This window comes from Pseudomonas sp. 2FG (genome assembly GCF_005502935.1).
Lineage (GTDB): Bacteria > Pseudomonadota > Gammaproteobacteria > Pseudomonadales > Pseudomonadaceae > Aquipseudomonas.
The window spans coordinates 1-55,836 of sequence record NZ_SCMP01000018.1 but is presented as its reverse complement, the minus strand read 5'-3'; the positions used below and the strand labels follow the sequence as shown (position 1 = coordinate 55,836).

General features: G+C 60.5%; 55 protein-coding genes, 2 tRNA genes and 5 pseudogenes (1 of these 62 only partly in view). 24 read left to right on the top strand and 38 right to left on the bottom strand.

What is annotated here, in order from left to right:
- From FFS13_RS20290 to FFS13_RS17140, 5 genes and pseudogenes are all read right to left on the bottom strand, one after another.
- Positions 1 to 125: the 5' portion of a PA1414 family protein gene (locus tag FFS13_RS20290; protein WP_305956021.1), read on the bottom strand. 7 nt of this gene lie to the left of the window's left edge; the window shows 125 of its 132 coding nt (coding positions 1-125); the start codon lies at positions 123 to 125; its stop codon lies beyond the left edge, outside the window.
- Between the two features lie 206 nt (positions 126 to 331).
- Positions 332 to 499 (bottom strand): annotated as a pseudogene (locus tag FFS13_RS19815) (LysR family transcriptional regulator); the annotation flags it as partial.
- A gap of 115 nt (positions 500 to 614) precedes the next feature.
- Positions 615 to 2,336: a bifunctional isocitrate dehydrogenase kinase/phosphatase gene (gene aceK / locus FFS13_RS17155; protein ID WP_137820273.1), complete on the bottom strand. Its 1,722-nt coding sequence runs from the start codon at positions 2,334 to 2,336 to the stop codon at positions 615 to 617.
- A gap of 69 nt (positions 2,337 to 2,405) precedes the next feature.
- A pseudogene (locus FFS13_RS17150) lies at positions 2,406 to 2,618 on the bottom strand (LysR family transcriptional regulator); the annotation flags it as partial.
- Between the two features lie 270 nt (positions 2,619 to 2,888).
- Positions 2,889 to 3,734, bottom strand: a complete 846-nt coding sequence (locus FFS13_RS17140; RefSeq protein WP_137820270.1) for an AraC family transcriptional regulator — start codon at positions 3,732 to 3,734, stop codon at positions 2,889 to 2,891.
- An 83-nt stretch (positions 3,735 to 3,817) separates the two neighbouring features.
- Between FFS13_RS17140 and FFS13_RS17135 the strand changes: the two genes are divergently transcribed.
- From FFS13_RS17135 to FFS13_RS17115, 5 genes and pseudogenes are all read left to right on the top strand, one after another.
- Positions 3,818 to 4,441 (top strand): glutathione S-transferase family protein, encoded by a 624-nt coding sequence (locus FFS13_RS17135; protein ID WP_137820269.1) that lies wholly within the window; start codon positions 3,818 to 3,820, stop codon positions 4,439 to 4,441.
- 130 nt (positions 4,442 to 4,571) lie between these two features.
- Positions 4,572 to 5,915, top strand: a complete 1,344-nt coding sequence (locus tag FFS13_RS17130) for a lysine N(6)-hydroxylase/L-ornithine N(5)-oxygenase family protein (RefSeq protein ID WP_137820268.1) — start codon at positions 4,572 to 4,574, stop codon at positions 5,913 to 5,915.
- Positions 5,916 to 5,982: 67 nt separating this feature from the next.
- On the top strand, positions 5,983 to 7,305 hold the full coding sequence (gene ectB, locus FFS13_RS17125) for a diaminobutyrate--2-oxoglutarate transaminase (protein WP_137820286.1): 1,323 nt from the start codon (positions 5,983 to 5,985) through the stop codon (positions 7,303 to 7,305).
- The gene (locus FFS13_RS17120; RefSeq protein WP_137820267.1) at positions 7,295 to 8,200 is read left to right on the top strand and encodes a DMT family transporter; all 906 of its coding nucleotides are present in this window, start codon (positions 7,295 to 7,297) and stop codon (positions 8,198 to 8,200) included. The genes ectB and FFS13_RS17120 overlap by 11 nt, the downstream gene beginning before the upstream one ends.
- Before the next feature lie 230 nt (positions 8,201 to 8,430).
- Positions 8,431 to 8,652, top strand: a pseudogene (locus FFS13_RS17115) (hypothetical protein); the annotation flags it as partial.
- Between the two features lie 62 nt (positions 8,653 to 8,714).
- On the opposite strand, the gene FFS13_RS17110 reads toward FFS13_RS17115, so the two are convergent.
- Positions 8,715 to 9,629 carry a LysR family transcriptional regulator gene (locus tag FFS13_RS17110; protein ID WP_137820266.1) on the bottom strand — a complete coding sequence of 305 codons (915 nt, stop codon included), beginning with the start codon at positions 9,627 to 9,629 and terminating at the stop codon, positions 8,715 to 8,717.
- Positions 9,630 to 9,737: 108 nt separating this feature from the next.
- Between FFS13_RS17110 and FFS13_RS17105 the strand changes: the two genes are divergently transcribed.
- From FFS13_RS17105 to FFS13_RS17090, 4 genes are all read left to right on the top strand, one after another.
- Positions 9,738 to 11,504, top strand: a complete 1,767-nt coding sequence (locus FFS13_RS17105) for an amidohydrolase (protein ID WP_137820265.1) — start codon at positions 9,738 to 9,740, stop codon at positions 11,502 to 11,504.
- 116 nt (positions 11,505 to 11,620) lie between these two features.
- The gene (locus FFS13_RS17100) at positions 11,621 to 12,376 is read left to right on the top strand and encodes a TorF family putative porin (RefSeq protein ID WP_137820264.1); all 756 of its coding nucleotides are present in this window, start codon (positions 11,621 to 11,623) and stop codon (positions 12,374 to 12,376) included.
- Positions 12,377 to 12,624: 248 nt separating this feature from the next.
- Positions 12,625 to 14,034, top strand: a complete 1,410-nt coding sequence (locus tag FFS13_RS17095) for a cytosine permease (RefSeq protein WP_137820263.1) — start codon at positions 12,625 to 12,627, stop codon at positions 14,032 to 14,034.
- Positions 14,035 to 14,248: 214 nt separating this feature from the next.
- Positions 14,249 to 15,154, top strand: a complete 906-nt coding sequence (locus tag FFS13_RS17090) for a DMT family transporter (RefSeq protein WP_137820262.1) — start codon at positions 14,249 to 14,251, stop codon at positions 15,152 to 15,154.
- A 226-nt stretch (positions 15,155 to 15,380) separates the two neighbouring features.
- Here the strand turns inward: FFS13_RS17090 and cysK are convergent, their stop codons facing one another.
- Positions 15,381 to 16,355 (bottom strand): cysteine synthase A, encoded by a 975-nt coding sequence (gene cysK / locus FFS13_RS17085; RefSeq protein ID WP_137820261.1) that lies wholly within the window; start codon positions 16,353 to 16,355, stop codon positions 15,381 to 15,383.
- A 242-nt stretch (positions 16,356 to 16,597) separates the two neighbouring features.
- Between cysK and FFS13_RS17080 the strand changes: the two genes are divergently transcribed.
- Together FFS13_RS17080 and FFS13_RS17075 are read left to right on the top strand one after the other, a co-directional pair.
- Entirely contained in the window at positions 16,598 to 17,443 is an 846-nt protein-coding gene (locus tag FFS13_RS17080; protein ID WP_137820260.1) for a MoxR family ATPase, read from the top strand.
- Positions 17,444 to 17,586: 143 nt separating this feature from the next.
- Positions 17,587 to 18,765: a VWA domain-containing protein gene (locus FFS13_RS17075; RefSeq protein WP_137820259.1), complete on the top strand. Its 1,179-nt coding sequence runs from the start codon at positions 17,587 to 17,589 to the stop codon at positions 18,763 to 18,765.
- Between the two features lie 202 nt (positions 18,766 to 18,967).
- Here FFS13_RS17075 and FFS13_RS17070 read toward each other — a convergent pair whose 3' ends face one another.
- From FFS13_RS17070 to FFS13_RS17060, 3 genes are read right to left on the bottom strand one after another with little or no spacing between them, the layout of a single operon-like run.
- A complete protein-coding gene (locus tag FFS13_RS17070; protein ID WP_137820258.1) occupies positions 18,968 to 19,741 on the bottom strand; it encodes a class II glutamine amidotransferase in 774 nt (257 codons plus the stop codon).
- Positions 19,742 to 19,744: 3 nt separating this feature from the next.
- Positions 19,745 to 20,191: an HIT family protein gene (locus FFS13_RS17065; protein ID WP_137820257.1), complete on the bottom strand. Its 447-nt coding sequence runs from the start codon at positions 20,189 to 20,191 to the stop codon at positions 19,745 to 19,747.
- 57 nt (positions 20,192 to 20,248) lie between these two features.
- The gene (locus tag FFS13_RS17060; RefSeq protein ID WP_137820256.1) at positions 20,249 to 20,725 is read right to left on the bottom strand and encodes an MFS transporter; all 477 of its coding nucleotides are present in this window, start codon (positions 20,723 to 20,725) and stop codon (positions 20,249 to 20,251) included.
- Between the two features lie 99 nt (positions 20,726 to 20,824).
- Here FFS13_RS17060 and FFS13_RS17055 point away from each other — a divergent pair, with 99 nt between their 5' ends.
- Complete coding sequence (locus FFS13_RS17055; RefSeq protein ID WP_137820255.1) at positions 20,825 to 22,888, top strand: S9 family peptidase; 2,064 nt, start codon at positions 20,825 to 20,827, stop codon at positions 22,886 to 22,888.
- Between the two features lie 75 nt (positions 22,889 to 22,963).
- Complete coding sequence (locus tag FFS13_RS17050) at positions 22,964 to 23,287, top strand: low molecular weight protein tyrosine phosphatase family protein (RefSeq protein WP_137820254.1); 324 nt, start codon at positions 22,964 to 22,966, stop codon at positions 23,285 to 23,287.
- 372 nt (positions 23,288 to 23,659) lie between these two features.
- Here FFS13_RS17050 and FFS13_RS17045 read toward each other — a convergent pair.
- From FFS13_RS17045 to dapA, 4 genes are all read right to left on the bottom strand, one after another.
- Positions 23,660 to 23,749: transfer RNA gene (locus tag FFS13_RS17045), tRNA-Ser, on the bottom strand.
- Between the two features lie 172 nt (positions 23,750 to 23,921).
- Entirely contained in the window at positions 23,922 to 24,791 is an 870-nt protein-coding gene (locus tag FFS13_RS17040; protein ID WP_137820253.1) for a phosphoribosylaminoimidazolesuccinocarboxamide synthase, read from the bottom strand.
- Between the two features lie 179 nt (positions 24,792 to 24,970).
- Positions 24,971 to 26,089 carry an outer membrane protein assembly factor BamC gene (bamC, locus tag FFS13_RS17035; RefSeq protein WP_137820252.1) on the bottom strand — a complete coding sequence of 373 codons (1,119 nt, stop codon included), beginning with the start codon at positions 26,087 to 26,089 and terminating at the stop codon, positions 24,971 to 24,973.
- A gap of 17 nt (positions 26,090 to 26,106) precedes the next feature.
- On the bottom strand, positions 26,107 to 26,985 hold the full coding sequence (dapA, locus tag FFS13_RS17030; RefSeq protein WP_137820251.1) for a 4-hydroxy-tetrahydrodipicolinate synthase: 879 nt from the start codon (positions 26,983 to 26,985) through the stop codon (positions 26,107 to 26,109).
- A gap of 167 nt (positions 26,986 to 27,152) precedes the next feature.
- Between dapA and FFS13_RS17025 the strand changes: the two genes are divergently transcribed.
- Both FFS13_RS17025 and FFS13_RS17020 read left to right on the top strand, forming a co-directional pair.
- The gene (locus tag FFS13_RS17025; protein WP_137820250.1) at positions 27,153 to 27,713 is read left to right on the top strand and encodes a glycine cleavage system protein R; all 561 of its coding nucleotides are present in this window, start codon (positions 27,153 to 27,155) and stop codon (positions 27,711 to 27,713) included.
- Positions 27,714 to 27,725: 12 nt separating this feature from the next.
- Positions 27,726 to 28,199: a peroxiredoxin gene (locus FFS13_RS17020; RefSeq protein ID WP_137820249.1), complete on the top strand. Its 474-nt coding sequence runs from the start codon at positions 27,726 to 27,728 to the stop codon at positions 28,197 to 28,199.
- A 52-nt stretch (positions 28,200 to 28,251) separates the two neighbouring features.
- Here the strand turns inward: FFS13_RS17020 and FFS13_RS17015 are convergent, their stop codons facing one another.
- Both FFS13_RS17015 and FFS13_RS17010 read right to left on the bottom strand, forming a co-directional pair.
- Complete coding sequence (locus FFS13_RS17015; RefSeq protein WP_137820248.1) at positions 28,252 to 29,322, bottom strand: AI-2E family transporter; 1,071 nt, start codon at positions 29,320 to 29,322, stop codon at positions 28,252 to 28,254.
- 48 nt (positions 29,323 to 29,370) lie between these two features.
- Positions 29,371 to 29,622, bottom strand: coding sequence for a sulfurtransferase TusA family protein (locus tag FFS13_RS17010; protein ID WP_137820247.1), 252 nt, complete (start codon positions 29,620 to 29,622; stop codon positions 29,371 to 29,373).
- 107 nt (positions 29,623 to 29,729) lie between these two features.
- On the opposite strand from FFS13_RS17010, the gene FFS13_RS17005 reads away from it, so the two are divergent.
- Positions 29,730 to 31,163, top strand: coding sequence for a M48 family metalloprotease (locus FFS13_RS17005; protein ID WP_137820246.1), 1,434 nt, complete (start codon positions 29,730 to 29,732; stop codon positions 31,161 to 31,163).
- Between the two features lie 51 nt (positions 31,164 to 31,214).
- Here FFS13_RS17005 and nadA read toward each other — a convergent pair whose 3' ends face one another.
- The 17 genes and pseudogenes from nadA to FFS13_RS16920 all read right to left on the bottom strand — a co-directional run bounded on the left by nadA (position 31,215) and on the right by FFS13_RS16920 (position 44,586).
- Complete coding sequence (gene nadA, locus FFS13_RS17000) at positions 31,215 to 32,273, bottom strand: quinolinate synthase NadA (protein ID WP_137820245.1); 1,059 nt, start codon at positions 32,271 to 32,273, stop codon at positions 31,215 to 31,217.
- Positions 32,274 to 32,384: 111 nt separating this feature from the next.
- Positions 32,385 to 32,460: transfer RNA gene (locus FFS13_RS16995), tRNA-Lys, on the bottom strand.
- Positions 32,461 to 32,516: 56 nt separating this feature from the next.
- Positions 32,517 to 33,191, bottom strand: coding sequence for a 7-cyano-7-deazaguanine synthase QueC (gene queC / locus FFS13_RS16990; RefSeq protein WP_137820244.1), 675 nt, complete (start codon positions 33,189 to 33,191; stop codon positions 32,517 to 32,519).
- 3 nt (positions 33,192 to 33,194) lie between these two features.
- Positions 33,195 to 33,842 carry a 7-carboxy-7-deazaguanine synthase QueE gene (gene queE / locus FFS13_RS16985; protein ID WP_137820243.1) on the bottom strand — a complete coding sequence of 216 codons (648 nt, stop codon included), beginning with the start codon at positions 33,840 to 33,842 and terminating at the stop codon, positions 33,195 to 33,197.
- Between the two features lie 119 nt (positions 33,843 to 33,961).
- Positions 33,962 to 34,774 carry a tol-pal system protein YbgF gene (gene ybgF / locus FFS13_RS16980; RefSeq protein ID WP_137820242.1) on the bottom strand — a complete coding sequence of 271 codons (813 nt, stop codon included), beginning with the start codon at positions 34,772 to 34,774 and terminating at the stop codon, positions 33,962 to 33,964.
- A gap of 6 nt (positions 34,775 to 34,780) precedes the next feature.
- Positions 34,781 to 35,278, bottom strand: coding sequence for a peptidoglycan-associated lipoprotein Pal (gene pal / locus FFS13_RS16975; protein WP_137820241.1), 498 nt, complete (start codon positions 35,276 to 35,278; stop codon positions 34,781 to 34,783).
- Positions 35,279 to 35,330: 52 nt separating this feature from the next.
- Positions 35,331 to 36,581 (bottom strand): Tol-Pal system beta propeller repeat protein TolB, encoded by a 1,251-nt coding sequence (gene tolB / locus FFS13_RS16970; RefSeq protein WP_218568635.1) that lies wholly within the window; start codon positions 36,579 to 36,581, stop codon positions 35,331 to 35,333.
- A gap of 47 nt (positions 36,582 to 36,628) precedes the next feature.
- Positions 36,629 to 37,606 (bottom strand): cell envelope integrity protein TolA, encoded by a 978-nt coding sequence (tolA, locus tag FFS13_RS16965; RefSeq protein ID WP_137820239.1) that lies wholly within the window; start codon positions 37,604 to 37,606, stop codon positions 36,629 to 36,631.
- Positions 37,606 to 38,058: a protein TolR gene (tolR, locus tag FFS13_RS16960; protein ID WP_137820238.1), complete on the bottom strand. Its 453-nt coding sequence runs from the start codon at positions 38,056 to 38,058 to the stop codon at positions 37,606 to 37,608. Before tolR ends, tolA begins: the two co-directional genes overlap by 1 nt.
- A 65-nt stretch (positions 38,059 to 38,123) precedes the next feature.
- Positions 38,124 to 38,819: a protein TolQ gene (gene tolQ, locus FFS13_RS16955; protein ID WP_119955740.1), complete on the bottom strand. Its 696-nt coding sequence runs from the start codon at positions 38,817 to 38,819 to the stop codon at positions 38,124 to 38,126.
- A 38-nt stretch (positions 38,820 to 38,857) separates the two neighbouring features.
- Positions 38,858 to 39,274: pseudogene (gene ybgC / locus FFS13_RS16950) on the bottom strand (tol-pal system-associated acyl-CoA thioesterase); the annotation flags it as partial.
- A gap of 104 nt (positions 39,275 to 39,378) precedes the next feature.
- A complete protein-coding gene (gene ruvB / locus FFS13_RS16945) occupies positions 39,379 to 40,428 on the bottom strand; it encodes a Holliday junction branch migration DNA helicase RuvB (protein WP_137820236.1) in 1,050 nt (349 codons plus the stop codon).
- Complete coding sequence (ruvA, locus tag FFS13_RS16940; RefSeq protein ID WP_137820235.1) at positions 40,429 to 41,034, bottom strand: Holliday junction branch migration protein RuvA; 606 nt, start codon at positions 41,032 to 41,034, stop codon at positions 40,429 to 40,431.
- Between the two features lie 27 nt (positions 41,035 to 41,061).
- Positions 41,062 to 41,586 (bottom strand): crossover junction endodeoxyribonuclease RuvC, encoded by a 525-nt coding sequence (gene ruvC / locus FFS13_RS16935; RefSeq protein ID WP_137820234.1) that lies wholly within the window; start codon positions 41,584 to 41,586, stop codon positions 41,062 to 41,064.
- A 139-nt stretch (positions 41,587 to 41,725) separates the two neighbouring features.
- Positions 41,726 to 42,475, bottom strand: a complete 750-nt coding sequence (locus FFS13_RS16930) for a YebC/PmpR family DNA-binding transcriptional regulator (RefSeq protein ID WP_137820233.1) — start codon at positions 42,473 to 42,475, stop codon at positions 41,726 to 41,728.
- Between the two features lie 67 nt (positions 42,476 to 42,542).
- Positions 42,543 to 44,318 (bottom strand): aspartate--tRNA ligase, encoded by a 1,776-nt coding sequence (gene aspS / locus FFS13_RS16925; protein ID WP_137820232.1) that lies wholly within the window; start codon positions 44,316 to 44,318, stop codon positions 42,543 to 42,545.
- A gap of 46 nt (positions 44,319 to 44,364) precedes the next feature.
- Positions 44,365 to 44,586, bottom strand: coding sequence for an FmdB family zinc ribbon protein (locus FFS13_RS16920; RefSeq protein ID WP_119955747.1), 222 nt, complete (start codon positions 44,584 to 44,586; stop codon positions 44,365 to 44,367).
- A gap of 407 nt (positions 44,587 to 44,993) precedes the next feature.
- On the opposite strand from FFS13_RS16920, the gene FFS13_RS16915 reads away from it, so the two are divergent.
- From FFS13_RS16915 to FFS13_RS19810, 3 genes and pseudogenes are all read left to right on the top strand, one after another.
- Complete coding sequence (locus FFS13_RS16915; protein WP_137820231.1) at positions 44,994 to 45,464, top strand: Dps family protein; 471 nt, start codon at positions 44,994 to 44,996, stop codon at positions 45,462 to 45,464.
- Positions 45,465 to 45,920: 456 nt separating this feature from the next.
- A pseudogene (locus tag FFS13_RS20285) lies at positions 45,921 to 46,193 on the top strand (cold shock domain-containing protein membrane protein); the annotation flags it as partial.
- 105 nt (positions 46,194 to 46,298) lie between these two features.
- Complete coding sequence (locus tag FFS13_RS19810) at positions 46,299 to 46,523, top strand: cold-shock protein (protein WP_171006507.1); 225 nt, start codon at positions 46,299 to 46,301, stop codon at positions 46,521 to 46,523.
- Positions 46,524 to 46,587: 64 nt separating this feature from the next.
- Here the strand turns inward: FFS13_RS19810 and FFS13_RS16905 are convergent, their stop codons facing one another.
- The gene (locus FFS13_RS16905; RefSeq protein ID WP_137820229.1) at positions 46,588 to 46,794 is read right to left on the bottom strand and encodes a SlyX family protein; all 207 of its coding nucleotides are present in this window, start codon (positions 46,792 to 46,794) and stop codon (positions 46,588 to 46,590) included.
- 3 nt (positions 46,795 to 46,797) lie between these two features.
- The gene (locus FFS13_RS16900; protein ID WP_137820228.1) at positions 46,798 to 47,223 is read right to left on the bottom strand and encodes an HIT domain-containing protein; all 426 of its coding nucleotides are present in this window, start codon (positions 47,221 to 47,223) and stop codon (positions 46,798 to 46,800) included.
- Positions 47,224 to 48,286: 1,063 nt separating this feature from the next.
- On the opposite strand from FFS13_RS16900, the gene FFS13_RS16895 reads away from it, so the two are divergent.
- Entirely contained in the window at positions 48,287 to 49,624 is a 1,338-nt protein-coding gene (locus FFS13_RS16895) for an OprD family porin (protein WP_137820227.1), read from the top strand.
- A gap of 66 nt (positions 49,625 to 49,690) precedes the next feature.
- On the opposite strand, the gene FFS13_RS16890 is transcribed toward FFS13_RS16895, so the two are convergent.
- Complete coding sequence (locus tag FFS13_RS16890; RefSeq protein WP_137820226.1) at positions 49,691 to 50,110, bottom strand: PaaI family thioesterase; 420 nt, start codon at positions 50,108 to 50,110, stop codon at positions 49,691 to 49,693.
- Positions 50,111 to 50,214: 104 nt separating this feature from the next.
- On the opposite strand from FFS13_RS16890, the gene FFS13_RS16885 reads away from it, so the two are divergent.
- Genes FFS13_RS16885 through FFS13_RS16875 form a run of 3 tightly spaced genes read left to right on the top strand, consistent with a single transcriptional unit; the run spans position 50,215 to position 53,512 of the window.
- On the top strand, positions 50,215 to 51,930 hold the full coding sequence (locus FFS13_RS16885; RefSeq protein WP_137820225.1) for a proline--tRNA ligase: 1,716 nt from the start codon (positions 50,215 to 50,217) through the stop codon (positions 51,928 to 51,930).
- Positions 51,931 to 51,971: 41 nt separating this feature from the next.
- Positions 51,972 to 52,928, top strand: coding sequence for a hypothetical protein (locus tag FFS13_RS16880; protein WP_137820224.1), 957 nt, complete (start codon positions 51,972 to 51,974; stop codon positions 52,926 to 52,928).
- Between the two features lie 8 nt (positions 52,929 to 52,936).
- Positions 52,937 to 53,512, top strand: a complete 576-nt coding sequence (locus tag FFS13_RS16875) for a transglycosylase SLT domain-containing protein (RefSeq protein WP_137820223.1) — start codon at positions 52,937 to 52,939, stop codon at positions 53,510 to 53,512.
- 163 nt (positions 53,513 to 53,675) lie between these two features.
- On the opposite strand, the gene FFS13_RS16865 is transcribed toward FFS13_RS16875, so the two are convergent.
- Together FFS13_RS16865 and FFS13_RS16860 are read right to left on the bottom strand one after the other, a co-directional pair.
- Complete coding sequence (locus tag FFS13_RS16865) at positions 53,676 to 53,951, bottom strand: acylphosphatase (protein WP_137820222.1); 276 nt, start codon at positions 53,949 to 53,951, stop codon at positions 53,676 to 53,678.
- A 4-nt stretch (positions 53,952 to 53,955) separates the two neighbouring features.
- Positions 53,956 to 54,438: a TlpA disulfide reductase family protein gene (locus FFS13_RS16860; RefSeq protein ID WP_137820221.1), complete on the bottom strand. Its 483-nt coding sequence runs from the start codon at positions 54,436 to 54,438 to the stop codon at positions 53,956 to 53,958.
- 30 nt (positions 54,439 to 54,468) lie between these two features.
- On the opposite strand from FFS13_RS16860, the gene FFS13_RS16855 reads away from it, so the two are divergent.
- Positions 54,469 to 55,836 (top strand): PilZ domain-containing protein (locus FFS13_RS16855; RefSeq protein ID WP_137820220.1); only part of this gene is annotated, 1,368 nt, incomplete at its 3' end.

The following is a 55,836-nucleotide window of genomic DNA, read 5'->3' as shown; positions in this document are numbered from 1 at the left end:
CGACGCTGCTCGGCCAGACGGCGTTGCTCATCACTGTGGATAGGGATTGGTTGCAGACGTGGAGCCTCGATCAGTCCGAGCGCGACAGACAGCTTCCACGCCAAAGTACGTAGCCAAATATTCATCATGAGTCCCTCTCTAAACAGCGAGCGAGTCGGGCAGTCGATTGCTTCTGCACCTCCCCCTCGGAACCACTGATCCAGTCCATCGACCCCGGGCCCCTGCAAGATCTTCCCTCGATTGAAGGAATCGCCCTAGCAGTGACGCGCTCGGCCGATCTGGATCACTCCACGGCCCTTTCCCCGGCTTGAGCCGCTAACAGCCCAAGCCACTATTTCAGATTGGCACCAAGCATGCCCTTGCGCCACATCAGCCAGGCACTGGCCCGGGCAAAATGCGTGGGCAACCGATGTACGGTTACGCCCTCGCGCTCCGGCAGGCTGTCGAGCAGCACCAGCACCACCCCGCCCCCGGCGATCACGCAGGTGAGCCGGCCTGGCGTGACCGCTCAGAACCAGCGCCGAGGTTACCAGGCGCAAACCGATACCGAAGACGCCAAAGACGTCGGTTTCGGCAAGCGCCCAATTAGTCAGCCAGGCAGGCGGGCTGACAACTCAGCTCAGCTGTTCCTTGCGCCGGTAAGGAAACACGTCGATCACCTTGCCGGCACGAATCGCCTCCTGCAGCCCCTGCCAGTATTCGGCTTGATACAGATCGCCGTGCAGTTGGCTGAATAGTCGGCGCTGGCCCATGTCGGCGAACAGGAACGGCGGGAACTCCTCCGGGAACACATCCAGCGGGCCGATCGAATACCAGGGCTCGGAGGCCATTTCGTCCTCCGGGTAGCGCGGTGGCGGAATGCGGCGGAAGTTCGCCTCGGTCAGCTGGCAGATTTCGTCGTAGTCGTAGAACACCACGCGGCCATGGCGGGTGACGCCGAAGTTCTTCAGCAGCATGTCACCGGGGAAGATATTCGCCGCCGCCAGTTGTTTGATCGCCAGCCCGTAATCTTCCAGCGCCTCAAGCACCTGCGCCTCGTTGGCGTGCTCCAGATAGATATTCAGCGGGGTCATGCGCCGCTCCGTCCAGCAGTGGCGGATCAGCACGGTATCGCCTTCCAGCTCGACGGTGCCCGCCGCCACTTCCAGCAGCTCGGCCAGGCATTCCGGCTCGAACTTGGCTTTCGGGAAGCGGAAGTCGGCGAACTCCTGGGTATCGGCCATGCGCCCGACGCGATCGACGCTTTTGACCATGCGGTACTTCTCGATCACCGTGGCGCGGTCGACGTTCTTCGACGGCGAGAAGCGGTCCTTGATGATCTTGAACACCGTATTGAAACCCGGCAGGGTAAACACGCTCATGACCATGCCACGCACACCGGGGGCCATGATGAAGCGGTCGTCGGTATTCGCCAGGTGGTTGATCAGCGCACGGTAGAACTCCGACTTACCGTGCTTGTAGAAACCGATCGAGGTGTACAGCTCGGCAATGTGCTTGCCCGGCAGGATGCGCTTGAGGAAGCCGACGAACTCCGCCGGAATCGCCACATCGACCATGAAATAGGAACGGGTGAAGGAGAAGATGATCGACACCTCCGCCTCGTCGGTGATCAACGCATCGACCTGCACGCCCTGCCCCTCACGGTGCAACAGCGGAATCACCAGCGGCCACTGCTCATCGCGGGTGTAGATGCGCCCGACCAGGTAGGCGCCCTTGTTGCGATAGAGCACCGAGGAGAACAGCTCGATGCACAGCTCCGGATCCTTGCAGACCCAGTCCGGCAGGCTGGTGCGCAATTGCGTTTCCAAACGCCGCAGGTCACGCGGCAGGTCTTCATAGGGCACGCCGAAGCGGTAGTCGGCGAACACCTGCTCGAGCATGCCGGCCAGGTTGACCTGCGGCAGGTAGCTGCGGGTTTGCGCGGCCCGCTCATGGCTGCGCAGCGATGGCCGCGTGGTGTGGATAAACATGCAGCCGTCGCTGATGCAGTCATGGCTGAACAGCCCGCAGAAGATCGAGTTGAACCAGGTTTCCGCCAGTTCGTCGTCGAAACGGCTGTCGATCAGGTTGATATAGGCACTCTTCACCAAGGGCCAGAGCTGCACATCCAGCAGCACCTCGGCGCTGATCGCCTGATGCAGGCGGGCGCCGACCTCGCTGACTTTCTCCTCATACAGATTGATCCGCGCGGCCGAGGCCTGCTGCGTTTCCTGCCACTGCGCCTGCTCGAAACGCGCCCGCGCGCCGTCGGTGATCTGGCGGAAGTGCTCGCGATAGTCGTCGAAGCCGTCGAGGATCAAACGGGCGATATCGGCGGCCGGCCATTGCTGTGGCATAGGGAAGTCTCTGCTGAGAAATTCGGAAAAGGCGAGCTTAGCCAGTGACCGAGCCGAGGGAAAGCGTTCTCAGCCGATCCCACGCGCATGCAAATGGTTCTCCAGGCATTCGATGAACGCCTTGACCTTGCGCGTGCTGCGCCGGTGGGCGAGGTAGAGCACATGCACCCAGGGGCCGAAGGCATCGGGCTCCAGCCAGTACTCCGGGAGCAGCTGGACCAGCTGCCCGCTGGCCAGGTAGGGCGCCACGCTCCACTGCGGGCAGAACTGCAGGCCTTGGCCGGAGCCCCCTGACCAAGCATTTGCATACGGGATGACCGCTTCCGCTAGCCCCCCAGCGGCTCATTTCGACCCAATATAGCTGACGTTCGAGTGCACCTACGAAATGAGGGACGATTCAAGGTGTTCAAGCCATTTTTTCACATGGAAAGCTCGCGCAACTGCAACACCGGCGGAGTTGTTCTGGGGCTTTCAGCTGCGCGGGAGAGTGTGCTGGAGCACGGTGGCGGGTTGGAGGCGAAGGGCTGCCTGGCCATGGGATTGCGCACAGGCTCAGGCTCGGCTGTTGCGGAAGCTGCCGGGTGTGATGCCGACTACTTTTTTGAACGCCCGGGTCATGTGGCTTTGATCGAAGAAACCGCAAGCGAATGACGCTTCGGCGAGGCTGGCCCCGGTGCGTAACAGTGTTTGGACCTGGGCGATTCTTTTCTGGATTTGATAGCTGTGGGGGGAGACTCCAACGCTTTTTTTGAACACCCGGATCAGGTAGAGCGGGTCAAGGTTCACCAGCTGCGCTAGTTCTTCCAGGGGGATGTGTTTGTCGAACTCGTCCTCGAGTTTCTTCTTGATCCTTTTCACTGCGTGCTGCTCAGCCGCACTGACCGGTGCGATGGGCGCGCCGCTGCGCTCGAAGAGCTGCGTCACCAACTCCAGCAGGATGGTTTCCCGTTCAAGACTGGGATTGGATTTTTCAATGATTTGATGTTGATGCAAAAAGGTCCGAGCAAAGTCCGGTGCCTGGCTCAGGGCTGTTTGAAAAAGGTGGATATGATCACCCGAAAAGCGCCCTTGGAACACCGCCCGGTTGACCCATTCCGGATCGATGTAGAGCATTCGATACATCCAGCCCTGATCGTGTCCTGGCAAGCCGTCGTGGATCTCGCCGGGGCTAATGGTGACCACGCTGCCCGCACCCCCCAAGTAGTAGCTGCCGCGATAGAAGAGTTTTTCAACGCCGCTACTTATAACGCCGACCGCATATCGGTCATGTGAATGCCTGCCGAAAGATTGAGTGCTGTAACGCGCGGATAACAACTCGCAGTCGCCTTCGGGTATACGCCAGAATTTAACAAAGCCCTTACCCTCGCGAGGGTCTTTATTGTGTCGATTCTCATCCATGACTTGTCCAGTTTTGTGCAATACGTTTGAAAAAAAAGTGGCTAAATTTAGCACCCATTTCATAACGCAAGCCAGGGGAATCGATGTCTACAAAACTAGTTATTGGGGATTTTAATAAGTCTTCATGGTCATTACGCGCATGGCTGGTTCTTGTGACAGCTGATGTTTCATTTGAAACCCTTCAGATCAAGCTGGAACAGAGCGAAACCCGTCAGCGTATTCTTCAACATTCGCCATCGGGCAAGGTGCCGGCGCTGTTGCTCAACGACATCGTCATCAACGACAGCCTGGCCATCAGCGAATACATTGCCGGCGCCTATCCTGCTGCCAACCTATGGCCCCAGGACTCGCGGATCAAGGCCCTGGCCCGAGCCGCTGCAGCGGAAATGCACTCCGGCTTCACCCACCTGCGCACGCAGATGTCGTTCGGCCTGAACACCGGCGACACCCCTGAAAGCCTGACCGCCGAGACCCAGGAAGAAATCCAGCGGATTTTCGCCATCTGGAACCACCTGCGCGACGTGAGCGGCTCAAAGCAGTTCCTCTGTGGTGACTTCGGCATTGTTGATGCGATGTTTGTTCCTGTGGTGTTTCGCTTCCGTCGTTATGGTATTGCCGTGCCCGCGCAACTACAGGGATATGTTGAAAAAATTCTGGCTTATCCACCTGTACAAAAATGGTTGAAGTTGGCCGAACAAGCAGTTTAAGAAGCTGCGTTACTTGTAACGATTAAAGCTAATTATAAATTACTTATTTTTTTGACTGACGACAGAAAAGACCTTTTGGTCTTTTCTGCTTTGTCGAGTCTGACTTTTGTGGCAAGAAGAGAAGGAAGTTATGAGCGTTCATAAAGTTAATGCCAGGGATTCGGGGCGTGATAGGCAAGTCTACGATGTGATCGGCATAGGTTTTGGTCCGGCGAATATTGCCTTGGCCATTGCCTTGGAGGAGTTGGAGTTTGCTGGGTCGCGACTGTTTCTTGAGCGCCATTCCAGTACGAAATGGCAGCCGGAGATGATGTTGGCGGGCAGCGATATTCAGAACCATCCGAGTCGCGACCTGGTGACTCCGCGCAACCCTCGTAGCCGCTACACCTTCACCAACTTCCTGTTCGAGAACGATCGGCTTTTTGAGCACCTCAACCTTGGTTTGGAGTTTCCCCTGCGCAGCGAATTCGCGGAATACGTGCGTTGGGTCGCGGGTTTCTTTGCCAAGGATGTGGCTTATAACCAGGCGGTGACGACGATTCAGGTGGACCCTGCAAGCAATCTGTATTGCGTGACCACTCAGACCGGGAATCAGTTTTTTGCCCGCTCGCTGGTGCTCGCCCCGGGTCGCACGCCAGTGATCCCGCAAGCGTTCGCCGACTGTGCCCCGGATCGGGTGTTCCATCTGACTCAGTACCTCGGGCGTTTGGCACAACTAGCCCAGCAGCGCGAGCTGAAGCGGGTGGCGGTGGTGGGCGGCAGCCAGAGTGCGATCGAGATCATGCTGCATCTGCGGCATAGCTACCCGCAGCTGGAAATCATCAACGTGCAGCGCGGTTATGGTTTCCGCCTCAAGGACACCAGCCAGTTCAGCGAGCACGTGTACTTCCCGGCCTTTGTCGACCAGTACTACAACAGCTCTGCCGAGGCGAAAAAGAACATCAATCGCCACCTGCATTACACCAACTATTCCGCCGCCGACGCCGACGTGATCTCGGAGTTGTATGTGGGCATGTACGAAGACAAGTTGCAGGGCAAGGACAGGATCACGATCAAGAACCTCAGCGAAATCCAGAGCTGCACACCCTCGGCGCAGGGCTACACGTTGACGGTGCTCGGCACTCAAGGCCAAACCGCCGAACAGCTGCCCGACCTGGACGCCATCGTGCTGGCCACGGGGTTCCGCAACCTGGGGACGGGAGCACAGGACGAGCGTTTCCCTGCCATCCTCCGAGACCTTGCCGAGAGCCTGGACTGCGATGCGCAGGGCGTGATTCGCATCGGTCGCGATTATCGCCTTTCTGCGCGCAAGGGCTACAGCCTGCCGGCGCTTTACCTCAATGGCTTGTGCGAGTCGTCCCACGGCTACGGCGATGCCGGCTCCTTCAGCCTGCTGTCGTTGCGTGCCCGGGATATTTTCAACTCGTTGAGCGAGCAGCTGGGGCAGGTGGAACCCGCGGAAAGAATCGCCTGAGTAGTGGCTGAATCGAATTCTGAACCTCGACCCTTTATGGAGTAGGCAGTGAATGGAAATTTCAGGAATGGATGAGTTGGGTGTATTTGCTGAAGTCGAGTCTCAGGCGCGCAGTTATTGCCGCAGTTTTCCGGTGGTCTTCGATCAGGCTCAAGGCAGCTATCTGTACGACCTCAAGGGACTGGCGTACATCGACTTTCTAAGTTGCGCCGGCTCAGTTAACTATGGTCACAATCCCAAGCCGGTCAAGGCGGCGGTGATCGACTACCTGCAGCGTGATGGTATCCAGGCTGCATTGGATATGCACAGCCGAGCCAAGCAGGAGTTCATCTTCAACTTCCGCAAGATCATCCTCGAACAGCGAGCTTTGCCCTACAAGATGCAGTTCACTTCGCCCACCGGCACCAGCGTGGTGGAGTCGGCGATTAAACTGGCTCGCAAGGTCACCGGACGGCGGCATATCGTGGCCTTCACCAATGGCTTTCACGGTATGTCCAGCACCTCGCTGGGGTTGACCGGCAACCGCGACAACCGCCAGCCCGGCGTCGACCCTTATGTGTTCCGCATGCCCTATGACGGTTATTTGAAGGGGATGGATTCCATCGAGTATTTCGAGCGCCTACTCAACGACAACAGCTCTGGCATGGATATCCCGGCCGCCGTGATACTGGAAACCATTCAGGGCGAAGGCGGGATCAACGTAGCATCCTCTGACTGGCTGCGGCGTCTGCGCAAGCTGACTGCCAAGCACGACATCCTGTTGATCATTGATGATATCCAGGCCGGTTGTGGCCGGACGGGCACCTTCTTTAGCTTTGAACCAGCCGGAATCACGCCGGATATGGTCTGCCTGTCGAAGTCCCTCAGTGGTTATGGCTTGCCGTTCGCGCTGTTGCTGCATCGCCCTGAGCTGGATCAGTGGGTGCCCGGCGAAGACAACGGCACCTTCCGCGGCAACACCCTGGCCTTTGTCGCGGCGACCAAGACGCTGCAGGAGTTCTGGAGCGACGACCGCTTGGTCAAGCATATCCAGGCCAATGAAGCACTGCTCAAGACCTGGCTCGGCGTGGTGACTGAGCGCTTCGCTGCGCAGATCAAGCAGGTGCGTGGACGCGGGCTGTTCTATGGCATCGAGTTTCACGATGCGTCGCTGGCCGCAGCGGTGATGCGCGCATGCTTTGTGCGTCGTTTGATCATTGAGCGCTGCGGTCCAGAAGATCAGGTGCTCAAGCTGATGCCGGCCCTGACGATCGGCATGGAAACCCTGCAGGCTGGTCTGGACAGCATTTTTGAGGCCATGCAGCAGGTGCTGGACCAGGCCTCGTTCAGCGAACCGGACAGTGACACGGATGCTTTGGTTTTCCTCAATGAGGTCTCTCATGTCGACTAATAGCAATCGCGCGATCATCGAACTGACCATTGGCGGGCTGATGCTCAGCCTGTCTGCCTTGGCTGTCGCCTTCGCCCATATCGGCGCGGGTGGCGCAGGGTTCTATCGGATGCTGTTCGCCTCGATCCTGTTCTTCCTGCTGCTCAAGGTGCGCAGAATCCCGGTGCTGCTCAAAAGCTTCAAGGCACAGCTGTACACCGCGTTGGCCGGGGTCTTCCTGGCCATCGACCTAGTGCTCTGGCACCAGAGCATCTATATCGTCGGCCCGGGCATCGGCTCGATCCTGACCAACTGTCAGGTGTTCTTCATGACCCTGCTGGGGTTGTACCTGTTGAAGGAAAAACCTTCGATCTACTTCCTGATTTCCATCACCTTGGCCTTCGTCGGACTGTATCTGTTGCTGCTGCCCGAAATGAACAGCGCGGTGGAGGTCAAGGGCGTGGTGTATGGCGTGCTGTCGGGGCTGGCGTATGCCATCTGCGTGTACTTCCTGAAGATCAATACACAGTTGCCTGACGGCGGTGGCGACAAAATCGCGCAGATGCTCAATTTGAGTCTCTGGGCGGCGCTGGTGTTGCTGGCGTATGCGCTGGCGACCGGGGAGAGCCTGGCGATCGTGGATGGGCAGACCCTGCTGATGCTGATCATCTACGGGGGGCTGGTGCAGTTCGTCGGCTGGCTGCTGGTCAACCGTTCGATCGGTGCTCTCAGTCTGGGGTTGGCCGGTCTGATCCTGTTGCTGGAGCCGGTGATCACGTACTTCATCGATATCGCCTTTCTCGGCAAGGCCAGCTCCGCGCTGCAGATTTGCGGCGCGCTGCTGACCATCTTTGCGGTGTACATCGGTTCGATCAAACCGCCGGAGAAAGCGCAGCCTTTACCCGAGGCGGCCTGACGTGAGGCATGTCACGGCAGCGTCGTGATCGACGGGCTGCCGTGAACCGACCAATATGCTACGCGCAGGCCCGCAAGGTCTGCACGTAGTCGGTTTCTGCCGGTCACGACTGACCGCTACTGGCCGATTGCTGCCGATCACGCGACTCACAGCGGCGTAGGCCGTACATACCGCTGACGGCTTGTCCGCCGTGGAAGGTGGACAAGACTTGGTTATGCCCACCCTACTCTCTGCGCTACGGGCGGATGGACTTCAAGGACCCGCTGTTCTGGGCCAGCAGCAGTGAGTCCTACTACGAGTGGGAAGCCAAGCTGAGCCGCGATCTGTTCGGCGTCACCTGGGGCCTGAGCTACGTCGACACCAATATCTCGGAAAGCGAGGGCGCCAGCTACTACGGCTTTACCGACGTCTGCACGGCGACTGTGGTCGCCAGCGTCAGCAAGAGTTTCTAAAGCCCACAGTGCCCTGCCTCCGCGGGGCACTCTGATCCTCAGCTGTGGAAAGCCCGCTTCGTTCAGGCCAGGTCGCGGGCCTCGAGGAAGGCCGCGAGATGGTCGATAAACGCCTGCACCTTGCGCGTCGCCCGTCTATGGCTGGGGTAGACGGCGAGGATCAACGGGCCGAAAGCGTCCGGGTCGAAGTCGTACTCGGTCATCACCTGCAGCAACTGGCCGCTCTCCAGATAGGGCTTCACACTCCACAACGGGCAGCTGTGCAGCCCTGCGCCCATCAGGGTATTGGCCAGCAGCAGGTCGTAATTGTCGCTCTGCAGGCGAGCCGCCGGCTGAGGGACCCGTAGGCGCATCCCAGCCAGGGACAGCCACCAGTAGTTCTGGTCCAGCGCCGGATGGCGGTAGATCAGCCATTGATGGCGGTCGAAGGTTTCCGGGCTGACCGCTGCCGGATTGGCGGCCAGATACGCCGGGCTGGCGCACAGCACTATGCGGTTTTGCCCCAGGGGTTTGGCGATCAACCCCGGCAGGTCGCTGCGGCCCTCGCGCAAGGCCAGGTCGTAACCCCCCTCGACCAGATCGACGAAGGCATCGCACAGGTCCACCCGCAGCTTGATCTGCGAATGGGCGGCGAGAAAGCCGGCACAGGCCTCATCGAGAAAGGCTCGGCCAAACGCCAGCGGCGCGGTCAACCTCAGGTGGCCGTGCAGGCCGTGTTGCAACTGGCCGATCTCCTCACCGGCGTCATGCAGACGCTGCAACACCTGGCGGGCGGTTTCCAGATAGAGCCGGCCGGCCTCGGTCAACGCCGTACGCCGGGTGCTGCGCTCGAACAGTTGCGCGCCCAGTTCGGCCTCCAGATGGCTGACGGCCTTGGTCAAGGCCGAGGGCGTTTTACCCAACTGCTCGGCCGCACGACTGAAACTGCCGTGCTCGGCGGTGGCGACAAACATGCTCAGGGCGCCGAGCTTGTCCATGTTGCTTTTCCTATTTGGCAAAAAGGTTTTGCGCAGTAACGGTGTTCTGCCGGTCTGCGCCAGGCGCTAGTCTCGCGGCCAGACCAATAAAAACTAGAGGCAGCTCCGATGCAACGATTTATTCCAAGTCTGTTGGCCGCCGCGATGGCTTTTTCCTCGATGGAAGCCATGGCCGCCGCCGATCTGCTGCTGTTCAACGGCAAGGTGTTCACCGCCGAGCCCGGCCAACCACTGGCCCAAGCGGTGGCCGTGGAGAACGGCAAGATCCTCAAGGTCGGTAGCGATGCCGAGATCCTGGCTCTGGCCGATGCCAAGACCCAGCGTATCGACCTGGCCGGCAAGGTGCTGATGCCCGGCATGATCGACACCCACAGCCATCCGATCATGGGCGCCCTGGCCAGCCTGCGCGCCAACCTGTACGACGAGGTCAAGCCGCTGGCCGAGCTGGAACAGTGGATCATCGAGCAGGACCAGGCCGGCACTGCGCGCCTGGAAGACATCGTGGTGATCTCCGGAGCCAGCTCGGCGTACTGGCAGCACAGCCGCGAGCTGGCCAAGCGCTTCAATCAGGGCCGCTGGGCCAACCAGCCGCTGGTGCTAGACGGCATCGACGGGCATACCGGCTGGGCCAACCGCGCCATGCTGCAACGGGTCGGCATCGACGCCAAGCTGATCAAGGGCCTGGACGCCAAGGAAGCCAGCTATATCGAGCACGAAAGCGACCTGACCCCCACCGGCTTCCTCAGCGAAAACGGCTGGGACCGGGTACGCGGCCAACTGCCGGAACCGTCCGCCGAGCTGATGCTGAAGGCCGCGCGCGAGGCGGTGCGGGTCAACCTGCAGGTCGGCGTCACCGCCTGGATGGATGCCGCAGCCAATGGCGGCGGCGAGCAGTCGCTGTTCGAGATGCGCCCCACCGAGCACGACCTCGGCGTGCTGCCGCTGTACCGCCAGCTGGCCGAGAACGGCGAGCTGAACGTGCACGTCGCCGCCCTGCTGCTCGCCCACCCGCAGAGCAAGCCGCAAGACCTGCAGGTGCAGGCGAACGTGATGCAGCAGTTCCACGGCGTGCCGAACCTGACCTTCCCCGGGATCAAGATATTCGCCGACGGCGTCCTCGAGTACCCGGGGCAGACCGCCGCGGTGATCGATCCCTATAACAACAGCCACAAGCAGGGGCAGTTGCTGGTCGACCCGCAGAACTTCGGCAAGCTGGTGGCCGCCATCGAACAACAGGGCTGGATCGCACATATCCATGCGGTGGGCGACCGCGCCGTGCGTGAGTCGTTGAATGCCTTCGAATATGCCCGCTCGCTCAAGCCGACACCGGTGCCGCACAGCATCAGCCACCTGCAGCTGGTCAACCCCAAGGAGTTTCCGCGCTTCAAGCAGCTCGGCGTGATCGCCTCCATGCAGCTGCTGTGGGCCACCGCGGAAAGCTACACCGAGGAGCTGGTCAAGCCCTACGTCAGTGCCTACACCTACCGCTACCAGTACCCTGCCCAATCGCTGCACAAGGCCGGCGCCACCATCGCCGGCGCCAGCGACTGGCCGGTGTCCAGCCCCAACCCGTGGAATGCCATCGCCCAGGCCAGCACCCGCAAAGGCCCGCTCGGCGTGCTCAACAGCGCCGAGAGCATCGATCGCAAAAGCATGTTCTACGCCTACACCCTCAACGCCGCCAAGGCCCTGCGCCTGGAAGACCAGATCGGCTCCCTGGCACCCGGCAAACAGGCCGACCTGATCGTCCTCGACCGCGATGTATTCAAGGTCAGCGACGCGGAACTGTTCGACACCCAGGTAGTGCAGACCTTCTTCGCCGGCCAGGCGGTGTACAGCGCCGAGCAGAGCAAGACTGTCGCGCAAGCGCAATAAACCCTTCCCCCGAGCAACATTGTCTGCCCCCGCCCAGCCGTAACGGTCCTGCTCCCCGTTGCCGCTGAGGCCGGGCGCAGCCTTAAGCGTCACCCTATAACAACAAGGAAATCCCCATGCACGCAGTCAAAGCCATAACCCTGGCAGGTCTCACCCTGCTCACCTTGAGCACGGCACAGGCCGTCGAACTGAACGACCAGTTCGGCCTGGTCATCACCCCCAAGATTGTCAGCGATTACCGCTCCAGCGGCATCTCACAAACCCTGGGTGATCCGGCCGCCCAATTGGATCTCATGCTCACCCATGCCAGCGGCCTGTATGCCGGCGCCTGGACCACCAATGTCGACTTCGGCAAATTCATCGACGAAGAAGGCAACGATCACAGCTTCAACACCCGTCAGGAAGTCGACTACTACGCCGGCTACTACTGGCAACTGACCGACGACATCAGCCTGGACACCATGTACGGCAAATACACCTACCCGGGTGAGAGCCAGTTCAACTCCAGCGACATCACCGCCACCCTGGATATGTATGGGGTGTTTCTCGGTGCCAAACACACGGTCGACACCGATGAAGACACCTTCACCAGCTTTATCGGCTACCACACCCAGTTGCCATTCGAGGTCGGCTTCGAAGCCCGCTTCGAAAATGTCGACTACAAGGACGAGGCATTCTTCAATCGCGACTTTAGCCACGCCGAGGAAGACTATAACAACTGGAGTCTCGGCCTGACTCGCGACCTGGTCGGGGTTACCTGGGGCCTGAGCTACGTCGACACCGACCTGTCGGACAGCGAATGCCAGAGTTTCTCCGGTTACGACGACCTGTGCAGCGCCACCCTGGTCGTCAGCGCCAGCAAGACCTTCTAACCGGCCGCCGCCCAAGCACCGCCCGCTTCCTGCGCCATGCGCCGTCGAAATCGGCCAGCCCTCTGGCGCTGCGGGCTTGGCTCCGACTGCAGGCTCAACCAGCCACGGCTTGGTAACGCTGCCCCGAGTCGGCTGCCGGTGAGGCGTAGCCCGCCGCCGCAGGCGCGCAAGGCCGGCTGGAGTAGCGGCGCTCAATGCCCCCCAACAAAAACCAGAGCAGCAGCCCGTCTCTCAAGGAAAACTCAGTAATGAGCAAGGTCAACGCTAGCCCGCAACGCCCTCCGCTGATCGAGCAACGCTCGATCGATTACATCCCCGAGGCCGAGCGCCATGGCAGCCTCTACAGCCAGTTCAGCCTCTGGCTCGGCGCCAACCTGCAGATCACCGCGATAGTCACAGGGGCCTTGGCCGTGGTGCTGGGCGGCGACGTGTTCTGGTCGCTGATCGGCTTGCTGGTCGGTCAGCTGTTCGGCGGCGCAGTGGTGGCCTTGCATGCCGCCCAGGGGCCCAAGCTCGGGCTGCCGCAGATGATCTCCAGCCGCGTGCAGTTCGGGGTCTACGGTGCGGCCATCCCGATTGTGCTGGTGTGCCTGATGTATCTCGGCTTCAGCGCCACCGGCGCGGTCTTGTCGGGACAAGCCATCGCCCAGTTGATCGAGGTCAGCGACAGCGCCGGCATCCTGATCTTCGCGGCCTGCATCGCGTTCCTGACCATCTTCGGTTATCGGGTCATTCACCTGGTCGGCAAGGTCACCAGCGTGCTCGGCATCATGGCCTTCGCTTACCTGTTCACCCGCCTGCTGACGCTCAACGATATCGGCCTGCTGCTGGACAACCGCCACTTCGGCTGGAGTTCCTTCCTGCTGGCGGTGTCCCTCTCGGCGTCCTGGCAGATCGCCTTCGGCCCCTATGTGGCCGACTATTCGCGTTACCTGCCGAGCAAGACCTCGTCCTGGAAGACCTTCACCGCCGTCGGCCTCGGCACCGTGCTGGGCGCCCAGGCCTCGATGGTGCTGGGGGTGTTCGCGGCGGCGTTGGCGGGCGCGAATTTCCGCGGCCACGAGGTGGCCACCATAGTCGGGCTGGGCAGCACCGGGGTGATGGCCGCCCTGCTGTATTTGAGCGTGGTGCTCGGCAAGGTCACGGTCTCCACCCTCAACGCCTATGGCAGCTTCATGTGCATGGCCACCGTCATCAGTGGCTTCCGCGGTCGCCTGCAGATCTCCGCCGTGCAGCGCATGCTGTTCGTGTTGGCGATTGTCGGCGCCTCCACCGCCCTCGCCCTGCTCGGCCAGAACTCGTTTCTGAGTGCATTCAAGTTCTTCATCCTGTTCCTGCTGACCTTCTTCACGCCCTGGAGCGCGATCAACCTGGTGGACTATTACTTCATCAACAAGGAGCGCTATGACGTGCAGGCGCTGTCCGACCCGGACGGTCGCTACGGTCGTTGGAACCTTATGGGGATCAGCGTGTATGTCACCGGCGTGTTGATTCAGCTGCCCTTCGTCGACACCCACTTCTACACCGGGCCGATGGTCGCGCAACTCGGCGGCATCGATATCTCCTGGATAGTCGGTCTGCTGGTACCGGGCATTCACTATTACCTGCTGGCCAGGACATCGGCCCTGGCTGCGCCAGAACCTACCCAAGAGGCCTGAGTGAAACTCCGCCGGCAACACCGGCGGAGTTTCTGGACCACCGAGGATGCGGCGAGACAGTCGATAAACGCCAGCAGCGTGTGCATCGATGGCTGGGCAACAGGCAGCCCTCTAATAAGCGGCATGGGCCGGCGAGTTTGAAAGCATTTTTCGGATTGCCTTAACCCAGACACCCGGCAACACTCTCGCCTCAGCCGCAGGCCAGGAGATTGCCGTGAGACTCGCCGACTACGCCCGCTTATTGCTGCTCGCCGCCATCTGGGGCGCCAGCTTCCTGTTTATGCGGATCATAGTGCCGGTGCTCGGCGCCCTGCCGAGTGCCTTTTTCCGCGTCTCGCTGGCCGCCGTCGGCTTGGTGGTGATCCTCCTGGTGCTGCGGCTGAACTGGGATTTCCGCGGCAAGTTCAAGCAGTGTTTGCTGCTCGGCGTGATCAACTCAGGGATTCCCGCCGCCCTGTATTGCGCCGCAGCGCAGGTGCTGCCGGCCGGCTATTCGGCCATTTTCAACGCCAGCACGCCGCTGATGGGCGTATTGATCGGCGCGCTGTTCTTCGCCGAAGGCTTGACCCCGAGCAAGGCCGGCGGCGTGCTGTTGGGACTGCTGGGCGTCGGTCTGCTGACCCGTACCGGGCCAGTCGCGTTCGATGCGCAACTGCTCTGGGGCGCCGCGGCCTGCCTGATCGCCACCGCCTGCTACGGCTTTGCTGGTTTCCTGACCCGCCGCTGGCTGGGCCCGGATGGCCTGGACAATCGTCTCGCCGCCTGCGGCAGCATGTTCGGCGCAACCCTGTGCCTGCTGCCGCTGTTCGCCTATTCCGCCATCAGCCAGCCACCGGCGAGTTGGGGCGGCGGCAGCGTCTGGCTGTCATTGGCCGGGCTGGGCCTGGTCTGCACGGCCTATGCCTATGTGCTGTATTTCCGCCTGCTTAGTGATATCGGCCCGATCAAGGCGACCACCGTGACCTTTCTGATCCCACCCTTCGGGGTGTTCTGGGGCGTGCTGTTGCTCGACGAACAACTGTCCTGGGCCTACCTCTACGGCGGCGTATTGATCGGGTTGGCGCTATGGCTGGTCTTGAGGCCGGCGCCAGCGCCGGCGATGGCACAAGAGTCGGCGTAGGGCGGACAGGACTTCGCTATCGCCCCCTCAATTCCCGCTCAGCAAAGGCCGCCAGCCGGCGGCCTCGAACAAAGCAACTGGCCTAAGAACCTGTTCAAGATCGTCGCGAGCGCAGGTCAGGCAAGGCGAAAACAGGCGAGGACGCGGAGTTTACGAGTTGTAAATGAGCAGTCCGAGCCTGTTTTCAACGCAGCATGGCCAAGCGCAGCAGATATTGAACAGGTTCTTACTGCACCAACTCCTGCTCGCTGAACATATCGCTGAACAGCATGCTGGAGAGGTAGCGCTCGCCGGAGTCGGGCAGGATCACCACTATGGTCTTGCTCTGCATTTCCGGACGCTCGGCCAGGCGCACCGCTGCCGCCATCGCCGCGCCGCAGGAGATGCCACAGAGGATGCCTTCCTCGCGCATCAGCCGTAGCGCCATGGCCTTGGCCTCCTCGTCGCCGACCAGTTCGACCCGGTCGACCATCGACAGATCGAGGTTCTTCGGCACGAAACCGGCACCAATGCCCTGGATCTTGTGCGGGCTCGGCTTGATCTCTTCACCCGCCAGCGCCTGGGTGATGACCGGAGAGCCGAGCGGCTCCACCGCCACCGAAAGAATCGGTTTGCCACAGGTTTTCTTGATATAGCGCGACACGCCGGTAAGGGTGCCACCGGTGCCGACACCTGAGACCAGCACATCGACGGCGCCGTCGGTGTCGCGCCAGATTTCCGGGCCGGTGGTCTTCTCGTGGATCACCGGGTTGGCCGGGTTGTCGAACTGCTGCGGCAGGAAGTACTTGCCCGGATCGGCAGCGGCGATTTCCGTGGCCTTGTCGATGGCACCCTTCATACCTTTGGCGGGATCGGTCAGTACCAGCTCGGCGCCGAGGGCTTTCAACACCTTGCGCCGCTCCAAGCTCATGGACGCCGGCATGGTCAGCAGCAGCTGATAACCACGGGCCGCGGCGACGAAAGCCAAGCCAATGCCGGTATTTCCGGAGGTTGGCTCGACAATAGTCATGCCTGGCTTGAGCGCACCACGCTCCTCGGCGTCCCAGACCATGCTGGCGCCAATCCGGCATTTAACCGAATAGGCCGGGTTACGCCCCTCGATCTTGGCCAGGATAGTCACACCCTTCGGGCCTAGACGGTTGATAAACACCAATGGCGTATTGCCAATGGACTGGGCGTTGTCTGCGTAGATACGGCTCATAGCGGTGTCCTTCTGCGTGTGCTGCCGGAAAAACTTCAAGCCTAAAACTACGCCGGGTGGGCGTCCAGTTCGCTCGCCGCTAACGAGCGCAGGCTACGGTGACAGCAGCGGGCTGACTCGCCATTCAGTGACTGAATGGCCCGTCTGCGTTCACAGTCGCGCCTCCCGCGCGTTATAGTCGGCTTTTTTAAAATACTGAACCGCCGGGTTTTGCCCAGGCGTTACCGTTCGAGGATTTTCCGATGAAGTTCGAAGGCACCCAGGCTTACGTCGCCACCGACGATCTCAAACTCGCGGTGAACGCCGCCATCACCCTGGAGCGCCCGCTGCTGGTCAAGGGTGAGCCCGGTACCGGCAAGACCATGCTCGCCGAGCAGTTGGCGGAATCCTTCGGCGCCAAGCTGATCACCTGGCACATCAAATCCACCACCAAGGCCCACCAGGGCCTCTACGAGTACGACGCGGTCAGCCGCCTGCGCGACTCGCAGCTGGATTCCGACAAGGTTCACGACGTTCGCAACTACATCAAGAAGGGCAAGCTCTGGGAGGCCTTCGAGAGCGATGAGCGGGTGATTCTGCTGATCGATGAGATCGACAAGGCCGACATCGAGTTCCCCAACGACCTGCTGCAAGAACTCGACAAGATGGAGTTCTACGTTTACGAGACCAACGAGACGATCAAGGCGAAGAAACGCCCGATCATCATCATCACCTCGAACAACGAAAAAGAGCTGCCGGACGCCTTCCTGCGGCGCTGCTTCTTCCACTACATCGCCTTCCCGGACCGCACCACGCTGCAGAAGATCGTCGATGTGCATTACCCCGACATCAAGAAGGATCTGGTCAGCGAAGCCCTCGACGTGTTCTTCGATGTGCGCAAGGTGCCTGGCCTGAAGAAGAAGCCCTCCACCTCCGAGCTGGTCGATTGGCTGAAGCTGCTGATGGCCGACAACATCGGCGAAGCGGTACTGCGCGAACGCGATCCGACCAAGGCCATCCCGCCGCTGGCAGGCGCCCTGGTGAAGAACGAGCAGGACGTGCAACTGCTCGAGCGCCTGGCTTTTATGAGCCGTCGCGCCAGCCGCTGAAGCCTTTAATCTCCCCTCTCCCGCTTGCGGGAGAGGGGCCGGGGGAGAGGGTGGTAAGAGCAGCACCGTGGTTGCCTGGCTCCCCCTCTCCCTAGCCCTCTCCCTCAAGGGAGAGGGGATGAATCCGCAAGTGAGGTGCAGCCATGCTGCTCAACCTATTCAACGAAATGCGCGCCGCCAAGGTGCCGGTGTCGGTGCGCGAGCTGCTGGACCTGATCAACGCGCTGAAACACAACGTCGTGTTCGCCGATATGGACGAGTTCTACTTCCTCGCCCGCACCATCCTGGTCAAGGACGAGCGGCATTTCGATAAGTTCGACCGGGCCTTCGGCGCCTACTTCAAGGGCCTGGAAAACCTCAATCAGCACATCGAAGCGCTGATCCCCGATGAATGGCTGCGCAAGGAGTTCGAGCGCCTGCTGACCGATGAGGAACGGGCGAACATCCAGTCCCTCGGCGGCCTGGACAAGCTGATCGAAGAGTTCAAGAAACGCCTCGAAGAGCAAAAGGAGCGCCACGAAGGCGGCAGCAAGTGGATCGGCACCGGCGGCACCAGCCCGTTCGGCTCCGGCGGTTTCAACCCGGAAGGCATCCGCGTCGGCGACGCCGGCAAGCGCCAGGGCCGGGCGGTCAAGGTCTGGGATCAGCGCGAGTACAAGAACCTCGACGATCAGGTCGAGCTGGGCACGCGCAACATCAAGGTCGCCCTGCGCCGCCTGCGCAAGTTCGCCCGCCAGGGTGCGCAGGACGAGCTGGATCTGGATGGCACCATCGACTTCACCGCCCGCGATGGCGGTCTGCTGAACATCCAGATGCGCCCGGAACGCCGCAACAACGTGAAGCTGCTGATTCTGTTCGACATCGGCGGCTCGATGGATGCCCACGTCAAGGTCTGCGAGGAGCTGTTCTCGGCCTGCAAGACCGAGTTCAAGCACTTGGAATACTTCTACTTCCACAACTTCGTCTACGAGTCGGTGTGGAAGAACAACCTGCGGCGCACCTCCGAGCGTTTCTCCACCCAGGATCTGCTGCACAAGTACGGCGCCGATTACAAGGTGGTGTTCGTCGGCGATGCGGCCATGGCGCCTTACGAAATCACCCAGGCCGGCGGCAGCGTCGAGCACTGGAACGAGGAGCCGGGTTACGTCTGGATGCAGCGTTTCCGGGAGAAGTACAAGAAGCTCATCTGGATCAACCCCTACCCCAAGGACACTTGGACCTACACCGCCTCGACCAGCATCGTCCGCGATCTATTGGAGGATCAGATGTACCCACTGAGCTTGCGTGGCTTGGAAGACGGGATGAAGTTTTTGTCCAAATGAACAACGGGCCCGCTGGGGCCCGTTTCGTTTAACCCTGGATATGCCTGTAACCCTGGATGGGCCTGCCGTAGGCTGGGTAGAACGCAGTGACAAAACGGCAGTAAAGCCGTTTTGCACAGCTTTAGCTGCCCGTAGGGTGAGGTGCATGGATGCGCCTCATGAAACCCAGCCTACGTCCTACACAGTTAAACATCCCCCCTCCTCAGCTGCGCCCCTGGGCCACGCATTCGCCGCGCCGCCACAGGCTCCATTCGCCCGGCTGGTACAGGGTCCAGCTCTCGTTTTCGGTCAAGGGCTCGGTGGCCAGCAGCGTCACCACATCGTTTGGCGTGGTTTCCGCCTGAAAATCCACTATCACATCGACATCTTTCAAGCGCGCCGGGCCAAAAGGAGCACGGCGGGTAATCTGCGCCAACTTGCTCGAACAGAAGGCGAACAACCAGTCGCCATCGCTCAGCAGGCAGTTGAACACCCCTTGAGTACGGTAGGTGGCACAGGCACGGACCAACGCGGGCAACAGTTCTTCCACCGCGACCGGCTCGGGGAAGGCCGTGCGCACCTGGTTGAGCAGATCGCAAAAGGCCGCCTCACTATCGGTATCACCGACCGGCCGGTAGAAGCCCGGGGTCGGCTGAAAGTCCGCCAACTGGCCGTTATGGGCGAAGCACCAGTTGCGCCCCCACAACTCGCGAACGAACGGATGGGTATTGGCCAAGCAGACCTTGCCGACGTTGGCCTGGCGGATATGGCCGATCACCACCTCGCTCTTGATCGGGTAGCGCTGCACCAGCTTGGCCACTTCCGAGTCCACGCTCGCCGCCGGGTCCTGGAACAGCCGCAAGCCGCGGCCTTCGTAGAAGGCGATGCCCCAGCCATCGCGGTGCGGGCCGGTACCGCCGCCACGCTGCATCAGCCCGGTGAAGCTGAAGACGATATCGGTCGGCACATTGGCGCTCATGCCCAGCAATTCACACATGGCTCAGGATTCTCGCTTCAAGGCGTTACGCAATAATCCCGCTTCCGCATCCAGGCGGGCCTGCAGTGCCTGGCGGCCCACCGGCAGAAAACGGGTCAGCACGCGCCAGGCGCCGCCGAGCAGATCGCCCGAACGGCGCGGAATCAAATGCACATGCAGGTGCGGCACATGCTGGTTGGCCGCCGGGCCGTCATTGAGCAGGAGATTAATCCCCTCACTGCCGTAGCCCGAACCGCGCAACGCACGGGTCATCCGCTCGGCCAGGGTCAGTAACTGCGCGCGGGCGGCAGCCGACAGATCGCTCAAATAAGGTGCGTGCTCGCGGCTGACGATCAGCACATGGGCCGGGCGCAAGGGGTAGATGTCGAGGATGACGAGAAAGTGCTCGTCCTCAAACAGCCGATGGGCCGGCAGCTGGCCGGCCGCGATGGCGCAGAACACACAGTTCATGGACTTTCCTTAATCGCAGGTGGCCCATGCTGAACGGCTCGGCGGGTAGGTGCAAGGTTACAGCCGCGGCTCGATGCGAAAACGGCGGGCGCCACTCTGGTCGATACGGGTCTCCACCTGCGCTGCGGGGTCGCGCTCCAGCACCTCGCGCAGGCTCGGCTCATCCTCGACGGCCGGCGCTGCCTGGGTATTACGCGCCTGCCACCAGCGCTCGAGCGGCCAACGCAGAGCCACAAACAGCAGGTAGAGCGCCAAGGCGAGCAAGCCATACATGGCCAGATCCGCCACCGCACGCCAGGCGTTGTTGCCCACCTTGAACAGCAGGTCCAGGGCGGTGATGGCGATAGCCGGCGCGAACAGCTCCTTGGTCGGCTCGATGATGGTCGGGGTCAGCAGCAACACCGCAACCAGCAGCCGCAACGGCTCACGCAGGTAGCGCCACATCCAGCTGGTCAGGCGGAACCACACCAGCAGGCAGCCAAGCGCTGCGATTCCGTATGCGGCCCAGGCGAGCAGATAGTCGTTCTCGGTCATGAGTGTTCGTGGCGGGCCTGACAAAGGGGCGCTTATGATAACGGCTTTTCGCCGGCCCGGCGCGCTCGCTATCGGCCGCATCCGCTCTGGAGTTGCAACATGTCGCAAGCCCCCATCGCCCGAATAGAGAACGGCAACGACCCCTACCGCTGGCTGGAAAACCGCGACGCCGCGGAAGTACTCGAGCACCTCAAGGCGGAAAATGCCTATCTCGAAGCGGAACTGGCGGAGCAGAGCGCACTGCGCGAGGCGTTGTTTCAGGAGATCAAAGGCCGCATCCGCGAGACCGATCTCTCGCTGCCCTCGCCCTGGGGGCCCTATCTGTATTACACCCGCACCACTGCCGGTGATGAATACCCACGGCATTACCGCTGCCCACGCCCGGCGGACGACTCACTGAGCGTGGACGAAAGCCGTGAAGAGTTGCTGCTCGATCCCAATGCCCTGGCCGCCGGCGGCTTTCTCTCCCTCGGCGCCTTCACTATCAGCCAGGATCACGCGCGCCTGGCCTACAGCCTGGATACCAGCGGCGACGAGATCTATCGGCTGTACGTCAAGGAGCTGGCCAGCGGCCAGATCAGCGCGCTGCCTTTCGAGGACTGCGACGGCAGCCTGACCTGGGCCAACGACAACCAGACGCTGTTCTTCGGCGAGCTGGATGACACCCACCGCCCGCACAAGCTCTACCGCCACACCTTGGGCAACGCGGGCGCCGAGCTGGTGTTCGACGAACCGGACGGGCGTTTCTTCCTCAATTGCTACCGCGCCAGCTCCGAGCGCCAACTGGTGCTGCTGCTGGGCAGCAAAACCACCAGCGAAGCCTGGGTGCTCGACGCCGACACGCCGCACGGCGACTTCACCTGCCTGGCCCCCCGCGAGGAAGGCCACGAGTACTACGTTGATCACGGCAAGGTTGACCACGGCCAGGTCGACCACGGCAAGCCCGATGGCGACTGGGCCTGGCTGATCCGCAGCAACCAGACCGGCATCAACTTCGCCCTGTACCAGGCAAGCAGCGCCAGCACACCGAGCCGCGCCGACTGGCAACAGCTGATCCCGCATAGCCCTGCGGTGATGCTGGAGGGCATCAGCCTGAATGCCAACGCCATCGTCCTCAGCCTGCGCGAAGGCGGCCTGCCGATCATCGAAGTCCACGCCCACGGCCAAGCGCCGGCGCGCGTGCAACTGCCGGACGCCGCCTACAGCCTGCATGTGCAGGACAGCCTGGAGTTCGACAGCCCGGTCATCCGCCTGCGCTACGAGGCGCTGAACCGTCCCGCGCAAGTACGCCAACTGCACCTGAGCAGCGGCGAACAGAAAGTCTTGAAAGAAACCCCGGTGGAAGGCCCGTTCGACGCCGACGCTTATGTCAGCCAACGCCTCTGGGCCACTGCGGCAGACGGCAGCCAGGTGCCCATCAGCCTGGTGGCCAAGCGCGAAGTCCTCGGCCAGCCCGCGCCGCTGTATCTGTACGGCTATGGCGCTTACGGCGAAAGCCTCGATCCCTGGTTCTCCCACGCCCGCCTGAGCCTGCTGGATCGCGGTTTCGTCTTCGCCATCGCCCACGTACGCGGCGGCGGTGAACTGGGCGAAGCCTGGTATCGCGCCGGCAAGCTGGAACACAAAGCCAACAGCTTCGGCGACTTCATCGCCTGCGCCGAACACCTGATCGCCGCGGGTTATACCGGCCCGCAACAACTGGCGATCAGCGGCGGCAGCGCCGGCGGCCTGCTGATCGGCGCGGTGCTCAACCAACGCCCGGAGCTGTTCGCCGCGGCGATTGCCGAAGTGCCCTTCGTCGACGTGCTCAACACCATGCAGAACCCCGACCTGCCGCTGACCGTCACCGAATACGACGAATGGGGCGACCCGCACGAACCCGAGGTGTACGAACGGCTCAAAAGCTACGCCCCCTACGAAAACGTCAGCGCCCAGCCCTACCCGGCCATCCTCGCCGTCGCCGGCTATAACGACAGCCGCGTGCAGTACTGGGAAGCCGCCAAATGGGTGGCGAAACTGCGCGCCAACAAGACCGACCAGCACTTGCTGCTGCTCAAGACCGACCTAGGTGCCGGGCATGGCGGGATGAGTGGGCGCTATCAGGGCTTGAAGGAGGTGGCGCTGGAGTATGGTTTTCTGTTGAAGGTGTTGGGGCTAGCCTGAACCTAGCTCGAATGGCATAGCCAACGCCATGCCATCCGGGCTACTCACCAAGTCGGCAGCAGGAGAAGAAATCGAGTGCAGCGCTTACTCTTTATCTGTAGCCAGAATCGCCTGCGCAGCCCCACTGCGGAGCTGCTGTTCAGCATGGAACCGAGTCTGGAAACCCTGTCGGCCGGGATAAGCAACGAGGCGGAGAACCCCCTCACGCCCGAAGCGCTGGAATGGGCGGACCTGATCTTCGTGATGGAGCAAATCCATAAGCGCAAACTGACACAGCGCTTTGCCCGCCACCTGAAGGGCAAGCGGGTGATCTGCCTGGATATCCCGGATGTCTACGCCTACATGGACCCGGAACTGATCAAACTGCTGCTGGCCAAGGTCAGCCCCTTTCTCAAATAACGCCGAGGGCTCACCGCAAGACCCTAACCCGCATTCGGCGCAATGCGCTGCACGCTCAGATCATCAAAAACCACATCAAGTCGGCTAGCTTCGATGGTATCGACACATTGTCAGGCATAGCCGCGCACCTGAATAACCAAGGTGTCAAGACAAGTCGAGGTGCTGAGTTCACCCCGATGACAGTCAGCAGACCGGTACAGCGACTGGGTATCACCCTCCCTTGATCCTGCCGCTAAACAGACACAGGCAGACCGCACGCTAGCAGCCCAACTCACAACAGAAGGGGGGTATAAATTTTGGGTACAAACACCGGGTGCAACCCAGAACTGAAAAACCCCGTAACTCATTGAGTTACAGGGCTTTTTTTAGATATGGCGGGGAAATAGGGATTCGAACCCTAGGTGCTATCGCTAACACAACGGATTTCGAATCCGTCCCGTTCGGCCACTCCGGCATCTCCCCAGCGGCGCGCATGATAACAGCTCAAAAGCCTTGGGCGAAGCCCCGGCGATAGAATTTTTCGCATGCTATCAGATGCTTGCGTGAACGATGTCGCAGCCACTCATCCCGGCAAGCTGCCACAACGAAAAAGAGAAGCCGAGGCCTCTCCTTTTCATTTCACGCTCGACAGGATTCAAGCTGTCAGCTTGGTCAAGGCTTCGCGGTACTTGTCGGCGGTTTTCTGCGCCACTTCAAGCGGCACAGCAGGGGCCGGCGGCTCTTTGTTCCAACCCGTAGACTCCAGCCAATCGCGCACGAACTGCTTATCGAAGCTCGGCGGGTTCTGCCCTTCGACATAACTCTCGGTCGGCCAGAAACGGCTGGAGTCCGGCGTCAACACTTCGTCCATCAGGGTCAGCGTGCCGTCTTCGTCCAGGCCGAATTCGAACTTGGTGTCAGCGATGATGATCCCGCGGGTGGCCGCATATTCGACCGCCGCGCTGTACAAGGCGATAGCGGTGTCACGCACCTTCGCCGCCAGTTCTTTACCGATGATCGCCTCGCACTGCTCGAACGCGATGTTCTCATCATGATCGCCCACGGCCGCCTTGGTCGACGGGGTGAAGATCGGCTGCGGCAACTTGGAGGCTTCTTTCAGCCCGGCCGGCAGTTGAATACCACAGACCGTGCCGCTCTTTTGGTATTCCTTCCAACCCGAACCGGCGATGTAGCCTCGCACAATGGCCTCCACCGCAATCGGCTGCAAACGCTTGGCCACCACCGCACGCCCTTCCACCAAGGGTAATTCGGCAGCAGACACCACGTCTTCAACCTTGTCGCCGGTGAAGTGATTCGGCACCACGTCCGCGAGCTTGTCGAACCAGAAGTTGGAGATGGCGGTGAGGATCTTGCCCTTGTCCGGAATCGGCTCGGCGAGGATCACGTCGAACGCCGACAGGCGATCGGTGGCCACCATCAGCATGCGCTTGGCGTCAATTTCGTACAGGTCCCGAACTTTGCCGGAGTAGATTTTCTTCAGGCTCAAGGTGGAGGGAGTGGTCATGTCAGGATTTCCGCCTTTATTAAACGAAACAGGCGAAACCGAGTGGGTTTCGCCTATCGGCTTCTTATAGAACTGCATTCAGGGCCTTGGCTCACGCCAGCGCAGCGCCGGCCCTGGCAGACGGCTGGCCAGGTAGGCAAACGACTGCCTACCCAGTGCCTGGAACGTCGAGGCGCAACCTAGCCGAGGTGTTCCTGGATCAGGCTCAGCACCCGCCGCGCCACATCGGCCGGCGCGACAGTATTGAGGTCTTTCTCCACGGTTACCTGCACGCCGTCGCCAACCTTGGTCAGGCGAACCTGATAACGCTCGGCACGCGCGTCGATCTCTTCTTTGCTCGGCGCACTGCCCCACAACGTGCCCCAGAAACCAGGTTTCTTGTCCTTGGTTTCGGCGCCTTCGGCGAGATTGATGTAGTACACGCCAAGGGTACGGTTGAGGTCATCGACCCGCACGTCAGCCGTTTCCAGGGAGCGGCCAACGCTGGACCAGGCGCGATCGAAATCGGCGCCAAGGTTCAAAATCGGGTTGCCGTTGCCGTCCTCAGACAGGCTCACCCGACTCGGCGCATCGAAGTCGCGCGCGGCCAGCAGCGAGACGGAGCCACCCTGCTCGGCACTGCGCGCCAGGCTGGCGAGCATCTCGTCGAGCAGCGCAGCTTCCAGGCTGGCGTTCGCGGACTTGCTGGAGAAATCGACATTGGCGCTGCTGCCGGCCGGCCGTTCGGCGCTGACAACGAAAATCTCGCTGGTATTGCGCTGCACACCGGGCTCGATGCGTACCCGCACACGGGCCTGACTCTCTGGATCCACCCCTGCCACACGACTGCTCAGACGCCGCGCCATGGACGCAGAGAGCTCGTCGAAACGCTGCCAGTCAGTGCTGAATTCGCCCGTCTGCGGGCGCTCTTCGGCAATCCGGAAACCGTTATCTTCGAAGAACTGACGAGCCACCGGCCAGACTTCTGCCGGTGCGCGGCGAGCCATCACCCAACGCGCCTCGCCGCTTTTTTGCAGGCTGAACTCGCTCGAGTCAGCCTGTGCTGGCAAGGCCAGCGGACGCGGTACGTCGAACTCACCCTCGGCGGTCGAGTCAGCCACATTGCGTGGCACCGGCAGCAGCGGGTCGAGGCGCTTGGTATCGGCGCCCGTTGGAATCTGCATCGGTGCAGTCTGGCGTTCGATCAGATAATCACTGCCACGATCGCGGAAATAGCCATCTTCACCCCAGATCCAGCCGCAACCGCTGGTACTGGAGATGATCACGGCAAGTGCGGAGAGTCCGGCCAGTCGCTTCATGCGTAGTATTTCCTCGATTAAACCAATACGCCGGACTGGCGCAAGGCCTGACGCAGCGGTTCATGACAACGCGGACTGAGCCAGGTCAGAGGCAGGCGGATGCCCTCTTGCATCAGACCCATTTCATGCAGGGCCCATTTCACCGGAATCGGGTTGGACTCGATAAACAGCGACTTGTGCAGCGGCATCAAACGGTCGTTGATCGCCCGAGCCGTGACAGCATCACCACGCATGGCCGCGGCGCAAAGCTCGCTCATGGCGCGCGGGGCGACGTTGGCGGTGACGGAGATATTGCCCTTGCCACCCATCAGCATCAGCTCGACGGCAGTCGCGTCGTCGCCGGAATACACCAGGAAGTCCTTGCTGACGCGATCCAGCACTTCTTGGCCGCGCTGCAGATCACCCGTAGCCTCCTTGATGCCGATGATGTTCGACACCTTCGACAAACGCTCAACGGTCTCCGGCAACATGTCGCAGACCGTACGGCCCGGCACGTTATAGAGGATCTGCGGAATCGCCACCGCCTCGGCGATATGCCGGAAGTGCTGATACAAACCTTCTTGAGTCGGCTTGTTGTAGTACGGCGTGACTAACAGGCAAGCGTCGGCACCGGCGCTTTTGGCGTTTGCAGTCAACTCCACCGCTTCGCGGGTGGAGTTGGCGCCAGTACCGGCGATAACCGGAATGCGCCCGGCGACCTGAGCCACCACTCGACGGATCACTTCGATGTGTTCGTTGACGTCTAACGTGGCCGACTCACCTGTGGTGCCGACCGCGACAATGGCGTTGGTGCCTTCTTGCAGGTGGAAATCCACCAGTTTGCTCAGACTGTCCCAATCCAGACGACCCTGCGCATCCATGGGCGTGACCAGTGCCACCATACTGCCCGCAATCATGCAACCACTCCTGCCGGAAAAAGAGAGCCGTAATGGTACTGGCGCCACCTGCCTTGCACAAGCGAAGTACCGTGCTATGAGCATTCCCCTCAGCGACACTTTTCGCTAACCTTCCGGCTTTGATCGACAGTTTAACTGCCGACCGCTCATCGCTTTAGGAATGCTGCATGTCCACCCCCATAGTCCGCGAACAATTCCTTGTTATCAGTGCCCTCGGCACCAACCCCATGGAGCTGACTAATGTGCTGTGCCGCGCCAGTCATGAGAATCGCTGCGCCGTGATCAGCACCCGTTTGAGCCGCCATGGCGAGTTCAGCGCGCTGGTCTTGCAGCTGTCGGGAAGCTGGGACGCGCTGGCACGCCTGGAAGCCAGTCTGCCGACCCTGGCCAAGAAGCACAGCTTCACCGTCAGCGTGGTGCGCAGCGCCGCCTCGGAGAACCGCCCGCAAGCATTGCCCTACGTCGCCTATGTCAGCTCGGTGTACCGCCCAGACATTCTCAATGAGCTGTGCCAGTTCTTTATCGATCACAACGTCGAGCTGGAAAACCTCACCTGCGACACCTACCAGGCCCCGCAAACCGGCGGCACCATGCTCAATGCAACGTTCACTGTGACCTTGCCGGCCGGCACTCAAATCAGCTGGCTGCGCGACCAGTTTCTCGACTTTGCCGACGCCTTGAATCTGGATGCCCTGATCGAACCCTGGCGTCCGCAGACTCCTGCTTGAGGAAAACCCTTCATGGCCATTGCACTCGACCAGCCCGTCGCTGACTTCCAGGCCCAGGCCACCAGCGGCCAGCAGATCAAGCTGTCCGCTCTCAAGGGCCAGCAGGTGGTGATTTACTTCTACCCGAAGGACAGCACCCCGGGCTGCACCACCGAAGGCCAAGGCTTTCGCGATCAGTACAGCGCGTTCCAGGCCGCCGACACCCAGGTGTTCGGGGTCTCCAGGGACAGCCTGAAGTCGCACGAGAACTTCAAGTGCAAACAGGAGTTTCCCTTCGAGCTGATTGCTGACCAGGACGAGGCGCTGTGCCAGCTGTTCGAGGTGATCAAGCTGAAGAAACTCTATGGCAAGGAATACCTGGGCGTCGATCGCAGCACCTTTCTCCTCGACAAGGCCGGCGTGCTCCGCCAGGAATGGCGTGGCGTGAAGGTCCCCGGCCATGTCGATGCAGTGCTCACAGCTGCGCAAGCCTTGCACAAGGGCTGAACCCAACCCAATAAAAAGACCGCTCAATGCGGCTTTTTATTGGGTTGTGTCATTACATCAACGGCGCCACCACTGGCTCCTGTCGCGGCCAGGCATCCAGCACCGCCTTGAACAGGGTCGCCAGCGGAATCGCAAAGAAGATCCCCCAGAACCCCCAGAGCCCGCCAAACAGCAGCACCGCACAGATGATCACCACTGGGTGCAAGTTCACCGCCTCGGCGAACAGCAGCGGTACCAGGACGTTACCGTCCAGCGCCTGGATCACCCCATAAACGACCATCAGGTAGATGAATTGGTCGCCCCAGCCCCACTGAAACAAGGCGATCAGGGCCACCGGCACCGTCACCACCACGGCTCCGACATAGGGCACCACCACCGACAGGCCGACCAACAGGGCGAGCAACGCCGCATAGTTCAGACCGAGCGCGATGAAGCCCACGTAGGTCACGCCGCCACAGATGATGATCTCAATCACCTTGCCGCGGATGTAATTGGCGATCTGCTGATTCATCTCCTGAGCCACCCGGGTGATCAACGTGCGCTCACGGGGCAGATAGCCGCGGAACCAGCGGCTAATCAACTGGCGATCCTTGAGGAAGAAGAACACCAGGATCGGCACCAACACCAGATAGATCATGATGTTCACCAGCAGCGGCAAGCTGGATAACGAGAAGGTCAGTGCCAACTGGCCAAACTTGCCGATTTCGCTGCGCACCACCTCGATGGTTTGCAGCACTTGCTCATCCGACACCAGATGCGGATAACGCTCCGGCAGCAGCAAGAGCAAGGACTGCCACTTGCCGAGCATGCCCGGCAACTCGTTGAACAGCGTGATCAATTGCTGCCACAGCAACGGCAGCAACACTAACAAGAACACCCCCAGCAACCCGATAAACAAGGCGAACACCAGCCAGACCGCCCCCACTCGCGGCAACCGCAAGCGCACCAGCACGCGCACCAGCCCCTGCATCAAGAAGGCCAGCACCAGCCCCGTCAGTACCGGCGCAAGCATGCCGCCGAGCGTCAGCACCGCGGTGAAGCCGAGAATCAACAACACCGCCAACACTACCGCCTCCTCATCGGAGAAATAGCGCTGAACCCAATCGCGTAGCACCTTGAACATCAGAATTCCTTCGATACGCCCAACCACTGCGCCGGGTCGAACTACGCGTCAAGCCTTGCGCAGCCAATAGCGATAGACACCGCCCTCGCTCTCTTCATGCAGCAAGGTATGCCCGGCCAAGCTAGCGAAGGCGCGAAAGTCACGCTGCGAACCGGCATCGGTAGCCGTCACCTTGAGCACAGCGCCACTCGGCAGGCGATTCAGCTCGAGTTTGGCCTTCAGCAACGGCAGCGGGCAATTCAGGCCACTGGCGTCCAGTTCGGCATCGCAGGCGGGAACCCGCCGTCCAGCGTCGTTCATCAATCAGTCTCCAGGGAAGTACCTTAGGATACCGAAGGCGGCACAGCCCTGGCCAGCCGACTGGCATGGCGGCTACAGTAGCCACTTTGCCGCCAAGAGCTTCGTGCATGAATCTTCTGCGCCCTACTCTGCTGACGCTTGCTTGCTTGCTTGCCTCCCCCGCCATCGCCGACGACCTGCCGTCACTGGGCGACTCCAGCTCATCGATCGTTTCGCCGGAACAGGAATATCAGCTCGGCCGCGCCTGGTTGAGCATGCTGCGCGGGCAAGTCAACCAACTGAACGATCCGCAGCTTAAAGATTTCGTCGAAAGCAGCGTCTATCGCCTGGCGGAAACCAGCGACCTGCATGACCATCGGCTGGTGTTCATCCTGATCAAGGACCCACAGATCAACGCCTTCGCCGCCCCCGGTGGAATTATCGGCGTCAACGGCGGCCTGTTCCTCCACGCGCAGACCGAAGCCGAATACGCCGGGGTACTCGCCCACGAACTTGGCCACTTGAGCCAGCGCCACTTCGCCCGCGGCATCGAAGCCCAACAGAAAATGCAGGTGCCGATGATGGCCGCCATGCTCGCCGGGATCATCGCCGCCGCGGCTGGTGCGGGCGACGCCGGCATGGCCACGATCATGAGCACCCAGGCCGCCGCCATCCAGAGCCAGCTGCGCTTCTCCCGGCAGAACGAACAGGAAGCCGACCGCGTCGGGGTGGTCAATCTGGAACGCGCCGGTTACGACCCGCGCGCCATGCCGAACATGTTCGAACGCATGGCGCGGCAATATCGCTACGACAAGCGCCCACCCGAGTTTCTCCTCACTCACCCGGTCACCGAGTCGCGCATCGCCGACACCCGCAACCGTGCGGAACAATTCACCCAGGGCGGACGTGAAGACACGCTGCGCTATCAACTGATGCGCGCGCGCATGCAGCTGACCTTCGAGGAAACCCCTGGCATCGCCGGCAAGCGTTTTCGCGCCATGCTCGACGACGACCCCACACTGGACGCCGCCCGTTACGGCCTGGCGCTCGCACAGATCAAGAACGGCCAACTCAACGAAGCCCGGACAAGCCTGCAAGCGCTACTGGGGAAGGCGCCCAACGACATCACCTACAACTTGGCGCAGATCGACCTGGACATCACCGCCAATCGCCTGCCGGACGCGCAACAACGCGCCCAACGGCTACTCAAGGTTTATCCGGACAACTATCCGCTGAAGCAGAGCCGCATCGACCTGCTCCTCAAGCAGAGCCAGGCCGCCGAGGCGCAGAAGGCCCTCGAAGAATTATTGAAGAGTCGCCCGAATGATCCGGATGTCTGGTATCAGGTCGCGGAAACTCGTGGCCTTTCCGGCGATATCATCGGCCTGCACCAAGCCCGCGCCGAGTACTTTGCCTTGGTCGCCGATTATGACCAAGCGATCGAACAACTCAACTTCGCCAAACGTCGGGCCATCAACAATTTCCCCCTGGCATCACGCATCGATGCCCGCCAGAGAGAAATGCTGGAACAGCAGCGCATGCTCAAACAGCTGATGCGTTAAGCCCAGGCAGAAAAAAGCCGGGCGTTGCCCGGCTTTTTTCTGCCTACCGATTTAAGCGTTACCGGCCACTCTAAGCCGGGCGGCCTGAGTGAAATCCAGCATGCGCTTGAGCGGTTGCAACGCCCGCGGAATCAACGCCGGATCGACGAAGATCTCGTTGCTGCCCTCGCGCAAGCACTGCAGCGTGCGCTCCAGGGTATTCATCGCCATCCACGGGCAATGCGCGCAACTGCGGCAGGCCGCGCCATTGCCGGCGGTGGGCGCCTCGATGAAAATCTTGTCGGGACACAGCTGCTGCATCTTGTAGAAGATGCCGCGATCGGTGGCGACGATGAAGGTGGTGTTCGGCAGCGTCTGCGCCGCCTTGATCAGTTGGCTGGTGGAGCCGACCGCATCTGCCAGGTCGATCACCGCCTCAGGCGACTCCGGGTGCACCAGGATCGCCGCCTCCGGGTATAACGCCTTCATGTCCTCCAACTGCCTGGACTTGAACTCCTCATGAACGATGCAGGCACCATCCCAGAGCAGCATGTCGGCGCCGGTTTCACGCTGGATATAGCGGCCCAGGTGCTTGTCCGGCGCCCAGATGATCTTTTCACCGTTATCCATCAGGCTCTCGACTATCTCCAGCGCACAGCTGGACGTCACCACCCAATCGGCCCGCGCCTTAACCGCCGCCGAGGTGTTGGCATAGACCACCACGGTGCGTTCGGGATGCTGATCGCAAAACGCCGAGAACTCTTCGACCGGACAGCCCAGATCGAGCGAGCAGGTCGCTTCCAGCGTCGGCATCAGCACGCGCTTTTCCGGGTTGAGGATCTTGGCGGTCTCGCCCATGAACTTCACACCCGCCACCAGCACGGTTTGCGCCGGGTGCTGATTACCGAAACGGGCCATTTCCAGAGAGTCGGAAACGCAGCCGCCGGTTTCTTCAGCCAAAGCCTGAATCAGCGGATCGCAATAGTAATGGGCAACCAGGACGGCATTCTGTGCTTTGAGTTCGGCGGCAATCGCCGTGCGATAGGCAGTCTCCTCGGCAACCGTCAGCGGCTTGGGCTGCTTGGCATCGAGGTGAGCTTGAACCAGAAGGCGTTCGGAAATCTGCGTCATATTCGCTAGACCTGCAGGCGCTTGAGCGCGTAAGTCGAGTATACCACCCGCATCCATTGGATTAGATCGGGCGAGACGGATAACAGGCAGGAGGGGTAAAGCAGGAAAGGATGGTGGGTCGTGCGGGATTCGAACCTGCGACCAATTGGTTAAAAGCCAACTGCTCTACCAACTGAGCTAACGACCCAACGGGTGTGCATAATACTGATTTAATTCACAAAATCAACACCATGCGATAAAAATTTAGAAATATCGAGTCGGGTCCGCTACGCCCGCCACGGCAAAGCCGGCAGCCCGCAGACGGCAGCTGTCGCACTTGCCACACGCCCGACCGTCGTCATCGGCCTGATAGCAGGAAACGGTCAAGGCGTAGTCGACCCCCTGCCGCAGACCAGCCTGCACTATCTCGGCCTTGCTCATGTGCTGCAAGGGCGCACGGATGCGAAAGCCCCGCCCTTCCACTCCGGCCTTGGTCGCCAGATTGGCCATGCGCCCGAAGGCCTCGACGAACTCGGGACGGCAATCCGGGTAACCGGAATAGTCCACCGCATTGACGCCGATAAAGATATCGCGCGCGCCCAACACCTCGGCCCAGCCCAGCGCCAACGAGAGGAACACCGTATTGCGTGCCGGTACGTAGGTCACCGGGATGCCTTCGACCGGGCTTTCCGGTACGGCAATCGAAGCGTCGGTCAACGCCGAGCCGCCAATCCCGTTGAGGTTCAGGCCAATGACCTTGTGCTCGACCACACCCAACTGGCGCGCCACACGCTCGGCAGCCTGCAACTCGGAGCGATGGCGCTGGCCATAGTCGAAGCTCATGCTGTAGCAGGCATAGCCCTCAGCCCGGGCTAGAGCCACCACAGTGGCAGAATCGAGGCCACCGGAGAGCAGAATTACCGCCTTCTTATCTGTCATATCTCAGTGCCCCGGCTCGTCATTCCAAAGAATTTTGTGTAGCTGCATTTGCAGGCGCACCGGCAGATTGTCGGCGACGATCCAATCGGCCAGCGCACGCGCATCCAACTCATGATGACTGGGCGAAAACAACACCTCACCGGCGCGATCCTGCAGGCGATACTGAATCAGCTTAGAGACCGCCCAGTCGTAGTCCTCACGGGAGCAGATGACGAATTTCACCTGATCGTTGGCCGTCAGAAACTCGATGTTCTCGTAGCGATTGCGAGCGACCTCAGCCGAACCTGGAGTCTTCAAGTCGACCACCTTGCTCACCCGCGGATCGACCGCCGAGACGTCCAGCGCACCACTGGTCTCCAGCGAGACCTCATAGCCGGCGTCACACAGACGCTCGAGTAATGGGATGCAGTTGGGTTGCGCCAGCGGCTCACCGCCGGTCACACAGATATAACGCGGCCGGAAGCCGGCGATGCGCTCGAGGATCGCCTCAAGGCTCATCAGCTCACCGCCACTGAAGGCATAGGCGGTATCGCAGTACTGACAACGCAGGGGGCAGCCGGTCAGGCGGACGAACACCGTCGGCAAGCCGGCGGTGCGCGTCTCGCCCTGCAACGAGTAGAAAATCTCGGTAATGCGCAGGTTTTTTTGCATATCAGCCACGGGCGTGACGGCGAAACAGGCCATCCGCCTCCGTTGCGGGAATTGGGGGCGAAGATTCTAACGAAAAAACCCGCGCCAGGCGCGGGTTTTCTTGAACTTCGAATCAGCTTTCAGAAACCTTGCAAATCTCGCTGCGCCAACTGCGCCGCCGAACTGCCCGGGAACTGGGCAATCACCTGCTGCAAAATGCCCTTGGCTTTATCGGCATGGCCCAAGCGCTGCTCGACATCGGCCAGTTTGTACAGGGAGTCAGGCACCTTGGGGTGGCTCGGATAAAGCTGGCTGACCTTGGCAAACGCCTGACCGGCACCTTGCAGATCGCCCTTGGCCAAATTCACCTCGCCCAGCCAGTACTGCGCATTGCCCGCATATTGGCTGCTTGGGTACTTGCGCAGGAAAGCGCTGAAGGCCTGGCTGGCCTTATCGAAGTCCTTCGCCTTGATCAGATCGAAGGCAGCGTCGTAATACAGCTTTTCCTTCGCCGGATCGCCCGGTTCGTTACTCGCCGCAGCCTGAGCCGCGGGCTGAGTCGGAGCGCCACCGGCATCGATCACACCGGTTGCAGCAGAATCTTGGGGAGCTGGAGCGCCAGTTGCGCCGCCGGCCAAACGTCGATCGAGGTCTTGATAACGCTCCAGGCCTTCTTGCTTCAGGCGCTGAATCTCGTTTTGCTGCTCCTCGACCATGCCGCGCAGTCGCGCGACCTCTTCTTGCAGTTGTTGCAGCTGCATGAACAGCTCACCCTGCGCCGAGGTCGGGGCCGTAACCCCTCCCCCGGCGTAGGCGCCGGACGTGCCATAACCAGCAGGCGGATAACTACTGCTGCCGTAATTGGCATTCTCATCCACCACAGGAACCTCAGCCCAGGCCGCAAGCGGCAGGCTGAGAGCCAAAACGGTTAAAGCACGACGGCACGTACGCATGGCGAATTACTTACGCAGCTCGACGCGACGGTTCTGCGCCCAGGACTGCTCGTCGTTGCCAGTGGCAACCGCACGCTCTTCGCCGTAGGACACCAGCTCAGCTTGAGCCGGGGAAACGCCCTGCAGCACCAGGTAGCGCTGTACGGCCTTAGCACGACGCTCGCCCAGAGCCATGTTGTACTCGCGGGTGCCGCGCTCGTCGGTGTTGCCTTCCAGAACGACGCGAGCGCCGTTGCCTTTCAGGTCTTTAGCGTGAACGTCGAGAGCGCGCATGGCTTCCGGCTTCAGGTCGGAGCTGTCGTACTCGAAGTAGAAAGTAGTGATAGCGCGCAGAGCAGCTTCTTCGCTCAGGCTGCCATCGACGGCACCGCTGTTAGCGCCGTAACCAGCGTTCGGATCAACAGCGCCTTCGCCAGCGGTGTCGCCGCCTTTGGAGGAGCAACCAACAGCTACAGCCATGGCCAGAGCCAGCGCAGCAAACTTGCCAAATTTCAACATTTCCATAATGAAACTCCTAATGACCCCAGTTGTGTTAAGTAAAAGGTATTGCGCCGCATCAGTTCAGGTAGGGCGACCAGGATGGCTCTCGGATTTCGCCTTGCGCGGTTGGAATCGGGAGTTTTACTCGCCCATTGATGGAGGCGAGAATCAAGACTCCACGGCCCTGCTGGCGGGTCGCGTAGATTACCATGGTGCCGTTGGGCGCGACAGTAGGCGACTCGTCCAGACTGGTATCGGAAAGTATCCGCACATTACCCCGTTGCAGATCCTGCGCCGCCACCTTGAAGTTGGTGAAACCATCCTGGCGGTGAATCATCACCAGGGTCTTTTCGTCTGCCGACAACTTCGGATTGGCGTTGTAGTTACCGACGAAGGTCACGCGCTGCGGCTCGCCACCACCGATGCGAGTCTTGTAGACCTGCGGTTTGCCGGCACGATCCGAAGTGAAGTAGATAGTCTGGCCATCCGCCCCCCAGAACGGCTCGGTGTCGATGGAGAAATGATTGGTCACTCGCTGCAACTGACGGGAGCCCAGATCCATCACGTAGATCTCCGGGTTGCCGTCCTTGGACAGCACGAAAGCCAGGCGACTGCCATCCGGGGAAAAGGCCGGCGCACCGTTCAAGCCCTCGAAGTTGGTGATCTGCTCACGGCGACCGGTATCGATGTGTTGGATGAAGATGCGCGGACGCTTCTGCTCGAACGACACATAAGCGATACGCTTGCCATCATTGGCAAAGCGCGGCGAGAGAATCGGCTCACGCGACTGCAGCAAGGTCACGGCGCGCGCGCCGTCATAGTCGGAACGCTGCAGGGTGTAGCGGGTGCTATTCACCGAGAAACGCTCAGCGGTGACGTACAGCATCCGCGTGGAGAACGCACCCTTGATGCCGGTGAGCTTCTCGAACGACTGGTCAGCGATATAGTGCGCCATATCGCGCAATTGATCGGTGCTGCCGCCGACGCTACCCGAGAGCACTTGCTGCTCGGTTGCCACGTTGAACAAGGCGTATTGAATCTGTAGACGGCCGCCATTCGGGACTATGCTGCCGACCATCACATACTGAACGCCCAGGGCTTTCCAATCGCGAAAGATCACTTCGCTGGCCTGAGTCGGCAAGCTGATCATGTTTTGCCGCGGGATCGGCTCGAAGGTACCGGAGTTACGCAGATCTTTACCGATGATGTCGGCCATATCCTCCGGCAGCACGGTGCCGCCCTGCCAACCGAAAGGCACGATAGCCACCGGAATGGCCCGATCGGAGCCACTGGTGACCAGAATGTTCTTTTCCTCAGCGGCCAGCATTCCGGCGCCACAGCAAAGAACCACAAGCAATCCTCGAAGAATATTGATCACAACGCTAAATCCTCAGGTGTGAAGGTCATCTTGAATGAACGATAGGGATTAAAGTCAGTGGGACTCAGACCCTGCATTTCTATGAGTCGGCCGATGTTTTCGACCGCCGCAACCGCCGAGCTGTCGAATGGCCCATTACCACTGGAGCGCGCCACCCCGACACTGGTAATGGTGCCGTCGGGCAACATGGTGATCTGTAGCACCACCGTCATGCCATTAGTCGCGCCTGGCGGCCTGGTCCAGCCTTCCGCCGCGCGCATTCTGATCAGATCGTCGAAGTTGCCCGACACCTGCTCACCGATCTCGTCACCGAGCGCCGCCTGACGCTCAGTATCCTCGGCTAACAACTCCGCCAGGGCCTGGGCCTTCTTGTCCTCGGCAGCCTTGCGGGCAGCCTCGGCGGCTTTTTTCTTGCTGGCTTCGGCAGCCGCTTTCTTCTTCGCGTCTGCGGCTTTTTTCGCATCGGCGACGGCTTTTTTCTTCGCCGCCTCGGCATCAGCCTTCTTCTTGGCCTCTGCTGCCGCTTTCTTCTTTTCTTCTTCGGTTTTCTTCTTGGCGATATCCGCCAATTGCTTTTCCTCGGCTTTCTTGGCCTCGGTAGCCTTCTTCACTTGCTCGGTCTTTTCGGCGGCTTCGGCCTTTTGAGCCTCTTCGGCTTTCTTTTGTTCCGCCGCCTTGGCCGCTACCTGCTTTTGCTGCTCGAGCTTTTTCGCCTCCAGCTGCTCGACTTCATACTGTTTGGCTGCAGTCTTTTTCGCCTCGCCGGCGATTTTCTGGTTGGTCTGCACTGTTGCCGGGCTTTTCGACTTGAGCTCGTACAGGGTGGCCTGAACGATCGGCTTCGAGGGCGGCAGCTCCGGAGTGAAAGCAAAACTGACGAAGAGCATGCCAAACATCAGGACGTGCAAGCCCAGCGCCCAGACGCTGGGCCAGAAATAGCTTTCCGAAGAGGAGCGCTCGCGCTGCTGCTGCATTACGGCGCCTCGGTAATCAGACCGACATTACCCACGCCAGCCTGCTGCAGCCCGCCCATTGCAGCCATCACCGCGCCGTAATCAACGGATTTGTCGCCACGAATGAACACCTGGGTCTGCTTACCCTGGCTACGGCTCTGGTTCATGATCGCCGTCACAGCTGTGGTCATTTCAGGCAGGGTCAGGGCTTTGGCCTGCTGCTTGTCGGTATCCACTTCGCTGCCGAGATTCCAGAAATAGGTCTTGTCGGCCTTGATCGAAATAGTCAGCACCTGGGTGTTGTTGTCTTGCGGCAGGGCCTCACTGGAGACCTTGGGCAGATCGACCTTGACGCCCTGGTTGAGCATCGGGGCAGTCACCATAAAGATCACCAGCAGCACCAACATCACGTCGATGTAGGGCACTACGTTCATCTCGGCGACTGGTTTACGTCTCTTGCGAATACGGGCCATGGGTTAAAACCTTTCCATAAAGAAAGCCTGCGCCTTAGAACCAGTTCAATATCTTGAACAGGCTCTTAGTCGTCGCTGGTGTGCACTTTACGGTGCAGGATGGCTTGGAATTCGTCGGCAAAGGTGTAGTAACGGCCGATCAGCGTCTCACCGCGCGCGGCGAAGCGGTTGTAGGCGATCACCGCAGGGATAGCCGCAAACAGGCCAATTGCCGTGGCGATCAGTGCCTCGGCAATGCCCGGTGCAACTGTGGCGAGGGTCGCCTGCTGCGCCGAAGCCAAGCCACGGAAGGAGTTCATGATCCCCCAGACGGTACCAAACAGACCGATATAGGGGCTGGTGGAGCCCACGGTGGCGAGGAATGGCAGGCTTTGCTCGAGCTTTTCTTCTTCACGGGAAATCGCCACGCGCATCGCGCGGTTCACCCCATCCATCACCGCATCCGGATCGACACCCGGTTGCTGGCGCAGGCGGGAAAACTCCTTGAAGCCGCCGCGAAAGATCTGCTCGACGCCGGAATCCGGATCGGGATTGCTACCGGCCTGACGGTACAGCTTGGACAGGTCGATGCCCGACCAGAAACGCTCTTCGAAGCTTTCCAGCGAACGGCGCGCAGCACGAATCATCGTGCTGCGCTGGAAAATCATGATCCATGAGGTAACCGATGCGGCTACCAGAATGAGCATTACCAGCTGTACCACGATGCTGGCGTTGCTGATCAGGCTCCACATGGAGGTATGGTCGACGACGTTGGCTTCCACGCTTAATCTCCTGCTTTAGATGTACCCGCGCCGCTCAGGCCGGCAAAGGCCGCGCGCAAAGCTTCGGGAAAGGCCCGGGGTTTCAAACTGTCGGCGCGCACACAGGCCACCAGGAACTGCCCTTCACAGAGCAGCGCATCATCCGTTGCCCGCCGAACCTGTTGACGAAAGCGCAGGCTGACACGGTTTAATTCGATTACTTCGGCGCTGACCAGCAGCTCATCATCCAGCCGCGCCGGCGCGTGATAGCGCGCTTCGCTGGAATGCACGACGAACAACAGGTTCTCCCCCGCCAACGCAGACTGGGCAAAGCCCAAATCGCGCAGCCGCTCGGTACGAGCCCGCTCCATAAACTTAAGGTAATTGACGTAATAAACGATGCCGCCGGCATCGGTGTCCTCGTAATATACGCGACAACGATGTGCGAACGACTCAAGCCCATTTTGCGCGCGCATACTCTAGTGCTTACTCCCTGGGTTGCCAATCAGGCTAAACAACTGTTTTTCAACCATCTGTCCCATTCGTCCCGAATGAGTCAGATGAATTTTATGGCTTTAGGTTACTCATCGACGGCAAATAGATCAGTCGTCGGCAGCTCCCCCATGCGCTTGGGCACATTCAGGCCGAAATGCAGATACGCATGCCGAGTCACCACCCGCCCACGGGGGGTGCGCATGATGTAGCCCTGCTGGATCAAGTACGGCTCCAGCACATCCTCAATGGTGTGCCGCTCCTCACTGATGGCTGCAGCCAGGCTGTCGACACCCACCGGGCCGCCGTCGAATTTCTCGATCATGGTCAACAGTAGTCGGCGATCCTGATGATCGAAGCCGTGCTCATCGACATCCAACAAGTTCAGCGCCTGATCGGCAATTGGCCGGGTGATATGCCCCTCGGCGCGTACTTCGGCGAAATCCCGCACGCGTCGCAGCAAACGGTTGGCGATCCGCGGCGTGCCGCGGGCACGCCGGGCAATCTCAAAAGCGCCTTCCGGATCGAGCGGCAAACCGAGGATACCGGCCGAGCGCCCGACAATAGTGGCCAGGTCCGGGATGTTGTAGAACTCCAGGCGCTGCACTATGCCGAAGCGATCGCGCAACGGATTGGTCAGCATGCCGGCCCGCGTCGTGGCGCCGATCAGGGTAAAGGGTGGCAGATCGAGCTTGATCGAGCGCGCCGCCGGGCCTTCACCAATCATGATGTCGAGCTGGAAGTCTTCCATCGCCGGGTACAGCACTTCTTCGACAATCGGCGAGAGGCGGTGAATTTCATCGATAAACAACACATCGCCCGGCTCCAGATTGGTCAGCATCGCCGCCAGATCGCCAGGGCGCTCAAGCACTGGACCGGAGGTACTCTTGATCGAGACACCCATTTCCTGGGCGACGATATTGGCCAAGGTGGTTTTACCCAAGCCTGGCGGGCCAAAGATCAAGGTGTGATCGAGCGCTTCGCTGCGCCCCTTGGCGGCCTGAATGAACAGCTCCATCTGCTCGCGCACTTTCGGCTGACCGATATATTCAGCCAGCCGCAACGGACGAATGGCCCGGTCCAACTGCTCATCGCGGTCACGGCCGGAGGCGGTAATCAGGCGGTCGGCGTCTATCACTTAAACCATTCCCTTCAATGAACGACGGATCAACTCTTCACTGCTCAAACCTTCTTCCTGCACTGCCGATACCGCACGGCTAGCCTCCTGGGGTTTGAAGCCGAGGGAGATCAGCGCGCTCACCGCGTCATTCTCCGCGCTTGAGACTGCGGCGCCAGCCCGAGGTTCAACCACCAGCGTGGCGATGCCCGGCATGGTTTCCCAGGCCTTGAAGCGGTCTTTCAGCTCGACCAGCAGGCGCTCCGCAGTTTTCTTGCCGACGCCCGGAATCCTCACCAGGACGGAGGTGTCTTGCGCCTGGACGCAGCGTACCAACTCATCCACTTCCAGGCCGGACATCAACGCCAGCGCCAGCTTGGGACCCACGCCATTGAGCCGGATCAGCTCGCGAAACAGCTCACGCTCGCGCTTCTCGAAGAACCCATAGAGCAACTGCGCGTCTTCACGCACCACCAGATGGGTGTGCAGGGTCACCGACTCGCCGACGGACGGCAGACGGTAGAGCGTGGTCATCGGCACTTCCAGCTCATAGCCGAGGCCATTCACATCCACAACTAAATGCGGCGGCTGCTTTTCCGCCAAAGTGCCGCGCAGGCGTCCAATCACGAATTCACTTCCTTATATAGAGGCCACTTACAGCCTGAGCCGGCCGCCGCGGCTACGCGCGCCAGCCAGGCCGTGGGGAATCAGACTTGAGCGGGTATGCGCATGACACAGGGCAATCGCCAACGCATCGGAGGCATCGATTTGCGGTTTCTGCGTCAGCTTCAACAGGTGCATCACCATCATCTGCACCTGCTGCTTGTCCGCCCCACCGGTTCCGGCAATCGCCTGTTTGACCTGGGTCGCCGTGTACTCGGCGATCTCCAAGCCCTCCTCCGCCGCCGCCACTATGGCCGCGCCACGCGCCTGCCCCAGCTTCAGCGCCGAGTCGGCATTCTTGGCCATAAACACCTGTTCGATGCCCATGGTCACCGGGCCGTAGGTCTGAATGACCTCGCGCACCCCACGAAAAACGCTTTGCAGCCGCTCATGCAACAGGCCACTGCCGGTACGAATGCAGCCCGAGGCAACATATTCACAGCCACGACCAAGGTCGCGCACCACGCCGTAGCCGGTGATACGTGAACCAGGATCGATACCGAGAATAAGAGTCATAGCGCCTGCAGCTTGAAAATAATGCTTAGTACCGAACAGTCGGTGTCCGGCAGCTTAAAGGCAGAAGCCGGAGGCACAAAGCCGCGTGATGATCACGCCCTTGCGCCTCCGGCTCCAGGGATACCGCCAGCAGTTCGATTCAGCCGATCTGCTCCATGATTTCATCCGGAATTTCGGCGTTGAAGTAGACGTTCTGCACGTCATCCAGGTCTTCAAGCATGTCGATCAGCTTGAGCACCTTCTGCGCGGTTTCCAGGTCCGTCAGCTCGACCATGATCGACGGGATCATGCTGATCTCCGCCTCATCGCCCTTGAAACCGGCGGCGACCAAGGCCTCATTCACCGAGATAAAGTCGGCGAAGGTGGTAAACACGTCGATGGAACCATCGTCATTGGTCACTACGTCATCGGCACCGGCTTCCAGCGCCGCATTCATCAGGGCGTCTTCATCCACACCCGGGGCGAAGCTGATCTGGCCTTTGCGATCGAACATATAGGCCACCGAACCGTCGGTGCCCAGGTTGCCACCACACTTCGTGAACGCATGCCGCACTTCGGCGGCGGTGCGATTGCGATTGTCGGTCATCGCCTCGACTATCACCGCCACGCCGCTGGGCGCATAACCTTCATAGCTCAGCTCTTCGACTTTCGTGTCATCGTCGGCACCCACGCCGCGGGCGATCGCCCGATCGATGGTGTCGCGGGTCATGTTGGCGCCGAGCGCCTTGTCCACCGCCAGACGCAGACGCGGGTTGTCCGCCGGTATGCCGCCACCCTGGCTCGCGGCGATGGTCAGCTCGCGAATCAGCTTGGTGAAAATCTTGCCTCTCTTGGCGTCCTGACGCCCCTTGCGATGCTTGATGTTGGCCCACTTGGAATGACCAGCCATAACGCACTCCGAATTCTTGTCTTGTTGGACGGCCCATCAACCTGGGCCGTCCTGGTTTTGAACTGAATTATTCCGCTTTCGGCTGTTCGCGCAGGCGAATGTGCAGCTCACGCAGCGCTTTGGCATCCACCGCACCCGGCGCCTGGGTCATGACACAGGCCGCGCTCTGGGTTTTCGGGAAGGCGATCACTTCACGGATCGACTGGGCGCCCGTCATCAGCATCACCAGACGGTCCAGACCGAAGGCCAGACCACCGTGCGGCGGCGCACCGTATTTCAGGGCGTCGAGCAGGAAGCCGAACTTCTCCTGCTGCTCGTCTTCGCTGATGCCGAGCAGACGGAATACCGCTTGCTGCATCTCTTTGCGGTGAATACGGATCGAACCGCCGCCCAGCTCGGTGCCGTTCAGCACCATGTCGTAGGCACGCGACAGCGCAACCGCCGGGTTGGCTTCGAGCTCTTCCGGGCTGCACTTGGGTGCGGTGAACGGGTGGTGCAATGCAGTGAAGCTGCCGTCGTCGTTTTCTTCGAACATCGGGAAGTCGACCACCCACAGCGGTGCCCACTCGCAGGTGTGCAGCTTGAGGTCGTGGCCGATCTTGATCCGCAGCGCGCCGAGGGCGTCGCTGACGATCTTGGCCTTGTCGGCGCCAAAGAACACGATGTCGCCGTCCTGGGCGCCGACGCGATCGAGGATCACCTGGAGGTTTTCCTCGGGGATGAATTTGACGATCGGCGACTGCAGACCTTCCACACCCTTGGCGCGCTCGTTGACCTTGATATAGGCCAGGCCCTTGGCGCCGAAGTTGCCGACGAACTTGGTGTAGTCGTCGATCTGGCTGCGCGGCATGCTCGCGGCACCCGGTACACGCAAGGCGGCAACGCGGCCTTTCGGATCGTTGGCCGGGCCACTGAAGACCTTGAATTCCACGGCATTCAGTTGATCGGCAACATCGACCAGCTCCAGCGGGATACGCAGGTCCGGCTTGTCGGAACCGTAGCGGCGCATGGCTTCTGCGAAGGTCATGTGCGGGAATTCGCCGAATTCCAGATCCAGCACTTCCTTGAACAGCTTGCGGATCATGCCTTCGGTCAGACCGATGATGTCGGCTTCATTGAGGAAGCTGGTCTCGATGTCGATCTGGGTGAATTCTGGCTGGCGATCGGCCCGCAGGTCTTCGTCGCGGAAGCACTTGGCGATCTGGTAGTAGCGATCGAAGCCGGCCACCATCAACAGCTGCTTGAACAGCTGCGGCGATTGCGGCAAGGCAAAGAAGCTGCCGGCGTGGGTACGACTCGGCACCAGGTAGTCTCGCGCACCTTCCGGCGTGGCACGGGTCAGGATCGGCGTTTCGACGTCGAGGAAACCATTCTCGTCGAGGTAACGACGGATGCTGGTGGTCATGCGCGAACGCAGACGCAGCTTTTCGGCCATTTCCGGGCGACGCAGGTCGATAAAGCGATAGCGCAGGCGGATTTCTTCGCCCACGTCTGAGTACTCGTTCAGCGGGAACGGCGGGGTTTCCGCCTCGTTCAGCACTTCCAACTCGTAGCCGAGCACTTCGATAGCACCGGAGGCCATGTTGGCGTTGACCGCACCCGCCGGACGCAAACGTACCTTGCCGGTGAGCTTGACCACATACTCGCTGCGCACACGGTCAGCGGCGGCGAAGGTCTCGGCGCGATCCGGATCAAACACCACCTGGGCCAAGCCTTCACGATCACGGATGTCGAGGAAGATCACCCCGCCATGATCACGACGGCGATGGACCCAGCCGCACAGGGTGATTTCTTGACCGTCCAGGCTCTCGTTCAGTTGGCCGCAATAATGGCTGCGCATCATGATGGTGGTTTCGCTTCTCGTAATTCGACTAGTCGGTGGTGTGCTGTTAATCGGCTTTATCGCCGCCAGCCAGGTTCTTTTTCGCGCCGGTCTTGAAGTCGGTTTCATACCAGCCGCTGCCTTTGAGGCGAAAACCGGGCATGGATAACAACTTCTTCAACTCGGGCGCCTTGCAGGTCGGACAATCGACCAACGGCGCATCGCTGAACTTCTGAATGGCTTCCATTTGATGGCCACAGGAAGCGCATTGGTAATCGTAAATAGGCATTGGCTCATCTCGGCAATCTAAAAAACAGCACCGCGAGCCCACGCCCTGCGGCAAAGGGCGCGATTATATATGGTTAATCGGTCACGTGCAGCCGCCTGACCAGATCGCACCTTCCGCGGCCTTCCTCACGAAAAATGCCTAGCGCTCAGACACGACTCTGCGGCAGCGCTCTACACACCCAACCATTGATCACGCAATACCGCCCGCCTTCTGGGCCGAACCCAGCGCTTCCTACCCGCACCCAAACTGCCGGCCAAGCCGCCAGGCAAGAGCGCCCCCCAACAATCAAATAGCCTTCAACCATGGCGTTCATTGACACAAGCCAAGACTCGGCCTGAAAAGCCCATGCTAGGCTGTATCCATCATGGAGCGAAGCAGGCTCCAAGCTACCTGAGAGGAGAAAAGCTATGGAAATCAACATCGGAATCGCCGAACAGGACCGCGCAGCCATTGCCGAAGGCCTGTCGCGCCTGCTGGCGGATACCTACACCCTGTACCTGAAGACCCACAATTTTCACTGGAACGTCACCGGCCCGATGTTCAACACCCTGCACCTGATGTTCGAGGGGCAGTACACCGAATTGGCCCTGGCCGTTGACCTCATCGCCGAACGTATCCGTGCCCTCGGCTTCCCGGCGCCCGGCACTTACGCCGCTTACGCCCGCCTATCCTCGATCAAAGAGGAAGAAGGCGTACCGAATGCCCAGGACATGATCAAACAACTGGTACAGGGCCAGGAAGCCGTGGTGCGCACTGCGCGCGGCATCTTTCCACTGCTGGACAAGGCCAGTGACGAACCGACTGCCGATCTGTTGACCCAGCGTATGCAAGTGCATGAAAAGACCGCCTGGATGCTGCGCAGCCTACTGGCCGCTTAAGTCAGCGACTTACGGATATACATAAAGGCCCTACTCAACCGGGCCTTTTGCTAGGCGACTCCATGCTCCGGCAATCCAAAATCCCCCTGCGACACGCATAAGCCAGCCCCCTTGCCTTCTTAACCTGCATACCGAAGCGGCTGACCTCCTCAAACAAGCCCTACCGCTCATGATGCGCCATAACATCCCGCCAAAGCCTGCCAACCCGCACAGACGATGCGCTATACCAGGCGCAATCAGGTTCATCCGGCCGCCCCAGGACCCGTGCCAAGCGCTTGATTTGAGTAGCCCTGCGCTTTGCTGTTAAATACGCCCCGTGCTGCTGCCCCGACCGTTCAAGGAGCGGCGCATAGGCTGGCACTGTGCGCGTGTCGATCGCCCGCCATTTATCAGGGGCAAACCGCGCCGAGCCAGCTCTCCTCGTGATCCTTCTTAATATAAGTGAGCTCATTGCACATGTTGAAAATCGTCCATCTACTCACGGGCGCTGCCGCCCTGCTGCTGTCCTTTATTCCCAGCCTACATGCCGAAGCCCTGCCTTACCTGCAGCAGCCTGACGCGCTCTACCTGGCCTTGTTCGGCCTACTCAACCTACTGCTGGCGCCATTGCTGCCGATCTGGCACATGGGCGCTCGCCATCAACTGCAAAGCCTGGTTTCGGCGCTGCTGGTACTGGCCGTAGTGCTGCAAACCCTGATTCTGCTGGCACCCCTACCCATCATTGGCGGCCAACCCGCCGTACTGCTCAGCCTGCTGACAGTATTAGTCGCGGTACTGCTGCACCTGGCCACCAACCTGCGCATGAGCAACCGCAGCACTTCGCCAATGCAAGACATGACCGATCGCGAGACCGGCACCGTCAAGTGGTTCAACACCTCCAAGGGCTTCGGCTTTATCTCCCGCGACTCCGGCGATGATATCTTCGTGCACTTTCGCGCCATTCGCGGCGAGGGCCACCGCGTACTGGTCGAAGGTCAGCGTGTAGAGTTCTCGGTGATGCAGCGCGACAAAGGCCTGCAAGCGGAAGACGTGATCGCCGCACAGCCGCTGCGCCGCTAAATCCAGCCCAATAAAAAACCCGCCTCGATGGCGGGTTTTATGCCTTCCAATTAACCGAAGCTCATTAATAATGCGGCGGCGGCGCGTCCTCTTCGGACACCCCAAACTGCCCCTGCAGATCTTCCTGGCGCTTAGCCAACGCCGCGACTTGCAACTGCAGCCGTTCCAGTACGCGCTGCTGAACCACCAGCACATCGTTCAATGCCTGAATCGTGTCATCCTGGAAGGCCAAGCGGCTTTCCAGGTCGGTAATACGCATTTCCAGGCTCATGGCTTATTCCTCGACAAAACGAAAATCCTCGGTCAACACCAGCCGTAGCTTGGCGCGAATCGCGGCAACCTGCTCGGCACTGTAGGCCTCAGCCGGGAACTTGCCCCAGACCGGCGCCGGCCAGGCGGCATCCTCACGGCGACGCACGATTACATGCATATGCAGCTGATTGACGACATTACCCAAGGTGGCGACGTTCATCTTGTCCGCCGCGAAGGTGTCTTTGAGCGTTTCCGCCAGCACCGTGGTTTCCTGCCACAACGCCTGCTGATCATCGGTGTCGAGCTGAAACAGCTCGCTAAGCTCTTCCCGACGCGGCACCAGAATGAACCAGGGGTAGCGTGCATCGTTCATCAAGAGCAAGCGACAGAGGGGAAAATCGCCAATCGGCAGAGTGTCCTGCTGCAGACGTGAATCCAAGGCGAACATACTGGCCTCTCCTGTTCGGCTGGTTAAGGTTTCAGTTTAGCGACCCACGCAGGGCTAACTGCGTTAAGTGACGACCGCGCAGGATACTCGGGAAACCCACCTTAATTCATCCCGCCCAGCCGCGCGGCAACTCCAGATAACCGACAGGTGAAGCGCCAAGCTTGATCCGCTCTGTGGCCAGACCCGAGCACTGCGCCAGCACGACCTCAAGCATTCTGAGCTGAGGCTACATCTACAGCCCCAGCTAAACGGACACCAACCGAGCCCCCACTTGACGCAAACCCCCGGCACCCGCACTCAACCCGTGCAGCACCTCTACAGCCACTAACTGGAGCTCAATCACTGAGCATGGACGCACCGACTCTGCGGGATTCAGGGGCAACCGGCCCGCCCCTCGGCGCAAGAAGCCATGAACAAGCATGCCCAGCACACCGAGACAGCCCACCTTGAGTATCTCCCGGCGTGTTACCCGACAGCCATCGCGTACACCACGCCTCGCTCGATGGCACTCCAGGTAACGTTCAGGAGCAGACGAGTCGTAATAGCCGCGCCTTGCAGCCACCCAAGCCCCCTTCAAGACCCTACACGGGGGGCAAAGATGTTGCATTTTCGCGGCACAATGCTCGACAAAACACACACAACTAAGGCTTTCCAGCGTCAGCTCGACGATTTGTGCATGGATTTTGCTTTAGCCAATCCAAGATCAATGCCCGCTCGCGCCAATAAGCGCCAGCGAGTCTTCCTGATCCACCCGCAACAATTCCATTGGATGAAGTTAACGGGTAGGTTATGAAGGGTTTCGGCAGGCAGTCTTAGCAGACGCTGAACTCGTCAAAACTGACGGAAAAGTTAAAACGGCATGGACGCAAGAGCAAAACTACAAATTTGCGACATGTCTCATCCAATTTTGCGACATTGCCGTGAAGAACTCGTAAGGAATAGACTGCAACTGTCGCCAATAATGTCGGCGTGATATAAGTTACCGCCGACACAAAAAGAAAGAGCCGCCCATACATTAAGAAGATGGGCAGCGCAACTCTTCTAAACCAAAGGAGCAATCACGATGCAAGTGATGAAGTGGAGCTTAATCGCCCTAGCTGTAACCGCGGGCACTTCTCAAATGGCCGCTGCCAGCCAACAGTCCGACTCCAAGGGCCTTGTTGAAGACAGCAGCCTGACCCTTCACAACAAGAACTACGCCTTCTACCGCGACTTCCGCAACAACGATTCCAGCCGCCAGAACTACCGCAAAGAGTGGGCTCATGGCATCAGCGCGATGTTCGAGTCCGGCTTTACCCAAGGCACCGTTGGCGTCGGCGTCGACGCCCACGGCATGTTGGGCCTGAAGCTCGACAGCGGTCGCGGCACCACCGGTACCGGCCTGCTGCCGATCGGCGATGATGGCCGCGCTCAGGACGATTACTCCTACGCCGGCGGCGCGGTCAAAGCCCGCGTATCCAACACCGTACTGAAGTACGGCGACCTGATACCGACCTCTCCGGTCTTCGCCACCGGCACCGCCCGCCTATTCCCGGGCACCGCCACCGGCTTCCAGCTGCTGAGCAGCGAAATCGAAGGCCTGAACATCGACGCCGGCCACTTCACCTCGATTCGCGACGGCAGCGCCTCCACCAACCGTAACGGTGAAATCACCACCACCTACACCGGCATCGCCAGCGACAGCGCCGACTACGTGGGCGGCACCTACTCCATCAACGACAACCTGAGCGTCACCCTGTATGGCGCCGAGCTGGAAGACATCTGGCGCCAGTACTACGCCAATACCAACTACAACATCCCGTTCAGCGACACTCAGGCCCTGAACTTCGACTTCAACATCTACCGCACCCTGGATGAAGGTCAGGCTCTGGCAGGCGAGATCGAAAACACCGCCTTTTCGCTGGCTGCCGCCTATTCCATCGGCGCGCACAAGTTCACCCTGACCCACCAGCGGGTGAATGGCGACGAGCCGTTCGACTACATCTCGATGGACGGCCAAAACGCCGGCGACTCCATTTATCTGGCCAACTCGGTTCAGTACTCCGACTTCAACGGCCCGAACGAGAAGTCCTTTCAGGCCCGTTACGACCTGAACATGGCCGAGTACGGCGTTCCCGGCCTGAGCTTCATGGCTCGCTACATCACCGGTAGCGATGTCGACGGCACCAAGGCCGACCCGAACGGTGCGTTCGCTGGCGCGATCGGCGAAGACGGCAAGGAATGGGAACGCGACATCGAAGCCAAGTACGTGGTTCAGGAAGGCGCCGCCAAGGACCTGTCCTTCCGCCTGCGTCACGCCAGCTGGCGTGCCAACAGCGACATGGGCTTCTTCGGCTCTGCTGGCGCCACTGCCCTGGACGAAGTCCGCCTGATCACCGAGTACCCGCTGGACATCCTGTAAGTCCAACCCGTACACGTAGCTGATAAAAGAAACCCGGCCTAGGCCGGGTTTCTTTTTGCGCGCAGATCAACCGCCCAGCGGCAAGGCGTAAGTCCCCGTGACATGCGCCACCAGTTCATCCTCCCCCGCCGAATACAGGCTGACCTCACAGACCGCCTGTCGTCTGGACAAGCGCAGGATACGCGCCTGCGCCAACAGATCTACCGGCTTGGGCCTGGCCAGAAAGTTAATGTTCAAGTTGGAAGTCACCGCCATCTCCACCCGTCCCAATCGCCCCAACACCACCGCATACATCGCCGCATCGGCCAGGGACATGATGGTCGGCCCGGACAGCGTGCCGCCCGGGCGTACCAGTTTCGCCTGGAAGGGCACCCGCGCCAGGGCGCAATCCGTATCCAGCCGGTCGATCCGCAGATCAATATCCTCAGCCATCGGTACGCCCATCCGAATCAGCGCCTGCACCTGCTCTGCGGTTAATGCGGTCATCCTTATATCCCCTGTTCCGGCGGCCTGAATCCTGTACGCGACTGTACAGGCACCGTACAATGCCGAGCTATTCCCTGCCTTCGCAACCGATATAACGGCCAAACATGCGTACCAGTCAGTATCTGCTCTCGACCCAAAAAGAAACCCCTGCCGACGCCGTAGTCATCAGCCATCAGTTGATGCTGCGCGCCGGTATGATCCGCAAACTGGCGTCAGGCCTCTATACCTGGCTGCCGATGGGCCTGCGCGTGCTGCGCAAGGTGGAAGCCGTGGTTCGTGAGGAGATGAATGCCGCCGGCGCCCTCGAAGTGCTGATGCCAGCCATTCAGCCCGCCGAACTGTGGCAGGAGTCGGGGCGCTGGGAGCAATACGGCCCTGAATTGTTGCGCTTGAAAGACCGTCATGCGCGGGATTTTTGTGTCGGCCCGACTCACGAAGAAGTCATCACCGATCTAATGCGCAACGAATTGAGCAGCTACAAGCAGCTGCCGATCAACCTGTACCAGATCCAGACCAAATTCCGGGATGAAATTCGCCCACGCTTCGGCTTGATGCGCGGCCGCGAGTTCACCATGAAGGATGCCTACTCCTTCCATATCGATCAGGCCTCGCTGCAAGAAACCTACGACCGCATGCACCAGGCCTACTGCAATGTCTTCACCCGTCTGGGCTTGAACTTCCGCCCGGTACAGGCGGACACCGGCTCGATCGGCGGTACCGGCTCCCACGAGTTCCACGTGTTGGCCGAGTCCGGCGAAGACGATATCGCCTTCAGCGACAGCTCCGACTACGCCGCCAACATCGAGAAGGCCGAGGCAATTCCGCGTGAGCAAGCGCGTGCTGCCGCCAGCGAAGAACTGCGTCTGCTCGATACGCCGAACGCTAAAACCATTGCCGAACTGGTGGAAGGCTTCAACCTGCGGATCGAAAAAACCATCAAGACCCTGGTTGTGCACGGCGCCGAAGAAGGCAGCTTGATCGCCCTGATCATCCGTGGCGACCACGAACTGAACGAAATCAAAGCCGCCAACCTGGCGCAAGTTGCCAGCCCACTGGTGTTTGCCTCTGAGGCGGAGCTGCGCAACGCCATCGGCGCCGGTGCTGGCTCGCTCGGCCCGCTGAATCTGCCGCTGCCGTGCATCATCGACCGTTCGGTCGCCCTGATGAGCGATTTCGCCATCGGCGCCAACATCGATGACAAACATTACTTCGGCGTCAACTGGGAGCGCGACCTGCCGCTGCCGGAAGTAGCCGACCTGCGTAATGTGCTGGCTGGCGATCCGAGCCCGGATGGCCAGGGCACCCTGGTGATCAAGCGCGGCATCGAAGTCGGACATATCTTCCAGCTCGGCAGCAAATACAGCGAAGCGATGAACTGTACGGTGATGGGCGAAAACGGTAAGCCGGCCATCCTGACCATGGGTTGCTATGGCATTGGCGTCTCCCGCGTGGTCGCGGCCGCCATCGAGCAAAACAACGATGAGCGCGGCATTCTCTGGAACGATGCCCTGGCGCCCTTCCAAATCGCTCTGGTGCCACTGCGCTATGAAAACGAAGCGGTGCGCGCGGCGACCGATAAGCTCTACGCCGAATTGACTGCTGCGGGCTTCGAAGTTCTGCTCGACGACCGTGACAAAAAGACCAGCCCAGGCATCAAATTTGCCGATATGGAACTGATCGGCATTCCACACCGCATTGTGGTCAGCGAACGCGGCCTGGCCGAAGGCAATCTGGAATACAAGAGCCGCAGCGAAACCGAGGCTCTAGCTGTTCCAGTGGCCGAAACCCTGTCCTTCATCCAGGCCCGTATCCGGCGCTGATCCTAGCCGTTTTCAAGAGCAGTCGCTCACCAAGAGAAGTCATGTTCAAGCGAAGTACCTTATGCCTCATTGGCGCCGCACTCTGCGGCGCCCTCTTTCTCAGCGGCTGCGCCAACCACCTGTCACAACGCAGCGAGCATGAGGAACGAGTCGAGCGCAAACTGCTGAACCACAGCCTGCAAATAGACGTAGGCGAACCTGGAGTCCTCGAACTGCCGCAACGGCGCGTGCGGGTGCAGGAGCAGAAAACCTTCGAGGTCACCGATTTCGAGGTGACTCGCCGCTATGATCGCTACACCCCCTACCAGCCCTGGCGCGAGCTCTATGAAGTGCCGCTGGGCGCGGTCGCGGTGGTCGCCGGTATCGGGGCCAATGCGCTCAACGTGGTCATGCTCGGCAGCCTGCCGGAAACGGCCACCAAAGACTGGATCAGCTATGGCTTTGCCGGTCTCAACCCCTTTATGAACACCCAGTCCAATGGTCGCTCGCAGCAGAACCTGGCCGGTATCGACGAAAAACAGCAGGGCAAACGCATGGAGTATTCCAGCCTGCCGTGGGCCGAGCGCCCCGTACTGATCAAGGCAGGCAAGCAAACCCATGAGCTGACCACCGACCGCAATGGCATACTGCGTCTGAACCTGCTCGATGGCCCCTTCGCCGAACAGGACGTCAGCCGCGTTGGCAAGCTGTTGCTGAGCACCGAAGATGAACAGGACCAGACCCGCGCAGTTGCCACCTTGCTGGTCAGCCGCACGCTGCGTGGCAAACTGCAGGAAGCCCACGCACTGATCTTTGACGACCTGGAAGACGACGAAGTTGGGCAGTGGGTGCATCGGGTCAAGCGCCTTTCCGAGCTGGGTCTGGAAGAGGAAGCCAGTGAGCTGGAACAAAGCCTGATCGAACTGACCCGTAACGATCCGGAGTTGCAGCAGGAATTCCTCAAGTCGCTGATGAAGGACGCCGGCCGCCTGGCTGCCGATCCTGGCGCCAACAACTGAGGCGCAAGATGGCGGCGCGTTTTCGCTTCGCGCTGTGCTGCCTGCTGCTGTTAGCGCTGCCTGCTGACGCCAACCTGCGTCAGGCCCCGGAACCGGAACTGCGCAGTTTGCTGCAACGCACAGTGGCCGAGGCGGACAGCTTTGAAGATCGCTTCGACGCTGAGGTCTGGCTGCTGGATATGTCCACGCGCCTCACGCGCTACCTGCCAGATGCCGAGGAGCGCCTGACCTTGCTTAAACTGGTGCACCGCGAAGCCAGTAAAGCCGGCCTGAAGCCCGATTTGGTCATCGCCCTGATCCACGCGGAAAGCCATTTCAATCGCTTCGCCATCTCCCCGGTTGGCGCCCAAGGCATGATGCAAGTAATGCCCTTCTGGAAAGGCGAACTGGGCCGCCCGCAAGACAACCTCACCGACAACGCCACCAACCTGCGCTACGGTTGCACCATCCTCAGTTACTACCTGAAAAAGGAACACGGCAACCTCAGCCGCGCCCTCGCCCGCTATAACGGCAGTCTCGGGCGGAACACCTACCCGGCGAAGGTCATCGGGCTCTGGCAAGACTTCTGGTACGTCAAACCCTGAGAGGCTGTTTTGCAATTGTCTGCGCATCGGTGATGCTGCGTTAAAAATGGCTTCGGAATGCTCATTTACAGCTCGTAAACTCCGCCTCCTCTGCCATTTTTGCCTTGCCTGACCTTCGCTCGACGACTTTCAAAACAGCCTCTGCGCGTTTTGGCCGCAGCTGTTAACCACGCACAATAAAGCCGGCAATCCCTTGCAAGGCTTGCTCTTGCAGCTCGACCGCGTCGACCTGGGCTTGCTTCGGCCCCCGCTCCAGCCAAGCCGCCAGTTCACGCACCGCGGCCTCTTCTCCCTCCAGCAGCACCTCGACCCGACCATCGGCGAGGTTGCGCACCCAGCCATCGAGCTCAAGACGCTCGGCCTGCTCTTCGGTGTGCTGGCGATAGCCCACCCCCTGTACCCGACCACTGACATAACCATGCAAACAAATGCGCGCCATTGCCTCACTCCTTAGCTTGCAACTCGGCTAACCGTTTACTCAGCCCCACCGAGGTCTGCTCGCCGAGCAGACGCTCACGTAGTTGGCCCTTTGCATCGACGATATAGGTCACCGGTAGCGCTTCGCTGCGCGGCAATTGGAAGCGCGTGGCCGGATTCTGTGCCAACACCGTGAAACCAATCCCCAGCGCCTCCGAGGCCTTACTCAGCTCCTCCCCCTGCAAGCCATCGAAGTTCACCCCCAGCACGCTGACAGGCTTGCCCTTGAGCTGTTCAGCCAAGGCATTCAATTCTGGAATCTCGCTACGGCAAGGCCCGCACCATTCGGCCCAGTAATTAATCACCAACCACTGGCCTTCCAGACGCTCAGCCGCTACCTTTCGTCCATGCTGATCGACACCTGGGTCTTCGGCACAGCCGGCCAGCACAAGCCCAACGAGAATACTTATGACCATCCGCCCTATGACCCTTTGGAGTCGCGTTCCCATGCAGTCGATCCTCGTGTACGCAGGGTTGATATGACGCTGGATGCCTTGCGCCTAGAAGTGCCCGAGGTCCTCGAAGAGGACGCTGTGCCCCTCGCCGATCTCAATCAGCAACTCGCCGAAGCGCGCCTGCAGCCGCAGGATCATGCACTGCAACAGGTGTTGAGCCTGTTATTTCGGCTTAATCGCAGCGCCATGACCTTACTCGAAAGGCAGCGCGCGCTGCAAAGCTTCAGCGAAGAATACCGCCACTATGCCGCGGCCTACCGGGCCGGCGTGACGCCACCGGTCTTGTTCGTACGCTTTTGCGCTGAGATCGCCACAGGTTTCAAACGCCTGCTGCTGCAGATTTTACAGGGCCACCACCCCTCACGCCCGCATCTGGCGTGGTGCCTGTATATGGCTCAGCACTTCCTCGCGCAAAGCCTGTTGCGGCACTACCAGCTGTATCAGGAACCACCGGCCAGCCTATGGCGTGATAGCCACCTGCTGTATTGGATCGGCGAACACCAGGAGTGTCTGGATGAGCCCGTCGCCGCCGCCTTCCAACCGCCACCGGCCAGTACCTTGCGCGGTCTTTATCAGCAGATGCTGCTATTGGCCTTGAGCAATCCCTTCCATCTGGCCGAAGGCGAAAGCCCGCTGCTGTTTAGCGCCCTCGCCCCTCTGGCCAACCTCGCTCGCCTGCTGCCCTGGGATGAGGACGACGATGCCGAAGGCCCAACCGTTGACCTCACCGAGTCGCAGCCTTGCCTGGCGTACGAACAGACGCCAGAAGGCGACAGTCGCTACCTGCGCCGCCTCGAACTCGGTGCGTTGTTGGTCGCCCTGCATGAGCCGGCGCCCTTGCAAAGCGCGCTTGAGCGCCAGTTGCTCGAGCGCGTCCGCCACCATTGGCTAGGCCATCAACAGCGCCGCCATGCGCGCTCAGACCAGGCCGGGGACTGCAGCTTAGTCGTCGGCCTAACGGCCATCCACGCCCAACTCCTTGAACATCGTCCAGGTCACTGCGCGGCGCAGATGCTCGATACCAGCCCAGGCGGCGCACGCCTGTTGTGTCATGCCGACCAAGGCCGACAGCTGCCAGTCGGGCAACTGGTGCTGCTGCTCAGTAGCAGTGCGACACCGACCCTGGCGCTGGTGCGTTGGCGGCACCTAAATGCCGAGGGCCTGCACCTCGGTCTGCGTTACTTGAAAGGATTGCCCCGCCCAGTTTGGCTACGCCGCGCACCCAGCGCGCAAACCCACCCCGGCGTGCTGCAGAGTACCCCGGTGCAGGGCGGTGGTTGGCATCATGGTTTGTGGTTGGCAAACGGGCAGTTCGTTGAGGGGGAGAACCTTTGGTTGCAGTTGGTCAGCGTGCATAACCAGGCCGCCCTGCACCGGGGTACTCTGCAGCAC

Coding starts and splice junctions, on each gene's coding strand:
- dapA (WP_137820251.1), bottom strand. CDS start 26,985: ATGATTGCGGGCAGTATGGTGGCACTGGTCACGCCCATGGATGCGCAG.
- FFS13_RS17005 (WP_137820246.1), top strand. CDS start 29,730: ATGAATCTTCTGCGCCCTACTCTGCTGACGCTTGCTTGCTTGCTTGCC.
- pal (WP_137820241.1), bottom strand. CDS start 35,278: ATGGAAATGTTGAAATTTGGCAAGTTTGCTGCGCTGGCTCTGGCCATG.
- FFS13_RS16900 (WP_137820228.1), bottom strand. CDS start 47,223: ATGTTCGCCTTGGATTCACGTCTGCAGCAGGACACTCTGCCGATTGGC.
- FFS13_RS16920 (WP_119955747.1), bottom strand. CDS start 44,586: ATGCCTATTTACGATTACCAATGCGCTTCCTGTGGCCATCAAATGGAA.
- bamC (WP_137820252.1), bottom strand. CDS start 26,089: ATGAAGCGACTGGCCGGACTCTCCGCACTTGCCGTGATCATCTCCAGT.
- tolB (WP_218568635.1), bottom strand. CDS start 36,581: ATGCTGGCCGCTGAGGAAAAGAACATTCTGGTCACCAGTGGCTCCGAT.
- FFS13_RS17065 (WP_137820257.1), bottom strand. CDS start 20,191: ATGAACTGTGTGTTCTGCGCCATCGCGGCCGGCCAGCTGCCGGCCCAT.
- ruvC (WP_137820234.1), bottom strand. CDS start 41,586: ATGACTCTTATTCTCGGTATCGATCCTGGTTCACGTATCACCGGCTAC.
- ectB (WP_137820286.1), top strand. CDS start 5,983: ATGGATGAGTTGGGTGTATTTGCTGAAGTCGAGTCTCAGGCGCGCAGT.
- FFS13_RS16895 (WP_137820227.1), top strand. CDS start 48,287: ATGCAAGTGATGAAGTGGAGCTTAATCGCCCTAGCTGTAACCGCGGGC.
- FFS13_RS17100 (WP_137820264.1), top strand. CDS start 11,621: ATGCACGCAGTCAAAGCCATAACCCTGGCAGGTCTCACCCTGCTCACC.
- FFS13_RS17020 (WP_137820249.1), top strand. CDS start 27,726: ATGGCCATTGCACTCGACCAGCCCGTCGCTGACTTCCAGGCCCAGGCC.
- queE (WP_137820243.1), bottom strand. CDS start 33,842: ATGCAAAAAAACCTGCGCATTACCGAGATTTTCTACTCGTTGCAGGGC.
- queC (WP_137820244.1), bottom strand. CDS start 33,191: ATGACAGATAAGAAGGCGGTAATTCTGCTCTCCGGTGGCCTCGATTCT.
- ybgF (WP_137820242.1), bottom strand. CDS start 34,774: ATGCGTACGTGCCGTCGTGCTTTAACCGTTTTGGCTCTCAGCCTGCCG.
- tolA (WP_137820239.1), bottom strand. CDS start 37,606: ATGCAGCAGCAGCGCGAGCGCTCCTCTTCGGAAAGCTATTTCTGGCCC.
- FFS13_RS16915 (WP_137820231.1), top strand. CDS start 44,994: ATGGAAATCAACATCGGAATCGCCGAACAGGACCGCGCAGCCATTGCC.
- FFS13_RS17095 (WP_137820263.1), top strand. CDS start 12,625: ATGAGCAAGGTCAACGCTAGCCCGCAACGCCCTCCGCTGATCGAGCAA.
- nadA (WP_137820245.1), bottom strand. CDS start 32,273: ATGACGCAGATTTCCGAACGCCTTCTGGTTCAAGCTCACCTCGATGCC.
- FFS13_RS17120 (WP_137820267.1), top strand. CDS start 7,295: ATGTCGACTAATAGCAATCGCGCGATCATCGAACTGACCATTGGCGGG.
- FFS13_RS16905 (WP_137820229.1), bottom strand. CDS start 46,794: ATGAGCCTGGAAATGCGTATTACCGACCTGGAAAGCCGCTTGGCCTTC.
- FFS13_RS17010 (WP_137820247.1), bottom strand. CDS start 29,622: ATGAACGACGCTGGACGGCGGGTTCCCGCCTGCGATGCCGAACTGGAC.
- FFS13_RS17075 (WP_137820259.1), top strand. CDS start 17,587: ATGCTGCTCAACCTATTCAACGAAATGCGCGCCGCCAAGGTGCCGGTG.
- FFS13_RS17040 (WP_137820253.1), bottom strand. CDS start 24,791: ATGACCACTCCCTCCACCTTGAGCCTGAAGAAAATCTACTCCGGCAAA.
- FFS13_RS16865 (WP_137820222.1), bottom strand. CDS start 53,951: ATGGCGCGCATTTGTTTGCATGGTTATGTCAGTGGTCGGGTACAGGGG.
- FFS13_RS16860 (WP_137820221.1), bottom strand. CDS start 54,438: ATGGGAACGCGACTCCAAAGGGTCATAGGGCGGATGGTCATAAGTATT.
- FFS13_RS17135 (WP_137820269.1), top strand. CDS start 3,818: ATGTCTACAAAACTAGTTATTGGGGATTTTAATAAGTCTTCATGGTCA.
- FFS13_RS17080 (WP_137820260.1), top strand. CDS start 16,598: ATGAAGTTCGAAGGCACCCAGGCTTACGTCGCCACCGACGATCTCAAA.
- FFS13_RS17060 (WP_137820256.1), bottom strand. CDS start 20,725: ATGACCGAGAACGACTATCTGCTCGCCTGGGCCGCATACGGAATCGCA.
- FFS13_RS16885 (WP_137820225.1), top strand. CDS start 50,215: ATGCGTACCAGTCAGTATCTGCTCTCGACCCAAAAAGAAACCCCTGCC.
- FFS13_RS16880 (WP_137820224.1), top strand. CDS start 51,972: ATGTTCAAGCGAAGTACCTTATGCCTCATTGGCGCCGCACTCTGCGGC.
- FFS13_RS16890 (WP_137820226.1), bottom strand. CDS start 50,110: ATGACCGCATTAACCGCAGAGCAGGTGCAGGCGCTGATTCGGATGGGC.
- FFS13_RS16930 (WP_137820233.1), bottom strand. CDS start 42,475: ATGGCTGGTCATTCCAAGTGGGCCAACATCAAGCATCGCAAGGGGCGT.
- aceK (WP_137820273.1), bottom strand. CDS start 2,336: ATGCCACAGCAATGGCCGGCCGCCGATATCGCCCGTTTGATCCTCGAC.
- FFS13_RS17055 (WP_137820255.1), top strand. CDS start 20,825: ATGTCGCAAGCCCCCATCGCCCGAATAGAGAACGGCAACGACCCCTAC.
- FFS13_RS17025 (WP_137820250.1), top strand. CDS start 27,153: ATGTCCACCCCCATAGTCCGCGAACAATTCCTTGTTATCAGTGCCCTC.
- cysK (WP_137820261.1), bottom strand. CDS start 16,355: ATGAGCCGTATCTACGCAGACAACGCCCAGTCCATTGGCAATACGCCA.
- FFS13_RS17110 (WP_137820266.1), bottom strand. CDS start 9,629: ATGGACAAGCTCGGCGCCCTGAGCATGTTTGTCGCCACCGCCGAGCAC.
- FFS13_RS16875 (WP_137820223.1), top strand. CDS start 52,937: ATGGCGGCGCGTTTTCGCTTCGCGCTGTGCTGCCTGCTGCTGTTAGCG.
- FFS13_RS17130 (WP_137820268.1), top strand. CDS start 4,572: ATGAGCGTTCATAAAGTTAATGCCAGGGATTCGGGGCGTGATAGGCAA.
- tolR (WP_137820238.1), bottom strand. CDS start 38,058: ATGGCCCGTATTCGCAAGAGACGTAAACCAGTCGCCGAGATGAACGTA.
- FFS13_RS19810 (WP_171006507.1), top strand. CDS start 46,299: ATGACCGATCGCGAGACCGGCACCGTCAAGTGGTTCAACACCTCCAAG.
- FFS13_RS17140 (WP_137820270.1), bottom strand. CDS start 3,734: ATGGATGAGAATCGACACAATAAAGACCCTCGCGAGGGTAAGGGCTTT.
- FFS13_RS17070 (WP_137820258.1), bottom strand. CDS start 19,741: ATGTGTGAATTGCTGGGCATGAGCGCCAATGTGCCGACCGATATCGTC.
- FFS13_RS17015 (WP_137820248.1), bottom strand. CDS start 29,322: ATGTTCAAGGTGCTACGCGATTGGGTTCAGCGCTATTTCTCCGATGAG.
- FFS13_RS17105 (WP_137820265.1), top strand. CDS start 9,738: ATGCAACGATTTATTCCAAGTCTGTTGGCCGCCGCGATGGCTTTTTCC.
- aspS (WP_137820232.1), bottom strand. CDS start 44,318: ATGATGCGCAGCCATTATTGCGGCCAACTGAACGAGAGCCTGGACGGT.